At 72.3% G+C, this 57,109-nt stretch carries 48 protein-coding genes (2 of these 48 cut by a window edge); 20 read left to right on the top strand and 28 right to left on the bottom strand.

The features are described from left to right. Nucleotides 1–658, top strand: the 3' portion of a protein-coding gene (locus DB32_RS39840) for a sigma 54-interacting transcriptional regulator (protein ID WP_053237890.1). Its footprint begins 671 nt before the window's first position; only the last 658 of its 1,329 coding nucleotides appear in the window; the start codon falls outside the window, past its left edge; the stop codon is at nt 656–658. Nucleotides 659–665: 7 nt separating this feature from the next. On the opposite strand, the gene DB32_RS39835 is transcribed toward DB32_RS39840, so the two are convergent. The 6 genes from DB32_RS39835 to DB32_RS39810 form a co-directional block, all read right to left on the bottom strand. Further along, a complete protein-coding gene (locus DB32_RS39835; protein WP_053237889.1) occupies nt 666–1,118 on the bottom strand; it encodes a hypothetical protein in 453 nt (150 codons plus the stop codon). Beyond that, nucleotides 1,115–2,404 (bottom strand): AAA family ATPase, encoded by a 1,290-nt coding sequence (locus DB32_RS39830; protein WP_053237888.1) that lies wholly within the window; start codon nt 2,402–2,404, stop codon nt 1,115–1,117. The genes DB32_RS39835 and DB32_RS39830 overlap by 4 nt, the downstream gene beginning before the upstream one ends. Nucleotides 2,405–2,448: 44 nt before the next feature. Then, nucleotides 2,449–4,254, bottom strand: coding sequence for a serine/threonine-protein kinase (locus DB32_RS39825; RefSeq protein ID WP_053237887.1), 1,806 nt, complete (start codon nt 4,252–4,254; stop codon nt 2,449–2,451). Between the two features lie 48 nt (nt 4,255–4,302). Further along, nucleotides 4,303–5,316: a sulfotransferase family protein gene (locus DB32_RS39820; protein WP_169791707.1), complete on the bottom strand. Its 1,014-nt coding sequence runs from the start codon at nt 5,314–5,316 to the stop codon at nt 4,303–4,305. Between the two features lie 78 nt (nt 5,317–5,394). Continuing rightward, nucleotides 5,395–6,642 carry an alpha/beta hydrolase family protein gene (locus DB32_RS39815; RefSeq protein ID WP_157070146.1) on the bottom strand — a complete coding sequence of 416 codons (1,248 nt, stop codon included), beginning with the start codon at nt 6,640–6,642 and terminating at the stop codon, nt 5,395–5,397. Further along, complete coding sequence (locus DB32_RS39810) at nt 6,582–7,553, bottom strand: hypothetical protein (RefSeq protein ID WP_083458359.1); 972 nt, start codon at nt 7,551–7,553, stop codon at nt 6,582–6,584. Before DB32_RS39810 ends, DB32_RS39815 begins: the two co-directional genes overlap by 61 nt. Before the next feature lie 108 nt (nt 7,554–7,661). Between DB32_RS39810 and DB32_RS39800 the strand changes: the two genes are divergently transcribed. Further along, complete coding sequence (locus tag DB32_RS39800; protein WP_169791706.1) at nt 7,662–9,833, top strand: MopE-related protein; 2,172 nt, start codon at nt 7,662–7,664, stop codon at nt 9,831–9,833. A 335-nt stretch (nt 9,834–10,168) separates the two neighbouring features. Here the strand turns inward: DB32_RS39800 and DB32_RS39795 are convergent, their stop codons facing one another. Beyond that, nucleotides 10,169–12,634, bottom strand: coding sequence for an FG-GAP repeat domain-containing protein (locus DB32_RS39795; RefSeq protein ID WP_053237881.1), 2,466 nt, complete (start codon nt 12,632–12,634; stop codon nt 10,169–10,171). An 85-nt stretch (nt 12,635–12,719) separates the two neighbouring features. Between DB32_RS39795 and DB32_RS39790 the strand changes: the two genes are divergently transcribed. After that, complete coding sequence (locus DB32_RS39790) at nt 12,720–14,417, top strand: alpha/beta hydrolase family protein (protein ID WP_053237880.1); 1,698 nt, start codon at nt 12,720–12,722, stop codon at nt 14,415–14,417. A gap of 4 nt (nt 14,418–14,421) precedes the next feature. On the opposite strand, the gene DB32_RS39785 is transcribed toward DB32_RS39790, so the two are convergent. Continuing rightward, nucleotides 14,422–15,411, bottom strand: coding sequence for a hypothetical protein (locus DB32_RS39785; RefSeq protein ID WP_075097743.1), 990 nt, complete (start codon nt 15,409–15,411; stop codon nt 14,422–14,424). A gap of 185 nt (nt 15,412–15,596) precedes the next feature. Next, complete coding sequence (locus DB32_RS39780) at nt 15,597–16,004, bottom strand: RNA recognition motif domain-containing protein (RefSeq protein ID WP_053237878.1); 408 nt, start codon at nt 16,002–16,004, stop codon at nt 15,597–15,599. Nucleotides 16,005–16,437: 433 nt separating this feature from the next. Between DB32_RS39780 and DB32_RS49265 the strand changes: the two genes are divergently transcribed. Further along, nucleotides 16,438–16,911, top strand: a complete 474-nt coding sequence (locus tag DB32_RS49265) for an RNA recognition motif domain-containing protein (RefSeq protein WP_205627118.1) — start codon at nt 16,438–16,440, stop codon at nt 16,909–16,911. Between the two features lie 296 nt (nt 16,912–17,207). Here DB32_RS49265 and DB32_RS39770 read toward each other — a convergent pair whose 3' ends face one another. From DB32_RS39770 to DB32_RS48840, 3 genes are read right to left on the bottom strand one after another with little or no spacing between them, the layout of a single operon-like run. Then, complete coding sequence (locus DB32_RS39770; RefSeq protein WP_053237877.1) at nt 17,208–20,441, bottom strand: PAS domain S-box protein; 3,234 nt, start codon at nt 20,439–20,441, stop codon at nt 17,208–17,210. Between the two features lie 56 nt (nt 20,442–20,497). Beyond that, complete coding sequence (locus DB32_RS39765; protein ID WP_053237876.1) at nt 20,498–20,770, bottom strand: hypothetical protein; 273 nt, start codon at nt 20,768–20,770, stop codon at nt 20,498–20,500. Beyond that, nucleotides 20,767–21,402 carry a V4R domain-containing protein gene (locus DB32_RS48840; RefSeq protein ID WP_053237875.1) on the bottom strand — a complete coding sequence of 212 codons (636 nt, stop codon included), beginning with the start codon at nt 21,400–21,402 and terminating at the stop codon, nt 20,767–20,769. Before DB32_RS48840 ends, DB32_RS39765 begins: the two co-directional genes overlap by 4 nt. Nucleotides 21,403–21,631: 229 nt before the next feature. Between DB32_RS48840 and DB32_RS39755 the strand changes: the two genes are divergently transcribed. From DB32_RS39755 to DB32_RS49260, 3 genes are read left to right on the top strand one after another with little or no spacing between them, the layout of a single operon-like run. Continuing rightward, a complete protein-coding gene (locus DB32_RS39755; protein ID WP_169791705.1) occupies nt 21,632–22,591 on the top strand; it encodes a hypothetical protein in 960 nt (319 codons plus the stop codon). 22 nt (nt 22,592–22,613) lie between these two features. Then, nucleotides 22,614–23,285, top strand: a complete 672-nt coding sequence (locus DB32_RS39750; protein ID WP_053237873.1) for a hypothetical protein — start codon at nt 22,614–22,616, stop codon at nt 23,283–23,285. Further along, complete coding sequence (locus DB32_RS49260; protein WP_053237872.1) at nt 23,282–24,394, top strand: hypothetical protein; 1,113 nt, start codon at nt 23,282–23,284, stop codon at nt 24,392–24,394. The genes DB32_RS39750 and DB32_RS49260 overlap by 4 nt, the downstream gene beginning before the upstream one ends. Here the strand turns inward: DB32_RS49260 and DB32_RS39740 are convergent, their stop codons facing one another. Both DB32_RS39740 and DB32_RS39735 read right to left on the bottom strand, forming a co-directional pair. Further along, the gene (locus DB32_RS39740) at nt 24,395–25,678 is read right to left on the bottom strand and encodes an esterase/lipase family protein (RefSeq protein WP_053237871.1); all 1,284 of its coding nucleotides are present in this window, start codon (nt 25,676–25,678) and stop codon (nt 24,395–24,397) included. A 150-nt stretch (nt 25,679–25,828) separates the two neighbouring features. Then, nucleotides 25,829–26,362, bottom strand: coding sequence for a hypothetical protein (locus DB32_RS39735; RefSeq protein ID WP_053237870.1), 534 nt, complete (start codon nt 26,360–26,362; stop codon nt 25,829–25,831). Nucleotides 26,363–26,538: 176 nt separating this feature from the next. On the opposite strand from DB32_RS39735, the gene DB32_RS39730 reads away from it, so the two are divergent. Further along, nucleotides 26,539–28,032, top strand: coding sequence for a hypothetical protein (locus DB32_RS39730; RefSeq protein ID WP_053237869.1), 1,494 nt, complete (start codon nt 26,539–26,541; stop codon nt 28,030–28,032). 3 nt (nt 28,033–28,035) lie between these two features. Here DB32_RS39730 and DB32_RS39725 read toward each other — a convergent pair whose 3' ends face one another. Then, entirely contained in the window at nt 28,036–28,872 is an 837-nt protein-coding gene (locus tag DB32_RS39725; protein WP_053239112.1) for a GNAT family N-acetyltransferase, read from the bottom strand. A 10-nt stretch (nt 28,873–28,882) separates the two neighbouring features. Continuing rightward, nucleotides 28,883–29,368, bottom strand: coding sequence for a peroxiredoxin (locus DB32_RS39720; protein WP_053237868.1), 486 nt, complete (start codon nt 29,366–29,368; stop codon nt 28,883–28,885). Nucleotides 29,369–29,566: 198 nt separating this feature from the next. Here DB32_RS39720 and DB32_RS39715 point away from each other — a divergent pair, with 198 nt between their 5' ends. From DB32_RS39715 to DB32_RS39690, 6 genes are all read left to right on the top strand, one after another. Next, nucleotides 29,567–31,867: a hypothetical protein gene (locus DB32_RS39715; RefSeq protein ID WP_053237867.1), complete on the top strand. Its 2,301-nt coding sequence runs from the start codon at nt 29,567–29,569 to the stop codon at nt 31,865–31,867. Next, complete coding sequence (locus DB32_RS39710) at nt 31,864–33,366, top strand: M16 family metallopeptidase (RefSeq protein WP_157070141.1); 1,503 nt, start codon at nt 31,864–31,866, stop codon at nt 33,364–33,366. Before DB32_RS39715 ends, DB32_RS39710 begins: the two co-directional genes overlap by 4 nt. Continuing rightward, nucleotides 33,363–34,820, top strand: a complete 1,458-nt coding sequence (locus tag DB32_RS39705; RefSeq protein WP_053237865.1) for a M16 family metallopeptidase — start codon at nt 33,363–33,365, stop codon at nt 34,818–34,820. Before DB32_RS39710 ends, DB32_RS39705 begins: the two co-directional genes overlap by 4 nt. A 52-nt stretch (nt 34,821–34,872) precedes the next feature. Next, nucleotides 34,873–35,661 carry a class I SAM-dependent methyltransferase gene (locus tag DB32_RS39700; protein ID WP_053237864.1) on the top strand — a complete coding sequence of 263 codons (789 nt, stop codon included), beginning with the start codon at nt 34,873–34,875 and terminating at the stop codon, nt 35,659–35,661. 74 nt (nt 35,662–35,735) lie between these two features. Then, on the top strand, nt 35,736–37,364 hold the full coding sequence (locus DB32_RS39695; RefSeq protein WP_053237863.1) for a DUF1588 domain-containing protein: 1,629 nt from the start codon (nt 35,736–35,738) through the stop codon (nt 37,362–37,364). Beyond that, nucleotides 37,361–38,788 (top strand): DUF1552 domain-containing protein, encoded by a 1,428-nt coding sequence (locus tag DB32_RS39690; RefSeq protein WP_053237862.1) that lies wholly within the window; start codon nt 37,361–37,363, stop codon nt 38,786–38,788. The genes DB32_RS39695 and DB32_RS39690 overlap by 4 nt, the downstream gene beginning before the upstream one ends. Nucleotides 38,789–39,310: 522 nt before the next feature. On the opposite strand, the gene DB32_RS39685 is transcribed toward DB32_RS39690, so the two are convergent. Further along, nucleotides 39,311–39,808 (bottom strand): hypothetical protein, encoded by a 498-nt coding sequence (locus DB32_RS39685; RefSeq protein ID WP_053237861.1) that lies wholly within the window; start codon nt 39,806–39,808, stop codon nt 39,311–39,313. Between the two features lie 170 nt (nt 39,809–39,978). After that, complete coding sequence (locus tag DB32_RS39680; RefSeq protein WP_053239111.1) at nt 39,979–40,923, bottom strand: AraC family transcriptional regulator; 945 nt, start codon at nt 40,921–40,923, stop codon at nt 39,979–39,981. A 123-nt stretch (nt 40,924–41,046) separates the two neighbouring features. Here DB32_RS39680 and DB32_RS39675 point away from each other — a divergent pair, with 123 nt between their 5' ends. Continuing rightward, nucleotides 41,047–41,697 carry an NAD(P)-dependent oxidoreductase gene (locus DB32_RS39675; RefSeq protein ID WP_053237860.1) on the top strand — a complete coding sequence of 217 codons (651 nt, stop codon included), beginning with the start codon at nt 41,047–41,049 and terminating at the stop codon, nt 41,695–41,697. Nucleotides 41,698–41,801: 104 nt separating this feature from the next. Here the strand turns inward: DB32_RS39675 and DB32_RS39670 are convergent, their stop codons facing one another. From DB32_RS39670 to DB32_RS39630, 9 genes are all read right to left on the bottom strand, one after another. Beyond that, entirely contained in the window at nt 41,802–42,527 is a 726-nt protein-coding gene (locus DB32_RS39670) for a hypothetical protein (protein WP_053237859.1), read from the bottom strand. Nucleotides 42,528–42,625: 98 nt separating this feature from the next. Further along, on the bottom strand, nt 42,626–43,471 hold the full coding sequence (locus DB32_RS39665; protein ID WP_083458354.1) for a heme-dependent oxidative N-demethylase subunit alpha family protein: 846 nt from the start codon (nt 43,469–43,471) through the stop codon (nt 42,626–42,628). A gap of 69 nt (nt 43,472–43,540) precedes the next feature. Further along, nucleotides 43,541–44,101 (bottom strand): CAP family protein, encoded by a 561-nt coding sequence (locus tag DB32_RS39660; RefSeq protein ID WP_053237857.1) that lies wholly within the window; start codon nt 44,099–44,101, stop codon nt 43,541–43,543. A gap of 200 nt (nt 44,102–44,301) precedes the next feature. After that, the gene (locus DB32_RS39655) at nt 44,302–45,573 is read right to left on the bottom strand and encodes a hypothetical protein (RefSeq protein ID WP_053237856.1); all 1,272 of its coding nucleotides are present in this window, start codon (nt 45,571–45,573) and stop codon (nt 44,302–44,304) included. Next, nucleotides 45,570–46,247: a TetR/AcrR family transcriptional regulator gene (locus DB32_RS39650; protein WP_053237855.1), complete on the bottom strand. Its 678-nt coding sequence runs from the start codon at nt 46,245–46,247 to the stop codon at nt 45,570–45,572. The genes DB32_RS39655 and DB32_RS39650 overlap by 4 nt, the downstream gene beginning before the upstream one ends. Further along, nucleotides 46,244–46,948, bottom strand: coding sequence for an ABC transporter ATP-binding protein (locus tag DB32_RS39645; RefSeq protein ID WP_053237854.1), 705 nt, complete (start codon nt 46,946–46,948; stop codon nt 46,244–46,246). Before DB32_RS39645 ends, DB32_RS39650 begins: the two co-directional genes overlap by 4 nt. Further along, on the bottom strand, nt 46,945–48,183 hold the full coding sequence (locus DB32_RS39640) for an ABC transporter permease (RefSeq protein WP_169791704.1): 1,239 nt from the start codon (nt 48,181–48,183) through the stop codon (nt 46,945–46,947). The genes DB32_RS39645 and DB32_RS39640 overlap by 4 nt, the downstream gene beginning before the upstream one ends. Next, entirely contained in the window at nt 48,183–49,418 is a 1,236-nt protein-coding gene (locus DB32_RS39635; protein WP_053237852.1) for an ABC transporter permease, read from the bottom strand. Before DB32_RS39635 ends, DB32_RS39640 begins: the two co-directional genes overlap by 1 nt. Next, the gene (locus tag DB32_RS39630; RefSeq protein ID WP_053237851.1) at nt 49,415–50,176 is read right to left on the bottom strand and encodes an outer membrane lipoprotein-sorting protein; all 762 of its coding nucleotides are present in this window, start codon (nt 50,174–50,176) and stop codon (nt 49,415–49,417) included. The genes DB32_RS39635 and DB32_RS39630 overlap by 4 nt, the downstream gene beginning before the upstream one ends. Nucleotides 50,177–50,242: 66 nt before the next feature. Between DB32_RS39630 and DB32_RS39625 the strand changes: the two genes are divergently transcribed. Next, a complete protein-coding gene (locus DB32_RS39625; RefSeq protein ID WP_053237850.1) occupies nt 50,243–50,803 on the top strand; it encodes a CopD family protein in 561 nt (186 codons plus the stop codon). Between the two features lie 45 nt (nt 50,804–50,848). Beyond that, complete coding sequence (locus tag DB32_RS39620) at nt 50,849–52,042, top strand: hypothetical protein (protein ID WP_053237849.1); 1,194 nt, start codon at nt 50,849–50,851, stop codon at nt 52,040–52,042. On the opposite strand, the gene DB32_RS39615 is transcribed toward DB32_RS39620, so the two are convergent. After that, nucleotides 52,029–55,853 (bottom strand): serine/threonine-protein kinase, encoded by a 3,825-nt coding sequence (locus DB32_RS39615; RefSeq protein WP_053237848.1) that lies wholly within the window; start codon nt 55,851–55,853, stop codon nt 52,029–52,031. The genes DB32_RS39620 and DB32_RS39615 overlap by 14 nt on opposite strands. Before the next feature lie 140 nt (nt 55,854–55,993). Here DB32_RS39615 and DB32_RS48835 point away from each other — a divergent pair, with 140 nt between their 5' ends. The 3 genes in view from DB32_RS48835 to DB32_RS39600 are tightly spaced (at most 4 nt apart) and all read left to right on the top strand, a layout consistent with a single transcriptional unit that may run on beyond the window. Beyond that, nucleotides 55,994–56,398, top strand: a complete 405-nt coding sequence (locus DB32_RS48835) for a hypothetical protein (protein WP_053237847.1) — start codon at nt 55,994–55,996, stop codon at nt 56,396–56,398. Between the two features lie 4 nt (nt 56,399–56,402). Next, the gene (locus tag DB32_RS39605) at nt 56,403–56,852 is read left to right on the top strand and encodes a hypothetical protein (RefSeq protein ID WP_053237846.1); all 450 of its coding nucleotides are present in this window, start codon (nt 56,403–56,405) and stop codon (nt 56,850–56,852) included. Then, nucleotides 56,849–57,109, top strand: the start of a protein-coding gene (locus DB32_RS39600) for an HTTM domain-containing protein (RefSeq protein WP_053239110.1). Its footprint extends 621 nt past the window's final position; 261 of the gene's 882 nt are visible here — the first part of the coding sequence; the start codon lies at nt 56,849–56,851; its stop codon lies off the right edge, out of view. The genes DB32_RS39605 and DB32_RS39600 overlap by 4 nt, the downstream gene beginning before the upstream one ends.

Raw genomic sequence — 57,109 nt, 5'->3', positions numbered from 1 at the left:
CCTCGACGAGATCGGGGAGCTGCCGCTCGATCTGCAGCCGAAGCTGCTGCGCGCGCTCGAGAGCCGACAGGTGCAGCGCGTCGGCGAGAACCGCTGGCGCAGCGTGGACGTGCGCGTGGTCGCGGCGACGCACCGCGAGCTCGCGGCCGAGGTGAACCGCGGGCGCTTCCGCGAGGATCTCTACTTCCGCCTCGCGGTGGTCCCGGTGCACCTGCCTCCGCTGCGCGCGCGCGGGGAGGACGTGCCGATGCTGATCGCGCACTTCTGGCAGCGGCTCGGGCGCGGCGCGCAGCCGCCGCCGGAGTTCGTCGCGCGGCTCGCATCGCGGGCGTGGCCGGGCAACGTGCGCGAGCTGCGGAACGCGGTGGAGCGCGCCGCGTTGCTCGGCGCGGTCGAGAGCCTCGGGGCGCCCAAGCCCATCTACCCGAGCAGCGCGCCCGCGTCGTCGCCCTTCGATCCCGCGATCCTCGATCTGCCCCTGACCGAGGCGCAGGAGAAGATGGAAGAGCTCTTCACGCGCGCGTACCTCGAGCGCGCGCTCACGAAGAGCGGCGGCAGCGTCAGCGGCGCCGCGCGATCGATCGGGACCAACCGCCGCTACGTGCAGCGCCTGATGAAGCGCTACGCCATCAAGGCGAGCGACGTCGACGACGAGTGAGCCGGAGCTACTCCGTGTCGTACGACGAGAGGTGCTCGTCGAGCGACCAGATGTAGACGCGGCCTTTCGGGTGCTGTCGCCGGAGCGTCTCCCACAGGCTGATGATGCTGCGATCCGCGATGCCCATTCCGCGCGTGGCGTCGTCGACGAAGTGCGCGATCCAGACTCGGACGTCATCGATGCTCGGCATCTGCGACGCTGGCGCGAACGGCGTCTTGCCGTCGATGGAATCGATCACGACCTTCGCGAACCGCTCTGCAGCCGAGCGACGCTGCGCACCGTCCGGTACGTGCGCGATGTGATTCCCCGTCTCGATGATCGCCGCGAGCGGGAGCACGAACTGATGCCCTTCGCTCTGCTTCGCTTCGAATTCGTCCACGACCAAGCTGTCGTGCGAGGCGAGCCCTGGGACGTTCAGGAGCTCACAGAAGACCGACGTGTCGACGATGCAGACGATCATCGCGACGAACGGAAGAGCTGTAGGACCTGCTGCCCCTGCTTCTCGCGCTCTTCCGCCGTGCGCCGGTGCTTCAGGAACCGATCGAGCGCGCCGCTCGTGGCGAGCATCCCGAGCGGACCACGCGCGGTCAGCGCGACGAAATCGTCCAACTCGGAGAGGCGCTGCAATCGGCTCTCGCCCGACTCGGGATCGCGGTAGCACGCGACCGTGTCGCCGATCGCACCCGCAGGTACGGCGTCGAGCAGCGCCGGGTTGTGCGTCGTCACCAGGAGCTGGACTCCTCGAGCGCTCGCCGCTCGGTGGAGCGCATCCATCAACACGCCGGCTCTGCTGGGGTGCACTCCGTTGTCGATCTCCTCGATCACCACGACGGAGCCTGCCGCGACAGAGAGGACCGCCGCGGCGACCGCCAGCACCCGGAGCGTTCCATCCGAGAGCAGCGTCGCATCGACGCGCCGCTCGGCGCCGCCGAAGCTCTCCACGAGCACGACCATCACGTCGTTCCGCGGCCCCTGCAGGAACTCGACGAGGCGGATGTCCTGCTCGGGAAGAGCGCGAACGAACTCGAGCACTTCGTCAGCCCGACCTTGCGCGAGACAAAGGTCCGCGAGAACCGCAGACACGTTCGAGCCATTGGGGTAGAGCGTCGTCTCGTCCAGATAGCTGTACTCGCGCATCGCGCGCGGCTGCGGATCGAGGAACACCATCCCCCCCAGCGCCCTGGAGACCTTCTCGCACGCAGCCGGGATCTTCGCCTGTGAGCTCACGTGCGTCGCATCGAAGCGCGCCGGCGTGAGGAGCTGCGTGAACACGGCCTGCTGATCGACGCACGTGATCTGCGGCTTGTTGCGGCCCTTCGCGAAGTTGTTGTAGGCGACCACGAGCTCGCTGCCGTGCTCCGGTGCGGCGCGCTCCACCCGGTAGTACGGCAGCTTCGAGGACGACTCACTCGCGCGAAGCTCCTCTTCGACGACGCGCGCCGCACCGGCGCCGAGCCGCAGCACGAGCTCGAGCTCGAGATCGTCGACGGTGCATCCGAGCGTCACGTCACGTTCCGCGGCGAGATCCTGCACGCGGCCCCGCACGAGAAGCTCCTTCTCGCGAAGAGCGTGGCCGAGGTCGCCGAGCCGGTGCGAGCGTGCGAGCCAGGCGAGGAGCTGCATCGCCTCGATGAGGTTGCTCTTGCCCGACGCGTTCGCGCCGATGAGGACGGTGAGCGGGGCGAGCACGAGACGCTGCTCGGCCCCGTAGCTCTTGAACCCGGCGACCCGCAGCTCGGACAGCACGCTCTGATCCTATCGCCCGGTCGGAGCTCGGTCGACCGCGCGCATCACTCGCCACGCTCGTCCTTCCGCTTCGGCACCAGCTCGCCGAGCTGCCACGCGGTGATCGCCAGCCGCTCCTGCGCCTTCGTCAGCGCGTCGCGCACGCGACCTGCGGCGAGCGCGGGCACCGCGGTCGCGGTGAGCGTCATCGCGATCATGAACACGAGCGTGCCCGTGGGGTGGTACCCGAGCAGCCAGGGCACGATCACGATCGTCTCGTCGGTGATGGTGAACGACGCGGGCATCGCGCCGATCATCTCGAGCGCGTAGGGCGCCATGATCGCGAGGCACGTGAAGAGGACGATCGCGCGTCGCTCGCGCGGCGCGACGTAGCCCGAGAAGAACATCACGTTCGTCGCCGCGAGCGACGCGACGATCACGAGCGGGCTGAACGCGCGCGAGAACATCGCGAGCGTGGTGGTGCTCGTCACGAACGCGAGAAGCCCCGCTTTCGTGGGCAATTTGCCCTTCCACACCAGGCCCATCAGCAGCGCGCTCGCGGCGGTGAGCGCGACGATGATCGTGAAGGTCACCCAGTCGCGCACGCCCATCGCCGCGTACCACGGCGCGAACGAGAGCCAGAGCAGATAGCGGAACGTGCCGGTGCGCGCGGCCTCGCGCTCCGACTCCTCCTGCGTGCGCTCGAGCACCGCGCGTGCCTCCGCGGGCACCTCGGCGGGCGGCTCGAGCAGTGAGCGGCCGAGCAGCGCGCTCGCGACGTCGTGCGAGGGGTCGAGCGCCAGCGCGCGCGCCAGCTCCTTCACCGCCGCGGGCCGCACGATCGCGCGTGCGCGCTCGTCCTGGATCGCCAGCATGCGCTCGGCCTTGCGCACGCACTCGTCGGCGAGCTCGCGCCGTCGCTCGGCATCGCGATCGCCGTCCAGGTAGCGCTGCACCGCCTCGGCCAGCTCGCGCGCGCTGCCGTATCGAGCGCGCGGCTCGCGCATCGTCGCGCGCAGCACGACGGCCTCGAGCTCGGGCGGCATCTCGAGCTCGCGCGCGCGCTCGCGCACCCGGAGCTCGACGCCCTTCAACGTCGCGGTCGCGCGCTCGCTCCGCGATCCCGGTGGCACCAGCGGCCCTCCGCCGAGCACCTCGAAGACGATCGCGCCGAGCGAGAACACGTCGGTCGCGGGCGTCACGTCGTCGCCGACGATCTGCTCGGGCGCCATGTAGCCGATCGTGCCGAGCGACTCGCCCTCGATCGTCGCGAGCGTTCCGTCGGCGTCGCTGCTCGCGCGGTCGAGGTGCTTCGCGATCCCCCAGTCGATCACGTGCACCTCGCCGAACCCGCCGAGCATCACGTTCTGCGGCTTCAGGTCGCGGTGCAGCACGCCGTGGGCGTGCGCGTAGTCGATCGCGCGGCACACCTGCACGAACGCGGAGAGCAAGCGCCCGCGCCCCCACTCGGCGCGCGTCGCCTCGTCGCCCTCCGCGATCGCGTCGATCACGTCGCGCAGCGTGCGACCGCGGACGCGCTTCATCGTGAAGTACAGGCGATCGTCGGTGCTCTCGTAGTCGTAGACCGGAACGATCGCCGGGTGATCGAGGCGCGCCTGGAGGAGCGCCTCGCGCTGGAAGCGCTTGCGCAGCTCGGGATCGGCGGCCGCGGAGGCGCGCAGCACCTTGAGCGCGATCTCGCGCTGGAGGCGCCGATCGCGCACCAGCGACACCTCGCCCATGCCGCCCGAGCCGAGCAGCGAGTCGAGCTCGTAGCGCGCTTGGAATTGAGGATCGGAGATCTCGGCGGCCGACAGACGCAGGTCGTGACCGCCGGCCTCCGTGAGATCGGGAGCCTCGTCGTCGCCCATCGGCCACGATGGTACCGAGGATCGAGGCTCCCCGGTGCGGGAGCGTTCTCACGCGAGCTGCGCGTTGATCGCGGCGTCCACCCGGCGCTGCACGTGCTCGCGCCACGCCCGCGGCCCGCCACGATGCGCGACCGCGCGCTCGACCCACAGGCGCACGCCGAGCGATCGCGCCGCGTGGCGTGCGCGCCCCGCTCGACACCGCGCGCGAAGCGCGGCGCGCTCGAGCGGCGAGGGCTCGATGCGCGGCAGCCCGCTGAGGGCGTACCCGCGCGGCGCGAGCATGTCGTGCACCCGTGACTCGACGAGCTGCACATCGCGCGGCGTGAGCTTCTTCCGCCACTGCTCGGTGAACGACGGGCTCGGCGCGCGGTAGGTCGAGCGGCTCGGGTACTCGAGCATCGCGTCGTCGAAGTCGATCTCCACGAGCCGACAGATGCGCCCGAGCTCGCGCTTCGGATCGTGGACCAGATCCTCGTAGCGCACGGTGATCCATCGCTGGCGAGGAAGCGACGCGCGCACCCGCTCCCAGAGCTGCTCGGCCTCGATCCAGGGCGCGACGCCGCTCCACGCGTGACCGGCCCACCCCATCCCGACGCACGAGCGCGCGACGTCGCGCGGATCTCGCACGATGTGCACGAAGCGCGCGTCCGGCCAGATGCGCAGCAGTCGATCGAAATTGCGATGCACGACCGCGCCCACCCGCGGCTTCCGATCCGCGCGCCGCTTCTGCTCGAGGAACGAGCGCACGAGCGACGGATAGTCGAGCGAACGATCGATGTGCGGCGGCGGATCGACGAATCGATACGTGCGCAGATATTCGTAATAGACGTCGAGATCGGGCCATCCCTCGCCGGGCGGCACGAGATCGACGGCGAGCTCGAATTCGTAGCGGAACGCGAGCTCGGGGTGACCGTCGAGCATCAAGCGCGTGAGCGTGGTGCCCGAGCGCTCGGCCCCGACCAGGAACGTGACGGGATGCGGCGAGACATCGTCCCTAGACTGGCGCGCATCGCCGTCGTGCTGCGAATTCCAGAGTCGTTCGGCTCTCTGCGAATACGACACGCTTCCTCCGGAGGACGCGTATCGACTGCGAACCTCCGGGCGTGCAGATAGACCCGCATCACACGCGACAATCGCTCTTCAGGGGACCCGCGCGGAGACGGTCACTGCGCCCGAATCGTGCTGTCGCGCGAGGAGCGTGGTCGCGCCTTCGTCACCGAGGAGCCATCGCGCGAAGAAGGAAGCGGCGACGTCGGCGGCGATGTCGCGCGCGGTCGAGTTGTCGAGGTAGTTGAACTCGACGCCCGACATCGTCTGTCGCGTTCCCGTCCCGCATCCGGCGTCGAACAGGTCGATCAGCCCGCAGTGGTCGGAGAACGACCAGTGTCCCGCGTCGTCGACCTCGACGAGCCAGCTCGGACCGGAGAGACGCGAGTGGTCCCCGCGGATGAGCCGATTGCCGACCTCGGTGATGCTGTTGTCCTCGCGCGCCAGGAGGAACAGGAACGGCGTCGACACGTCCGCCGCGCGCACGCCGCCACCGAGCGCGGTGATCGGCGCCGCGATCGCCATCGCTGCGACGAAGCGCGGGTCGCGCGCCGCTGCGACACCAGCAGTGGCCGCGCCGAAGCTGTGCCCCATCACGCCCGCGCGCGCCGCGTCGAAACGGCCGCGCAGCGCGTCCGGCAGCGCGTCGTTCGTGTCCTCGAGCATGGCGTCGAGCACGAAGCGCACGTCGGCGACGCGCACCTCGAGGAACTCCGCGCCGACCGGCGCGGCATCGCCCTCGAGCTCGTCCCACAGCGTGTTGCCCTCGTGGTCCGGCGCGACGACGGCGATGCCGAAGCTCGCGAGCCGCTCGCTCACCTCGGCGACGTCGAAGCGCGTGCACACGTGGCAGTGCGAGAACACGACGAAGGGCCACCGCGCGGTGTCGGCGAGCGGCTCGGCATCGCGCGCGGATCGCGTCCGAGCGCGGAGGCACGCGGGTGGCGCTTCGGAGACCAAGCGCGCCAGCTCGGTCGCGCGCGTGCCGGTCTCGAACTCGGCCATCGCATGGCCCGCGGCGGCCGCGTCGCGCGCGCTCTCGACGGCCGGGTACCAGATCTCGACGGGCAGCGCGCGGCCCTCGCGCGCGTCGTCGACGAGCGTCACGCGCGTGCTCGCGACGACGTGAGGGCCCGCCACGAAATAGTCGGCGGCGGGCTCGGGCAGCGGGCCCGCGTCGGTGCCGGAGTCGACGAGCGCCGCGTCGGGCGCGCGATCGTCGTCGTCGCCGCCGCACGCGAGGAAGAACAGAGCGAGGAGCGCGATCGAGCGATGCGAAGTCACGCGCGCGAGTATGCCCGTTCGCGTCGCAGCACGATCGCGATGCCGAGCACGAGCCACGTCGCGGCGAACGACGTACCCGGGCGCGAACCGCTCGTCGCACGGCACGCGCACGAGCCCGCCGCACCGCCCTCGGCCGCCGCGACCCCCGCGTCGAGCCCGAGCCCGACCGCCGCGTCGTGCAGCACCACGCCCGGCGGTGTCACGTCGATCGACTCGTCGCACGCGGTCGTGGTGCTCGCGGACGCCTCGACGACGTCGGTCTCGTCGAAGAACGAGGTCGCGCGCACCCGCACGGTCATCGCGCCCGGAGCGACGCGCGCGAACGTCGGGTCCGCGCCCTCACACGCGATCGCGAAGCGCTCGAGAAGGCCCCTCGTCGCGGTCGCGAGACGAGGCGTCGACGGCGTCGTCCCGAGCTCGCTCTCGGCGACGAAGTCGATCGCGTAGAGCCCGAGCCACGGCGCGAAGTCGGTGTCGGGCACGAGCGTCGTGTCGACGAAGAAGAACGGCTCGCCGACGTCGCTCTCGATCCGTCGCAGCGGCGAGATCTGCACCGTGCCGAGCGTCGCCGGGACCGGCACCGCGTCGACCGCGACGTACTCGAACGAGATCTCGCCGAGCCCGCTGCCCGGCACACACCCCTGGACCCGCACCACGTAGCGCACGCCGACCTCGAACGGCGCAGACGGGACGATCCGCATCGCCGGGGTCACGTTCGCGAGCCACTCGACGACGATGTCGAGCGGCGTCTCGGTGCCGTCCTCCTCGATGCGCACCAGCTCCACCGCGCTCGTCGCGCCGCCCCGCGCGGAGATCACGAACCCGGGCACGTTCACCGGCAATGCGCCGGGCACGGGTGAGATCGTCGGCGCGGTGCACACGCCGGCATCCGTCGACGCGTGCGCGCCGCTCACCCACGTCGACCAGGTCCCGATCACGAGCGCGGCGCCGATCGTCCAGCGATGCATCGACGCCCGCGTGCAGCACGCGTCGTGCCGCGCAGATCTCCCGCGATCTCACGCCGCGCCGCTGTGCCACCTCACGCCGCGGGCCGCCGTCGCGGTACCTTCGCGCACATGCGCTTCGCTCTTCGCCTCGCTCTCGTGCTCCTCGCCGGCGTCGCCGTGACCGCGTGCGGCGACGACGACGCTCCAGGCGCCGACGCGTCGTTCGCCGACGGTCCACGTTGCACCACCGACGACGAGTGCGACGACGACGACTTCTGCGACGGCGTCGAGCGATGTCAGCCGTCGTCGGCGTCGGCCGATGCGCGTGGATGCATCGAGCCCGCGCGCGGCGCGTGCCTCGACGGACAGATCTGCGACGGTGACGCGCGCACCTGCACCACGGACTGCGCGATCATCGACGACGCCGACGGCGACGGTGCGATCGCGATGGAATGCGGTGGCGGGGACTGCGACGACTCCGACGCTCGGCGCTTCCCCGGCGCGACCGAGGCCTGCGACCTCGACGGGCGCGACGAGGACTGCGATCCGAGCACGTTCGGGTTCCGCGACGCCGACGGAGATCGCTTCGCCGACGCGACGTGCTGCAACGGCGACGTGTGCGGCGACGACTGCGACGATCAAGCGCCCTCGGTGAACCCGACGGGCGCCGAGCTCTGCAACGAGCGCGACGACGACTGCGACGATCTCGTCGACGAGCAGGCGGGCATCGCGTGCTGGGCGGATCTCGACTCCGATGGATACGCGCTCGCGGGCTCCACCGAGGTGCGCATGTGCGGCAGCTGCGGCGCGCAGCAGACCTCGCGCGCGCCGACCGAAGGCGCGATCGACTGCGACGACGACGCCGCGTCGGTGCGCCCGGGCGCCGCCGACGATCAGTGCGACGAGCTCGACAACGACTGCGACGACGCGATCGACGAGGACGCGACCAGCGCGTCGCATCGGCTCTTCTTCGTCGACGCGGACGCGGACGGATTCGGCGACGGGAGCGACGTGGGGATGCGCATCTGCGCGGCGAGCGTGCCCGGTCGCTCGCTGCAGCCGGGAGACTGCGACGACGACGTCGCGACGAGGTACCCGGGCGCGCCCGAGCTCTGCAATCGTCTCGCGGACGACTGCGTCGCGTGGCCGTCCGGCGCGACCACCGCACCGGCGCGCCTCGAGGAGGATCGCGATGGAGACGGTGTCTCCGCGATCGACGCGACGTGCAGCGGCGGCCCGTACCCGAAGCTCGACTGCGCCGACGACGACATCCGTCGCGTGCACTGCGATCCGATCCCGCACGACGTCGCGACCGACGAGATCCAGCGCGTGCGCGCCGGAGACATCGACGGCGACGGCGACGTGGACCTCGTCGCGTGGATGACCTCGATGGCGCTCGCGTTCCGCAACGACGGCACCGGCACCTTCGTGCGCGAGCCGATCGGCGCGGCCGACCACACGCGCGCAGCGGCGCTCGTCGACGTCGACGCCGATGGCGACCTCGACGTGCTGACGTACGCCTCCCGCGTCGGCTGGTACGAGCGCGGCGCGGCGGGCACGTGGACGTGGCACGCGGTCGGCGCGACCGCGGATCGCACCGGCACGAGCCGCGTCCCCGCGGCCGACCTCGACGGCGACGGCCTCGTCGAGATCGTCGTGTTCGCCGCCGACGATCTCGCGGTCTGGCACCGCGTCTCGGGCACGTGGCAGCGTCATCCGGTCGCGACGGACGCGGGCGCGCAGCTCGCGAATCCGATGCTCGTCGACGTCGACGGCGGGGGCTCGCTCGACATCCTCGTGACGACGCCCGATCGCACGTGGGTCTATCGCTCGTCGGGATCGATCACCGGCACGTGGGCGCGCTCCGACGTGTGCCTGGGCGGCGAGAACGACGTCGACGTCTTCGACCTCGAGCCCGACGGCGATCTCGACGTCGCGTTCACGCCTTCCGGCGTCCTCGGCAGCGTCGCGCGGTGCACGAACACCGGCACGTCGAGCTGGACGTCGCGCGGCATCACGACGATCGGCTACGCCGGGGACCTCGAGGGCGGCGATCTCGACGGCGACGGCGACGGCGATCTGCTCATCGCCGGCAGCGGGCCGCTGCACTGGCAGGAGGGGCGCCCGCTCGATCTCGAGCGGCACGAGCTGCTGCCCGACCCGCCGGGCAACACGAACATGACGGTCGCGATCGGCGACCTCGACGGCGACGGCGACAACGACGTCGTCGTCGCGCAGCGTGGATCGCCGGCGCGCCTGTTCTGGCTCGAGATGTCGGGCGGCGTCTTCTCGATCCCGTGACGCGGGGGCGCGCGGAGCGCGCGGGCGACCGTTCTCTCGGCGAGAGAAAGGGCGCTCGAGACCCTCGAGAGCCATTCTCCAGGCGAGAGAAAGGCTCAGGAGCTGCTCGAGAGCCATTCTCCAGGCGAGAGAAGGGCTCAGGAGCTGCTCGAGAGCCGTTCTCCAGGCGAGAGAAGGGCTCAGGAGCTGCTCGAGAGCCGTTCTCCAGGCGAGAGAAGGGCTCGCGAGGTGCTCGAGAGCCGTTCTCCAGGCGAGAGAAAGGCTCGCGAGGTGCTCGAGAGCCATTCTCCAGGCGAGAGAACGCCCCTCGAGGCCCTCGAGCGGCTCCCGCGCGATCAGAACAGGATCGAGCAGCTCGCGGTCGTCTCCGCGACGTTGTTCGCGTCGCGGCACTCGATCACGTCCTCGGCGCTCGGATCGCCGTCGTCGTTCGCGACCACCCGGAAGCGCACCGTCTCGCCGGGCTCGCGACCGTCGAGCGGGTAGGGCACGCCGAAGCGCTCGCTCTCGCCGGGCAGCAGCGCGCGCGTCGTGGTCACCCGCGTGATCAGCGCGAAGCTGCCCGCCTCCTCGGCGTACACCGCGATCGTCGCGCCCGCGGGGATCGCCGACCATCCGTCGTTGCGCACCGAGAAGTAGAGCGTCATCGACGCGCCGCACGCGCGCAGATCGACGGCGAGCTCGATCGGCGTCGGGTCCGGCAGGTTCGTCGCGCCCGGCTGCACGTTGAGCCGGAAGTCGTTGAGCCCCGGCACCTGCCAGTTGCGCCGCTCGACGCGCGGGATCTCGCCGCGCTCGCTCACGTTCGTCACGTGATAGGCGTGCTGGTTCCAGATGCGGCGCGTGCCGACCCAGTCGCGCGTCGGGCTCGCGAACACGCGCACGCCGTGCGTGCCGACGTTCTCGCCCGCGGTGATGCGCGCCATCTCGCACTCGCCGAGCTCGGGACGCAGCGGGCACGTCGTGTAGCCGCTGCCGTAGTCGTTCGATGCGACGACGATCTCGGCGTGCCCGTCGGTGTCGACGTCGACGACGACCGGGTACTCCCAGAGCGTCGCGGTCGTGTTGCAGAGACAGAAGCGCACGTCGCCGTCGGTGCCGTCGTAGACGCGCAGCCAGTAGTGGTCGTTGTAGACGACCTCCGCGACGCCGTCTCCGTCGAAGTCGAACACGCTCGAGCCCGTCTTGCGCGAGCTGCGATCGTCGGAGATCGACGCCCAGCGGCGCGTGCCGTCGGGCTCGAACACCGCGTATGCGTACGCGCCCGCGACGCCGATCTCGGCGTCGGGATCGTCGTCGAAGTTCGCGATCGTCGGCGGGCCCCCACCGCCCACGGTGCCCGCGGTGACGTCGGCCGCGGGCGCGAGCCCCGCGTTGATGTCGACCGGCGCGGCCCAGAAGTCGGTGCCGTCGTTGCGCAGCGCGCGCAGCCAGTGATCACCCGCGTACGGCGCAGGCGTGAACGCCGAGTGCACGACGATGATCTCCGGCGTGCCGTTTCGATCGAGATCGCCGATCGCCGGATATCCGTCGTTGAACTCGGCGGTGCGGTCGTAGAGCACGCTCCCGTCGGCGCGATACGCCGCGTTGCCGCCGACGATCTCGAGATCGCCGTCGCCGTCGAGGTCGGCCGCGGTCGTGTAGTCGCACGGGTTGTGCGCGTTCGTCGCCCAGCCGCCGGTCCCGACGCAGTCGTGGTGCGACTCGACGTCCCCGCTGCGCGCGTCGAGCACCGTGTAGCGCACGAACACCTCGGGCACTCCGTCCGCGTCGAGATCCGCGATGCTCGGCGCGGCCTGCGCGCACGACACGCGCACATCGCTCGAGCGCCAGTAGAACGAGCCGTCGTGGTGGAACGCGATCACACCGCCGATGCCGTCGGCGTCCGACGCGCAGGTCACGATCTCGTTCCATCCGTCGCCGTCGATGTCGCCGATCGCGACCTGCGAGCCCGGGATCGTGCGATGCGCGGGATCGACCACGTCGAACACGCTCGACCCGTCGGCGCCGCTCACCGCGCGCAGCACTCCGTCGGACGAGTAGTTGCCGTACGCGCAGCCCATCCCCGCGACGCCGCAGAACGTGTTGAACACCACGTCGGGCACGTCGTCCGCGTCGGCGTCGCCGTCGCCGTCGTCGTCGTTCAGCGACGCGACCATCGGCGCCATCATCACCTGGTTGTACGCGGGCAGCGCCGCGCCCGCGCCGGTCCAGTGCCAGAGCAGCGTGGGCCGCACCTCGCCGCCGGTCGGACGCGCGACGCACTCCTCGCCGGTCGGCTGCGGCAGGCATCGACCGAGCGTGGGCTCGCAGTACTCGCCGGCTTCGCAGTCGATGAAGTCGTCGCACTCGGTGTCGGGCAGGAAGCAGCGATCGCTCGCGCAGACCTCGCCGTCGCCGCAGCAGATCTCGGCGCCGCTCTCGTCGTGGCAGCGCGCGCGCTCGCCGCACGCGGTGCGGCAGACGGCCTGCTCGCAGACCTGGCCATCGTCGCAGCACACGCTGCCGCAGAGCGACTCGCGCGCGCAGCACTCGACGTCGGTGCCGCACACCTCGCCCTCGCCGCAGCACGCCTCGCCGCACGCGCGCGTGCCGGCGCCGCACGCGACCGCCGCGTCCGAGCCCGCGTCGGGCGTGATCGCGCCGTCCATCCCCGCGACGCACGTGCCGTCGATGCACGCCTGACCGCGACGGCAGTCACCGGCGCTCTCGCACGCGCCGGAGCCCCCACCTCCGCAGTCGCAGCCGACGAGCAGCACCGCGAGCACCACGCACGCACACCACGACGAAGCGCGAAGCATCCGCCCACGCTCTCACGCCTTTGCGCGAAAGGTCCAGCGATGTGCGATTGCGCGCCGCGCCGATGGCTCGCACCGTTGCGCCCCCATGAACGACCTCGATCATCCCTCGCGCGAGCCACGTCGCCCGCTCGCTCCCGTTGTCGTCGGCGCGATCGTCCTCGGAGGCGCGGGCGCGCTCGCCGCGTCGAGCTTCGGCGCGTTGCCCGCGATCGTCACCGCGCTCGGCGCCGCGCTCGTCGGTGGGCTCGGCGCGCTCGCGATCGCGAGCGGTCGTCGCGCGCTCGGCATCGCGTCGATCGTGCTCGGGCTCGGCGCGCTCGCGTGCTGCGGCACGAGCGGGCTCGCCTATCGCGGCGTGCAGTCGCTCGTGCCCGACGCCGTCGCGCTCGAGCCGGTCGCGGCGGGAGATCGCCGCTGGCTGCGCCATCCGACGCTCGGCTTCCTCGTCGGCGATCCCGGCGAAGGCTGGCAGGACGCTTCGGGCTCGCCCGTCGCCGCCGGGCTTGGCATCGCGATGAGCGCGGTCGGCGCGTCCGAGGGGACGTGGATGTGGACGCAGCCCGAATTCGGCGCGAACGTGCTCGTCGCAGCGGTGCGACCGCATGCGCCGCCGACGCCCGAGAACGCGCGCGCGTTCCTCGAGGGCGCGGTCACGGGCGGGCTGCGGCGCGAGACGGTCGAGCTCGCGCCGTCGCGGGTGCGCTGGGACGACGAGCGGCGCGAGATCTGGGCGCGCGCGCACGGGATGCGCGCGTCGGGACCGCTCGGCGTGAGCGCGCGCTACCTCGCGTGGATCGACGCGAGCGCGCAGTGGCACGCGCTCATCGTGCTGGTGACGTCGCACCCCGACGACGACTGGACGTCGTTCCTGCTCGACGTGCACACGCCGGGCGAGCGATGGCGCGGACCGGGCGTAGCTCCGCCCGGCTTCGAGGTCGCGCGCGAGACGCTGCTCGCCGCGCGCGCCGCGCACACGACCGAACTCGTGCGCGAGGTCGCGAGTGACGTCGTGCCGCCGGCGCCGGGAGCGGACTGGCCGTTCGAGCTCGTGCGCTACGAGTCGCGTGTCGGTCCGCTCGCCGCGTATCTCTCGCGCGGTGCGGCGCAGCTCGCGCGCGGCGAGGAGCGCAGGCCCGCGGTGCTCTGGCTGCACGGTGGGTTCTCGATCGACGAGGGCCCGGAGAGCGTCGCGTTCGCGCTCGCCGAAGCGGGGATCGTCGTGATGGCGCCGACGCTGCGCGGCGAGGACGGCAATCCCGGTCGACTCGAGCTCTTCCTCGGCGAGGTCGACGACGCGCGCGCTGCGCTCGATCACCTGCGCGCGCTGCCGACCGTCGATCCCGAGCGCGTCGTGGTGATGGGCCACTCGGTCGGCGGCACGCTCGCGCTGATGCTCGCGGAGACGCACGCGCCTGCGCGTGCGTTCGTGTCGTTCGGGCCGATGGCGGACACCGTCGACCTGAACGCGCTCTTCCCGGACGAGCAGGGCGCGATCTACGACGCGCGTCGGGTCGAGGAGAGCTGGGTGCGCTCGCCGCTCGCGTTCCTCGCCGACCTCGAGGCACCGACGTTCGTCGTCGAGGGCGAGCTCGGCAACGCGGCGCAGGCGCGGGCGCTCGCGGCCGCCGCGCCCGCGGGCTCGCCGCTCCGCGTGATCGTCGCGGAGGGCGATCACTTCGATCTCGTCGCGCCCGTGGTCGCGCTGCTCACGCCGCGCCTGCGCGGCGACGCGCCGATCGCGCTCACGCAGAGCGAGGTCGACGCGATCGCCGCGCAGCGATGAGCGCTCAGCGCGTCGCGACGTGCGCGGGCGGCGGCGTGTACTGCTCGACCACGTTGCGCACCGGCTCCTGGGTGCGGAGGAACGCGTAGATCGCAGCGAGATCGTCGTCGCTCATGCCCGCGTACGCGCTCCACGGCATCGGCGAGCTGCGGCCGTCCTCACCGACGATCGGCTGCTCGCCGCGGTGCGCGCGGAAGCGGTTCACGAACCCCTCCTCGGTCCACAGGCCGATGCCGGTCTCGCGATCGGGCGTGAGGTTCGCGGTGCGATGGATCGCGCCGTTCGGCATGCGCATCTCGTTGCCGCCCGCGAAGGGCTCGCCGACCACCTCGATGCCCTCGCGGCGCGTGTGGCAGTCCGCGCACCCCGCGATGCGCGTCAGGTAGCGGCCGCGCTCCTCGCGCGGCGTGCTCGCGTCGGGGCACGCCCAGGGCTCGGCCGCGTCGGGCACGGTGCGCAGCAGGAGCGTCAGCGGGAAGTCGACGCGCGGCTCGGCGACGTCGTTCTCGATCGGCTCGAGCGAGCGCATCCACGCGACCACCGCCTCGACGTCCTCGCCGCAGAGATGGCGGTAGTTCTCGTAGCGCATGATCGGGATCAGCGCGTCGCCCTCGCGATCGACGCCGACCGTGAGCGCGCGCGCGAGCTCGCCGTCGGTCCAGTCGCCGAGCGCGGCGGGCGTGATGTTCGCGGACCACGCGTCGAAAGGCAGCCCCTCGGCGGCGCCGAACGCCTGACCACCGCGACCGATCGTGCCCGGCACCACCGGGCCCGAGAAGCGCGTGCGATCGACGTCGGAGTGGCACGTCGTGCAGTGCGCGACGTGCTCCGCGATGTACCGACCGCGCTCGATCTGCTCGGCCGTGCGCGCGACGTGCAGATCGGCGGGCGGCGGCGCGTAGGGCGTGGCTCCCAGGAACCCGGCGAGCGCCGCGCCCGCGAGCCCGACCACCACGCCCACACCAACCGCGATCCTCCTGCCGACCTTGCCCATCTCGACCTCTCCTCGCGCACGCCGTCGGTGCGCGACATGGAGTTGGCGCGAGGGGGGTCGGTCCAGTTCTTCAATGATTCCTAGGGTGAATTAGGGTTCCTCTAGGAATCGCGACGACGGAACGAACGAGGCCGCGAGGCGAGCCTTCGCTCGCATCGCGGCCTCGATCTCAGCCGATCAGCCGATCACCAGCGATCGCCGCCGCCGCCACCACGGCCGCCGCGGCCACCGCCGCCGCCGCCGTAGCCGCCGCGGCCACCACCGCCGCCGCCGCCGCCGCCGAAGCCGCCGCGGCCACCACCACCGCCGCCGCCGCCGAAGCCGCCGCCGCCACCGCCGCCACGCGGGCGATCCTCGGCGACGTTCACGCGGAGCGGGCGACCGTCCAGCATGGAGCCGTCGAGATCACCGATCGCGCGCTTCGCGTCCTCGGCGCTCGCCATGGTGACGAACGCGAAGCCACGCGGGCGACCCGTCATGCGGTCCATCGGGACGTCCACGCGCTCCACGCCGCCGATGGCCTCGAAGGTCGCGCGGAGGGTGTCCTCGGTGGTGTGGAACGAAAGATTGCCCACGTAGAGACGGTTGCTCATCGAATCCTCGAATTCAGCTCTCGGAGAGGCACGACACCGTCGAGAGAGCCTCGAGCCCGGCGGGGTCGCCGCGACCTCGGCCGACTGCACGTTCGCTGTCGAACGTGAGCCGCTTCCTGCTGGAAGCGCGGGATCGCAGCACGTGACATCCGTCCGAGCGAGGCGAGGACCGAAGAGACGTGCGAAGGGGGACTATGCGCGTGAGAGCCATTCGTCGCAAGCTCCTGGACCTCGCGCGTCGGATCGCTGGACCCGGCGCGCGCGGGCTCCATGATGGAGCGATGGGCGGTCGCGCGGCGCGTCTGCTCGCTCGTGGCGCGCAGACGCGCTACGGATCCCGACACAGGAAAGAAGGCCCAGGTTTGTCGAACACCCCCACCAACACCGCAGTGCTCACGGTTCGCTCCATCAACCACGTGCCCGGAGGCGAGTCGTGAATCGCGGCTACGGTCAGGGGAAGCGCCAGCGCGAGGACGAGAAGGCGCGCAAGCAGAAGGAGAAGGATCGCCGCCGCATGGAGCGTCGCGAGATGGGCCCGGGCGAGATCCCGGTCCAGAGCGCGGCCGAGCTGCAGGAGGCGTCTCCGTCGATCGAGGACATCATGCGCTCGCTCGAGCGCGGCGGCAGCGGCGAGGACCGCTCGGCGAACGCAGTGCCGGCGCGCCTCTTCGTCGGTGGACTCTCGGACGAGGTCACCGAGGACGATCTCGCGCAGGTGTTCGGCCAGTTCGGCCGCATCGCCGACTGCATCGTGATGCGCGATCGCGACAGCCGTGCGCCGCGCGGGTTCGGGTTCGTGACGATGGCGGACCGCAAGGACGCGCCGCGCGCGATCGCGGGCCTCGACGGCACCGACCTCAAGGGCCGCACGCTCGTCGTGAACGTCGCGACCGAGCGCGGACGCTGAGTTGCCGGGGGAGGCTGCGCGCCTCCCCTCTCGACCCCTCGACTGCGCGCGGGTCTTCGACCCGCTTGCGGGTTGCGCGCTGCGCGCGCGTGTTGGGCTGCGCGCGTCTCTCTCGACCCCTCGACTGCGCGGGGTCCTCGACCCGCTTGCGGGTTGCGCGCTGCGCGCGCGTGTCGGGCTGCGCGTCTCCCCTCTCGACCGCTCGACTGCGCGCGTGGTCCTCGACCCGCTTGGGGCTGCGCGCGCGCGTTCGGGCTGCGCGTCTCGAGCCTTCGACGCGCCGGTCCTCGGCGCGGTCAGGCGATGCGCGGCAGCGTGATGCGGAACGTCGTGGTGTCGCCCGGCGTGCTCTCCGCGCGGATGCGGCCGCCGTGCGCTTCGACGATGCCGCGGCAGATGTAGAGCCCGAGGCCGAGGCCCTCGGTCTTGCTGCTGCGCGCCGCGCGCGATCGGCTGAAGCGATCGAACACGTGCGGGAGCTCCTCGGGGGCGATGCCGCGACCGCGGTTCGACACGAGCACGTCCACCTCGTTCGGCTCGGCGTCCGCGAGCACCTCGATGCGGATCGGGGTGCCGGGATCGCCGTATTTGTGCGCGTTCGAGATGAGGTTCACGAGCACCTGCTCGAGCCGCTGCGCATCACCACGCACCGTCGCGGTGCCGTGCTCGACGAGCTGCAGCTCGTGCCCCGCGAGCAGGTTCGTGTTGCGCTCCACCACCTCGCGCGCGAGCGCGCCGACGTCGATCTCGCGCTGCGTGATCGAGAGCCGTCGCGACTCGATGCGCGACGCGTCGAGCAGATCCTCGACCATGCGCGTCAGCGTGCGCGTGGACGACTGGATGCGATCGAGCGTCTTGCGCTCGCTCGGTCGCAGCGTGATCACGTGCCGCAACAGCCCGGTCGACATCGAGATCACGCTGAGCGGCTGGCGCAGGTCGTGCGCGATGATCGACGACCACTCGTCGCGCATGCGCTCGAGCTCCTTCACGACCGAGATGTCGCGGAACACCAGCACCGCGCCGACGACGCGCTCACCGACCCGCACCGGGGTCGCGCTCGCGAGGATCGGCACCGCGCGGCCTTCCGTCGTGCGCACCGCCAGCTCGATCCCCGCCGCGCTCTCGTGACGCTCCAGCGCGCGAGAGAGCGGACGCTCGGTCTCGGGCAGCGGCGCGCCGCGCGCATCGACCATCTCGTAGAGCGTGTCGATCGCCGCCGCGCCCGACGCTCCATCGCGCGCGAGCCGCCGCGCGGCCTCGTTCTGCGACACGATCCTGCCGTGCTCGTCCGTCAGCACGACGCCTTCCGGCATCTGCTCGATCACTGCGGACAGCCACGCGCTCTTCAGCGACACCGCCTCGTACGCGCGCGCGGTCTCGATCGCCGGTCCGACGCGCGCCGCGAGCATCCGGAGCACGCGCACGTCGGCCTCCGCGAACACCTCGCCCTTCTGCGTGCTCGCGACGAAGAGGCTGCCCACCGGCCGACCGCGGTGCACGATCGGCACCGCGGCGAGCGCGTGGAGGCGCGGAGGCCCGTCGCGGAGGCCGCCGAACGCCGCGTGCGTCGCGACGTCGCCGGTGAGCACGATCTCGCCGCTCGCCGCGACGCTGCCGAGCGTCCCGATCGCGTGGGGACGACCGAGCTCGCGCTCGAGCTCGGGATCGATCCCGATCACCGCCCAGTCCTCGAAGCGCTGCCCTGGATCGCTCCCGATCGCGACCGCGACCGCGTCGGCGCACGTGAGCAGCTGCGCCTGCAGCGCGATCGTGTGCAGCAGCGACGCGCGGCTGGTGTCCGGAAGCGCCGCGAGCTCCTCCGCGACCACGCTGCTCGCGCGCGTCACTCGCTCGAGCTCGTCGCGCAGCCTGCGCTCGGTCTCCGACGCGCGGCGCAGCTCGTCCTCCATCTCCTTGCGCGCGCTGATGTCGCGCGCGCTCGCCGAGATCATCAGCACGCGACCGTCACGTCCGATCACCGGCCACACCGTGACCGACACCGGGATGCGCCGGCCGTCCTTGTGCATCAGCAACGTCTCGTACGGCGCGACGCGCAGACCTCGCCGAAGCCGCGCGAACAGGCGCTCGGTGTCGTCGTGCAGCTCGGGCGGGACCAGCGGCGCGTAGGTCTCGCCGATCATCTCGCTCGCGCTCCAGCCGTAGAGCCGCTCCGCCGCCGGGTTCCACTCGGTCAACCGGCCGTCGACCGTGATCGCGACCACCGCGTCCTCGGCCGACTCGACCATGCTCGCGAACCGCGCGCGCTGCGCCTCGACCGCGCGCTCCTCGGTCACGTCGTCGACCTGCAGCGCGTGGAAGAGCAGGCGCCCCGCGCGATCGCGCAGCGCCGTCGCCGCGATGCGCACCGGGAACGTCGAGCCGTCGCTGCGCACGTGCTCCGAAGCGATGCGCGCGTGCCCGTTCGCCGCGTTCCGCTCGAGCATCGCGCGCGCCTCGTCGCGATGATCGGGCGTGTGCAGCGCGTCGAACGCGAGCCCGCGCAGCGCGTCGACGCTGGATCCGCGCTGCGCTGCGAGCGCGTCGTTCACCAGCTCGAGCGTGCCGTCCGGGCGCGCGAGCGCCGCGCCCCAGTCCGCGTGCTCGAAGAAGAGCTTCCACTTCGCGGCCTCGGCCGCCGCGACGTCGCGTGCCTCGTCGGCGCGATCGAGCGCGCGCGCGGTCGACGCGATCCACGCCGCACCGAGCAGCGTGGCGGCCACCGCGAAGAGCGCAGCGGACTCGAGCTGCGTGTAGAGCCCGCGCGTGTGCCCGACCGTCACGAGCAGCCCGAGCACCGGCACCGCGAAGAGCGCCGCGAAGAGCCGGCGCGCCATGTGACCGGCCGTGCGCGAGCCCCCGAGCACCCGCGCGAGGCCGGGACGAGGCCGCGCGATCACCACGCCGACCGAGAGCGCGAGCAGCGCGATCGCGGTGAGCACGCTCATGCCCGTCGTGCGCAGCGAGCGCGTCGCTTCGTGGAGCGCGGCCGCGCCGTACACGTGGCCGTAGAACGCGGTGAGCGCGATGACCGCGCCGATCGCGGCCGCCACCGCGGCGACGCGCGTCCCGACCGATCGGCGCGGCTCGATCGCGAGCAGGGCGATGCCGAGCGCCGTGAACGCGAGCGCGGTGTTCGGTCCCGGCAGCAGCGATCCCGCCGCGCGCCCGAAGCACGCGATGCGCTCGAGCGCGAGATCGATCCCGAGCAGGTACTGCGCGAGCGTGAGCGCACCGATCGCGGTCACGGCGAGCGCGAGCACGCGCGAGATCACGACCCGCGTCGTCCCGCTCGGGCCCGACGCCGCGCGCAGCGCGAGCGATGCGCCGGCGAGCGCGGCCGCGAGCGCGGTGGTCGGCATCATCGCGGGATGCGCGCGCGGTCCGAGCGGTGCGCGCGCCCACCACGAGGCGAGCATCGCGGTGCCGACCAGCGCGACGATCACGCCGATCGCGCGCGCGACGCGCGGCAGGTCCACCGCGAGCGCGGGCACCCCCGCGAGCGGGCGGACGAGCGTGGCCTGCGCGCGCATCGGCGGCCTCCGAAGAGGCAGCTAAGCAACGCGAGCGCTGGCTCAACGCGGCGGGATCACGACGCGTTCACGATCGCCCGCAGCGCCTCCGCGACCTGCTCGCCCTTCTCGGGGCTGGTGAACCGCGCGACCGCCGTCGCGAGGTGCGGCAGGAGCCGCTCCACGTCGCTCTTCGTGAGCGCCGTGGGATCGAGCTCCTCGCGGCGACACTGCGCCTGCATCACCGGCCACGGGAACGACGTGAAGCGCGCGAGCGCGTCGAACACCTCGCGCGAGATCTTCCCGAGCTGCACGCCCTGCGGCAGCGTGCGCTGCGCGAAGCCGCTCATCGTGCGAGGCGGTGCTGGTGCGCGTCGAGCTGGCTCGACGGCGCCATGATGAACTCACAACGCTCGTCGCCGCGCGCCAGACAACGGAGCTCGCGGCCGTGCACGTCGATCTGGAACGCCTCGCTGCACCAGCCCGCCGAGTAGCCCGCGCTGAACAAGCACGCGGTGTCCGCGGTGCGGCGCTTCTGCGACGCGAGCACCTCGGTCTCGAACGTGTTCGGGTGCAGGTAGTGCAGGAAGTACGAGTCGTTCGGCGCGGGCGCGCTGTCCTCGAGGATCTCGACGATCGCCCAGCCCGCGTGCGCGAAGTGCACGGGCCCCGCGGCGAGGCGATCGACGCCCTCCTCGCCACCGAGCCGCGCGACGAACGCGCGCGCATCGCTGCGGCCGATCTCGCGTGCGGTGTTGTAGACGAACGCGCGCGCGGTCTCGGCGCCGAAGGTCTCTTCGAGCGCGTCGAACCAACTCAGGTAGAGGCTCTCGCAGCGCATCAGGACGTAGCGCTCGCCGCCGATGCGCACCGAGCCGTTCTCCGGCTCGCGCTGCATCCGCGAGAACATCGCTCCGACGTACTGCTCGGCCTGCGCGAACGGCGGCTCCATCGGCGTGGGCACTCGGACGCTCTTGAGCATGAGTACGGTTCTACCTGAGCGGCAATACCCACCACAACGGAAACAACGCTCCCCTACTGGAATGGCGAGTGGCGCGCGTCGTGCTGGAAGAGCGTCGGAGGTCCCGACCGTGGGGCGAGGACGGAGGACGATGCGACGCTGCGAGACGAAGCAGCGCTGCGATGGAGCGCAGCGCGCGAGGGTGCGAGACCGAGCTCGACGGCGCGTCGGTCCAGCGAGTCTCGTCGCGATGCTCGTGGCGCTCGCGGGATGCGGCGAGAGCACGACGAGCCTGCTCGTCGTGGTCACCGCGGATCCAGACGTCCGCGAGCGCAGCGCGTCGGTGCGCCTCCAGGTCACCGGCGGGCACGACGGCGACACGTCGGAGCTCGACGAGACGCACCAGACGAACGAGGACGCGTGGCCGCTGCGCGCGGTGATCGTGCCGATGCACGGCGACGCATCGCGCCCGGTCGACATCGCGCTCGAGGCGCTCGACGCGAACGAGCGCGCGGTCGCGCGCATCCGCGCGGCGCCTGCGTTCGAGGCGGGGCGCACGCGCGTCGTCGCCCTGCACTTCGAGGCGTCGTGCCTCGGCGTGCTCTCGTGCGCAGCGGGGCAGACGTGCTCGGAGGGTCGCTGTGTCGCGGTCCCGCGCCAGACGCCCGACGCAGGCGTGCCCTCGATGCGCGACGACGGCGGCGCGCCCGCGCCTCGCGTCGACGCGGGCCCCTCGTGCCGCGCGGTGACGAGCTACGCGGACGTCGACGGCGACGGCTGGGGCGACGACGCGCGAAGTCGCTCGAGCTGCGAGGTCCCTGCGGGCTACGTCTCGCGCGCCGGGGACTGCGACGACACGTGCGCGCAGTGCACCCCGCGCGGCGGCGAGATCTGCGACGGCGCGCGCGACGAGGACTGCGATGGTCGCGTGGACGAGGACTGCGAGTGCGTGATCGCGCGCACCCGCGCCTGCCCCGGCGGCGACGACGTGTGCGTGCCCGGCGTGCAGACGTGCCTCCTCGGTCGCTGGGGCGAGTGCGACGGGCGCGTCGACCGTCGCGACGAGGAGTGCAACGCGCGCGACGACGACTGCGACGGGCGCATCGACGAGGATCTGCGTCGCGGGTGCGGTCGCGGATGTCACTCGACGTGCGTGCTCGGCGTGTGGGGCCCGTGTCGCGACGGCGGAGAGCGCTGCGACGACGACTGAGAGGTCGAGTACGCTCGCGCGCATGACGTGGCGCACGGGCGTGCTCGGGATCGCGATCGTCCTCGCGGGCGCGTGCGGCGCGCGCGACACCGCGCCGCCGCCCGAGCCGCCAGTACCGGTGCCGGTGGCCGACACGCCGCCGCCGCACGGCCCACCGATCCCGGGCCCGACGGCGCGATCGATCGTGCGCACGGAGCGACCCTTCGCGGTCACCGGCGCGCTGCCGGGCGCAGAGGAGCTCGTCGAGCGCGCGCGCCAGCACGCATCGGTCTGCTACGCGCAGGTGCCGAGCCCCGAGGGGGTGATGGAGCTCGCGATCGACGTCGCCGACGATCGCGTGCGCGACGTGCGGGTGGTGCGCGACGAGCTCGCGAGCTCGACCGTGCTCGCGTGCCTTCGCGAGCGCGTCCTCGCGATGCCGGTGCAGGGTTCGTCCGCGGCGTCGATCGTGGTCGCGTGGCGCTTCGCGAGCGCGCCGATCGACGTCGAGCGCGACTGCAGCGAGGACCGCGAGTGCGTGATGGTGAGCGGCGTGTGCGGTGAGCCGGTCTCGGTGCGCGAGGCCGTCCGGGACACCGCGCAGGCGCGCTACCGCCAGCTGAGCGCGGTCGCGACGTGCGCGGGCAACGTCCCCGCCGTGACCGCGGTCGCCCGATGTCGCGAGGGTCTCTGCACCGCGGTGCCGGTGCCGTGAGCGAGCGATCGCTGCACCGCGTCCACCGGTACGTCGGCCCGCCCGAGATCGCGGCGCACGCGCGCACCGAGCCCGCGGGCGCAGCGATCACGAGCGGCGAAGCGCTCGAGCGCGTCGCGCGCACGCTCGATCGTCGCGGCGTCGTGACCACGACCTACGTCGTCGATCTCGACGGCGTCCTGCGCATCGCGGATCGCTCGAGCGAGCACGTCGCGTGCGCCGGAGGCCGCCCGGTGCTCGCCGCGGGTGAGCTCGAGGTGAGCGGATCGCGCGTCGTGTCCGCGACGAACCTCTCGACCGGCTACTGCCCCGAGGCCGGGTGCTGGAGCGCGCTCGCGGAGGCCCTCGATCGCGCGGGGATCGCGCGGCCGAGCGCGTTCGCGCACGCGTTCGAGATGCGACGCTGCGTCGCGTGCGGCGCGCGCCAGGTGACGAAGGACGGTGAGCTCGAGTGCGTCGAGTGCGGCGCCGCGCTCGCTGCGCGATGGAACTTCGACGCGGTGCGCTGGCGTCGTGCGTGGTGCGGCCCGTGGATGATCGACGTCGTCGAGGCGCCCACGTCGCGCGACGAGGATCGCGTGGAGGTCGCGATCGAGAGCGATCGTGTGCGCCTCGCGCTCTCCGATGGAGCGGGAGGGACGGCGCACGGCGCGAGCGCCGCGCTTCGCGTCGCACGCATCGCCCTCGATCGCGAGGACCCCGCGACGGCGATCGCGCGCGCCGACGCAGCGCTCGCGTCGGTCGCGTCCGGCGAGGCGACCGCGGTCGTGATCGATGTCGAGCTCGGTGCGACCGCGCTGACGTGTCGCGGCGCGAGCGCCGGGGACTCGCGCGCGTGGATCGTCGGGCCCGATCGCATCGACGAGCTCACCGCGACGCAGCGGCGCAAGCCGCTCGTCGGATCGGGGCGCGCCGTGGTCGCTCCGTTCGCCGGCGGAGGGCCGTCGCTGCTCGTCGCGAGCGACGGCCTCGATGCGCCGGAGAGCGTGCTCGCGCGCTGCGTGCGCGAAGGCGGGGATGCGCTCGGGTGGGCGCTCGTCGACGCAGTGCGCCTGCCTTCGGGCGCACTGCGTGACGACGTCTCGGCGATCGTGATCCGCCGCGCGTGATCAGCGCGTGAGGATCGCCTCGTCCGCGGCGGTCGCGGGCGCGTCCAGCTGCGGCGGTCGCATCGACGCGAAGCGCGCGTCGTGATCGGGCGTGACTTCCTCGGGCGTCGCGCTCGCCTGCTCGTCGACGGCGGCGCCCACCAGCGCGGCCGCGCTGTCGTAGCCCCACGAGAGCACCTTCGCGATCACCACGGGATCGACCACGGTCTGCGGGTGCCACACCGTCGTGCGGAGCGTCGGCGCGTCGCCGCCCGCGCGCAGCGAAGCGAGCGGCACGACGAAGTCGCCCGCGCCGTAGCCCCCGATGCGCAGGCGTCCGTTCGACGCGCGCTCCACGCCCGTCTTGGTCGGATACCAGCTCGAGTAGAAGCGCACCGCGCGCTGCACGAGCGGGCTGTCGAAGAGCGTGTCGTGCAGCGCGTCGCGCATCGTCCGCAGCAACGCGCGCGGCGCGCGCCCCGGCTCCCAGCACGTCTCGTCGTCGACCAGGTGCGCGTCGAGCACCGCCCCGTGCGGGAAGAGCTGCACGAGACCCGGCCACGACGACGCCATCGCGCGCACGTCGTCGAACGTCTCGTCGATCGACGCTGCGCCGAGCGCGTGCATCAGCCACGGCTCGCCCAGGTGGGCCGCGACCGCGTCGAAGCTGCCGCCGAGCGGCACCGCGACGAACGCCACGCGCGAGAACGCGTCGAGATCGGCGTCGCTCCGCTGCGCCCACGCGCTCGCGACGAGCCCGCCCATCGAGTGCGCCACGAGGATCATCGGACGGCCGTGCTTCGCGCGCAGCGCGCGCACCTGATCGCCGAACCGACGCGCCTCGTCGCGCACGTCGCGCCGCCAGTCGTACGTGATCGTCTCGACGTGCATGCCGCAGAGCTGCCACGCGGTGATCGCCGGGCCGTACGCGAGATAGAGCGGCGCGCGCTCGGGCACCACGTCCGACTCCTCGTGCGGCCGCGCCCACGATGCGTCCGCGAGCGCGAGCCGACGCGCGACGCTGCCGGTCACGGTGCGCCCCGCGTGGCACCAGATGCGCGCGCTCGGATCGCTGCGCTCCGCGAGGTGCCCTCCGAGGATGCCGTGCACGACGACGACGACCGGACGCTCGACGTCGTCCGCGTCGAGCGTGTCCAGGGGCGCCTCGTTCGAGATGGCGCGCAACAGCGCCAGCGTCTCGAGTGGGAACAGCGCCGGTAGGTTCGTCTCCTCGTCGGAGCGGAATCGCTCGGCGAGCGCGTCCAGCGACGCGCGCTCGAGGAGCTCGAGCAGCGGTTTCGTCATCCCATCCCTCCCGGCGGCAGCATAACGCGCGCTCTCGCCGGACTGGCGAAGATCCTCGCGTGGGAACATGCGTTCTCGCCGCCGGGGGTGAGGCCTCGTGCCGCACTGCGCGCGCGTTCGTCGAGGATGTCCCCGACACGCGCGCGACGATCACCACGTCACGACGTACGAGCAGCTCGAGCCGTTCGAGTAGCGACACTCCGTGTGCCGCACCGACGCGTTCGTCGCGCCGGTCAGACGCAGGCCCATCTCGATCCACGCCGGGCATCCGGGCCCGCAGAAGAGCTGGTTGGGCGCGACGTCGTCGCCCACCGGCGCGTCGAGCGTCAGGCGCCAGTGACGCGGCCCCATGTCCTTCGGCGTCAACGTGCCGCTGTCGAAGTAGCGATTCCACAGCGAGCCGGTGCGCGAGAGCAGGAACTCGGGCGACCCGAAGCGCAGCGCCATCTTGTAGACGGTGCCGAGATCGTTGTCGGCGATGAACGCCGAGAGCTTCCGCATCTCGTCGTCGCGCGTGCGGTGCTCGGCGAGCAGCGTGGTGACCGCCCGATTGACCACGCCGATCGGCACCCACCCGCCCGCGAGCAGCATGCCGGACAGCACCTCTCGATCCTCACGACTGGCGCGCTCGACCACCGTGCTCCACGCCTGCTGACCGTAGGTCTGCACCGCGTAATTGCGCATGTGGAGGACGAGGCTGGCTTTGCCGCGCGCTTGTTTCAGCATCTTCGCGGCGCAGAGTACACCGCGCGTACGCGCGCTGATCGGGCGATTGACGTGCTAGGCAAACGAGCCGTCATCTCCGTACCGAAAATCCACCGTTCTCGCCGACCCGCGAATGGGTGCACCATCAGGGGAGAATGTTCCTCCAGAACGCGGGTCGTATCGGAAATGTCCCCAAGAAGAAGTTCCTCTACTCGCGCAAGGGCCCTTGGCCACAGCCCTCGCCCACCGAGCCCCTCGGCACCGCGCCCGAGGTGTTGCACCTCCCGTGGCAGGAGGTCCTCGACTTCCAGCTGCACATCGGCCTGCGCTACATGCGCGACCTGTTCGTGTGCGGGCCCGCCGCGCTGGTGAAGGCGCTCGGGTTCCGCGAGCTCCCCGAGATCCCCGACGACGCGCTGGCGAGCGCGCTCACACGCGGGCTCTACTCGCGTTTCCTCGCGCCGCTCGATCCGCCGGATCACGCGAAATTCGGCCTGGATCCCAGCGACGGCGCGCTCCGCTACAAGATCGACTTCACGCCGATCGCGAGAGTCGATCCGTACGAGGGCATGTACGTCGCGCCGACGATCACGCTGCTGCGTCGCGAGGGCCCGACGAGCCCCACGTTCGTCGTCGAGGCGGTCGCGATCGGCGAGACCGAGCTCGTGCTGCGCCCCGGTGACGGCGCGTCGTGGGAGCTCGCGAAGTACTTCGTCCTGCAGGGCTGCAGCTACGGGACGCTCTTCACCGAGCACCCCAACGTCCACTTCCCGTACGACACGATCAACGCGATCACGAAGGGCTCGATCCCGACCGATCACCTGCTCTTCCAGCTGCTGCACCCGCACCTGCGGTTCTCGCTCGTGCTCGACAATGCAGTGCTGCAGTCGCCCGCGTCGGTGATCAGCGAATTCCGACACACGATCTACGACCCGTTCACCGCCCGCGCGAGTGATGGGCTGATGTCGTTCTTCATCGCCGGATACAAGGGCATTCGAGACAATGCCGCATATCCCGGCTACCGATATGCCGACTCGATTGCCTCGCTCGGGCTGCCTCCGACGGACTACGGACGTTTTCTCGAGTCCTATTTCGGCCCGTTCCACTGGCTCACGCAGCAGGTCGTCGGCGCGATGGACGACGACGAGATGTCGTACTGCGAGGAGTGGGCGCGCTGGATCCGCGTGTGGATCGAGTCGTTCCCCGAGCTGCCGTACCGGCACGTCGACGCGGCCGGGAAGCAGCGCACGCGCGAGAAGCTCGCGTTCGCGCTCGCGGTGATGCTCTGGGACGTGACGGTCGTGCACTCGACCGATCACCACGACTTCGCGACCGACATCCCCGTCGAGTGGAAGTGCTTCCGCCTGCGCGTGCCGCCGCCGGTCGCGCGCGCCGGGAGCGCGGTGGATCGCGGCAAGCTCTCGCGGCGCATCGACCTGTTCAAGTCGCACCTCGCGCACCGCATGTTCTTCGCGCCGACCACGGTCACGAAGCTGATCGACACCGAGTACGACTTCGGCACCGACGCGCTGCGCGCCGTGCACAACGAGTTCATCGAGCGCCTGCGCCGCGTCGACGCGGATCTCCCGTCGCGCGGCATCAAGCGCTTCATCCCGCTCGGCGAGATCGCCGCGAGCATCCAGTACTAAAAGTCAGGCGCCGCGCACCAGCACGAGGCGCGTGTAGAGCAGCGCGAAGCCGGCGTTCTGCGCGTTGTGCTGCGAGCGCGAGCCGGGTTGGGTCGTCACGACCGCGAGGTCGCAGCCCGCCTCGGCCGCGTCGCGCAGTCGCGCGCGGAGCAGCGCGCTCTGCACGCCGCGGCGGCGATGCGCCGGCAACGTCGCCGCGCCCGCGAGCTGGGCGATCGCGCCGTTTTCGTCGCGATGCACGCGCAGGCTCGCGCCTCCCGCGATCGCGCCCTCGCGCATCGCGAGATAACGCCGGTAGCCCTGCGCGCCCGCGATGTCGTGGAACACCTGCACCAGCGCGTCGCGCGGGAACGCCTCGTGCGCCGCGACGTGCGCGCCGTCGGGGTGCTCGAAGCCGTTCACCACGGTGTCGATCCACGCGTCGCCCTCGTCGTCCCGCGCGCGCCGCACCTCGATCGCCGGCGGCGCGAGCGACGCGCGATCGAGCCGCATCCCGAGCACGTTCTCCGCTCCGACCAGCGTGTAGCCGCGCGCGATCAGCGCGTCCGCGCGCGACAGATCGGCGAGCGTCGAGAGCTCGAGCTGCACTGCGCCCTCGCGTGATCGCACCGCGTCCTCGAACCCGCGCAGCGCCGCGTCCTCGGCCTCCGCGTCGCCGAAGCCCCAGCCGATCACCTTGTCGAACGGCGATCCCCCGATCCACACGCCGACGCCGAGCCCACCGAGCGCACGCAGGAGCACTTCGCGTGTCCCGTGCGCCCGCACCGCTTCCGCGACCTCGCGGGTCAGCCCCGATTCCGCCGCTTCGATGCGGCGCGCCAGCACGACGTCGGCGAACATCGACCTCACCTCATCCGATCTTCGAGCACATCGTCTCGGCGCTCGACACCGTGAGCCCGCGGCCGGGCTCGATCTCGAGCGCCTTCACCACGCCGTCCTCCGCGTACAGCGCGAAACGCCGCGTGCGCGTGCCCATGCCGAAGCCCGATGCGTCGAGCTCGAGGCCGAGCTTCTTCGTGAGCTCCGCGTTGCCGTCGGCGAGCATCAGCACCTTGCCGTCGACCTCTTGGGCCTTGCCCCACGCGCTCATCACGAACGCGTCGTTCACGGCCATGCACGCGACGGTGTCGATGCCCTTCGCGACGAGCTCGCCGTGGCGATCGACGTAGCCGGGGAGGTGCTGCGCCGAGCACGTCGGCGTGAACGCGCCGGGCACCCCGAAGAGCACGACTTTCTTTCCTGCGAACACCTCGTGCGTCGCGAGCGGCTTCGGTCCGTCGGCCGTCATGTACATGAGGGTCGCGTCGGGGATGCGGTCGCCGATCTGGATCGTCATGGTCGTCTCTCTCCTTGGCGGAGAGGCATGACGGAAACGTCTCGCCCCGTCCAATCCCGCGCACCGTCGCGATCGCGCTCCTCGCGCTGATCGCGCGCGCACCCGACGAGGTGCGACCCACGCGCCGATGCAGGCGCGTCACCCACGTGCGCCCGCGCGCCTCGCGCGGCGCTCGCCCTTTCTGCTCTCGAGGTCTGGATGCTCGATCGTGGTCTCTCGTTCGGATCGTTCCTGCTCGTCGCGCTCGTGCTCGCAGGGTGCGAGTGCTCGAGCGGCGGAGGTGCGCGCGCCTGCGCGACGGCCGCCGACTGCAGCGGAGGCGCTGCGTGCATCGAGGGCGAGTGCGTCGCGCCGGGGGACGGCGGCACGAACGACGGGCACGACGGCGCGATCGAGGCCGACGCGCACACGCCGGGCGGCGATGCGAGCGGCCCGCCGTGCGACGAAGGAACGTGCGCCGGGGACGCGCGCTGCGTCGACGGACGCTGCGTCCCGTTCGGTCCGGGCGAGCACGACGAGACGTGCACGCGCCCCGAGAGCTCGGGCCCGGTGCGCCCGCAGATCCAGTGCGCGTTCGAGACCGCGCCCGCCGGCGATCCGCGCCCGGAGGCGATCCGCGCGCTCGGCACGCCGCTCGTCGCGAACCTCGGGATCGGCTCGCCCTCGCGCCCGAGCATCGTGTACGTCGCGGACTACGCGTACACCGACGGCACGCCGCGCGGCTGCACCTCGGGCGGCGTGCTGCGCGTGCTCGACGGCGCGACGTGTGTCTCGCAGGCGGTCTCGACCGACGTCGTGCTCGACTCGCCGGTCACGCCGGCGATCGGCGATCTCGATCTCGACGGTCGCCCCGAGATCGTCGCGGCCGCGATCGAAGGCGGTCTCGCCGCGTTCCGCGTCGCGACCGATGGATCGCTGAGCGTCGCGTGGCGCACCACCCTCGAGAGCGGCGAGCCCGACACCTGGGGCTCGACGCAGTGCCAGTGGGGCGCGGTCTCGCTCTACGATCTCGACGACGACGCGCGGCCCGAGGTGCTCTACGAAGGCGCGGTGTGGGACTCGAACGGCGTGCGCGTGACGACGCTGCCGGGCTGGGTGCACATCGGCAACGGCACGCCGGTGCCGGTCGGCGACTTCGACGACGACGGCCGCGTCGAGGCTGTCGCGGGCAACGCCACGTGGGAGTTCGACGCGACGACGCGCACCTTCGCGATCGAGAGCGGATTCTCGACGACCGTGCGCGCGGGGTTCACCGCGGTCGCCGATCTCGGCGACTTCCCGGCCGTGCGCGGCGACGCGCCGGGACGCCCCGAGGTCGTCACCGTGATGTACGGCGAGGTCTCGGTGCGCACCCTCGCGGGCGGGCTGATCGTCGAGTACGACCGCCTCTCCGAGGGCAACGGCGGGCCGCCGACGATCGCCGACTTCGACGGTGACGGCGTGCGCGAGATCGGCGTCGCGTTCGGCGACAGCTACGAGGTGTTCGATCTCGCCGAGGACGACGGCCGCCTCTGGAGCCAGCCCTCGCAGGACAGCACGAGCCAGCGCACCGGCTCGTCGGTCTTCGACTTCAACAACGACGCACGCGCCGAGGTGGTGTACGGCGACGAGTGCTTCGTGCGCGTGTACGACGGTACGACCGGCGACGTCGTGTTCTCGCAGGCGCGCTTCTCGTGGACGTGGACCGAGAACCCGATCGTCGTCGACTCGGACGCCGACGGATCGGCCGAGGTGATCATGGGCGCGAGCGCGTCGTGCAACCCCGGGTACTGCCCCGCGGTCGATCCGCTGTTCGCCGGTGTCGGCTGCGAGAGCGACGCGGACTGCGTGTCGGGCGCGTGCGACGAGGGCCTCTGCCGCTGCACCACCGATGCAGAGTGCGGCACGACCTACGGCTGCGTCGCGGCGATCGCGGGCACGCCCGGCGACGGCAACGTGTGCCGCGCGCAGCATCGCGACTGCGTCGCCGGCATCCGCGTGTATCGCGATGGGAGCGATCGCTGGCCCTCGTCGCGCACGATCTGGAACCAGCACGGCTATCACGTGACCAACGTCGAGGAGGACGGAACGATCCCGCGCACCAGCGAGATGCGCGCGAACTGGGCCGACGACGAGCTCAACAACTTCCGTCAGAACGTGCAGGGCGAAGGCGCGCGCAGCGCTGGGCCCGACCTCACGATCCAGTCGATCACCGCGCTGTGCAGCGTGACCGACGGCAGCACCGACATGCGCGCGACGTTGTGCAACCGCGGTCCGGTGTTCCTCGACACCGGCATCCAGGTCGTCTTCGATCAGATCGGCGACGACGGAGCGCGCACGCGGCTCTGCGACCTGCGCACGACCGAGCCGGTGGCGCCCGGCGTGTGCACGACCGTGAGCTGCACCGCGCCGGTGCCCGCGGACGGCGTGTTCGAGGCGACCGCGGATGACGCGCGCACGATCGCGGAGTGCCGCGAGGCGAACAATTCGGCGCGCGACGTCGCCGACTGTCTCGAGTGAAGCCCGAGAGCTCGCGATCGAGCGCCACCAGCGGCTCGATCGCGAGCTCTGCTCTATACCTGCGCCCCATGGGGCCCACCGTGCTCGTTCCAGCGCGCGCGTCACGCACGCGCGTCCGCTTTGGTGATCTCGCGCTCGCGCTGTTCGCGTTCGTCGCGATCGCCGGCGCTCACGCCGTCGTGCGCGCGCAATCGCTGCCCTCGACCGTTCGCTACGAGCTGTCGAACGGGCTGCACGTCGTGCTCGATCCGCTGCCGGGGCGCGACACCGTGACGGTGCTCGTCTCGGTCGACGTCGGGCGACGCGATCAGCCCGACGGCTGGACCGGGCTCGCGCACCTGACGGAGCACCTGCTCTTCCGCGGCACCGCGGCGGCGCCGGGCGACGTGTCGTCGCGGCTCGATGCTTGGGGCGCCATCGAGCACAACGGCGAGACCAGCGACGACTTCACGCGCTACTACGAGGTCGTGCCGCGCGGCGCGCTCGAGCGCGTGCTGTGGCTCGAGGCCGAGCGGCTCGCGCACGGCATGGACGCCGTCGACGACGCGGCGGTCGAGCAGCAGCGTCGAGTCGTCGATCGCGAGCGCGAGCTGCGGACCTGGGGCCGCGAAGCGGTCTGGGATCTCGTGCTCGGCCTGCTCTATCCGGCGGGCCATCCGTACTCGCGCGCGCTCGAGCGGCGAGACGACGTGCAGGCGATCCGCGCGACGCACGTGCACTCGTTCTTCCAGCGCCACTACGTCCCGGCGCGCATCACGCTCGTCGTGTCCGGCGGGTTCGATCCCGACCCGACGCGGGCATGGATCGAGCGCTATTTCGCGCCGCTGCGTCCCGCGGGCGCCGCGACGCCGCCGCCGATCGAGGTGCCGCCGCCGGTGCGCTTCGACGGCGAGCGCCGCGTGCTCGCCGAGGCGCAGCGGGCCGACGATCTGCTCTACGTGATCTGGCCCTCGCCTCCGTGGGGCACGGCCTCGGACGCCGCGCTCGACTTCGTCGCGAGCGAGCTCGAGCACCGGCTCGAGGAGCGCATCCGTGTCGCCGGCGGAGCGCTCTCGGTCGACGTGCGGCAGGACAGCGGCGCGTTGTGCTCGACGTTCGAGGTCGTCGTCACGGTGCCGCGCGGCCAGGGCACGCTCGCGTCGCTCGAGGCGCTCGACGCGGAGCTCGCGACCATGCGCGAGACGCCGATGGACGCGCGGGTGCTCGATCGCTGGCGCACGAGCTTCGTCGAGGGCGAGATCATGCGGCTCGACGACTCGCTCCAGCGCGCGCAGCGCCTCGGACAGCGGATGCCCGCGTTTCCCGGCGGGTACTTCGACGTCGGCGCGAACCTCGAGCGCTATCGCGCGGTGACGGCCGACGCCACGCGCGACGCTGCGCGCGAGTGGTTGCCGGCGGGACGCCGGCTCGTCGTGTCGATCGCGAGCCGCCGCGAGGCGCCGATCGAAGGGCGCATCATCAGCGAGCTGACGCTCGTCGACGGCGAGGTGCGGCCGTGACGCGTCTCGCGCTGCTCGTCGCCCTCGCGCTCGCCGGCTGCGGCACCTCGCGCGCGCCGCTGCCTCCTCCGGTGTCGCCGATCTCGGCGACGCCCGCGCTCGCCGCGCCGGACGACACCAGCGCGTGGGCCGCGCAGGTCCCCACGCTGCCCGAGATCCGCACGATCACGCTCGCGTCGGGCATCACCGTGCAGCTCGTGCCGCGTCACGACGCGCCGGTCGTGTACACGATCCTCGTCGGGCGCGGCGCGCACGGACGCACCGACGATGCGACCGCGGCGATCGATGCGCTCGTCGAGCGTGCGCTCGGCGCGGGGCTGCCGCGCGCGCTCGGCGAGGTCTCGCGCGACGATCACGTCGTCGCGGCGCGCGCGACGGGACGCGGGCTCTTCGTGTCGTCGGGCGTGGTCCCGACGGAGATCGATCGTGTGCTCGAGCGCTTCGCGCAGCTCGTCGAGGGTCGCGGCTTCGACGACGCCGAGATCGAGCGCTCGCGCGCGGCGCTGCTCGAGCACGCGCGCTTCGAGACCGGTCAGCGGCGGCGGCGCTCGCACCCGCCCGCGTCGGAGGAGCTCTTCACGCGCCTCTACGGCGAGGGCGATGCGCGCGTGGCCGCGTCGCGCATCCTCGCGGCGCGCGTCGAGCCGCTGACGCTCGCGCGCGTCCGCGCGCGCGTCGCGCAATTCCTGCGGCCGGAGTCGACCGCGCTGATCGTCGTCGGTGACTTCGATCCCGCCGATCTCGAGTCTCGCATCCGCGCGCGATGGGACGCGCTCGTCGCGCCGCCGAGCACGCCGCCCCGCGCGGCGCTGCAGGCGCCCGCGTTCCCGACGCCGGACCCGCGCCTCCGCATCTATCCGACCGACGACGATCCGCGCGCCGTGCTGCGCCTCGTCGAGCGCGGTCCACCGCGCGACCACGAGGACTACGCGGCGTTCTGCGTGCTCGCGCGCCTCGCGGGCGGGATGTTCAGCGCGGCGATCAACCTGCGCTTCCGCGAGCAGCGCGGCGACACGTACGGCGTCGCCGCGCGTGTGATCGACGAGGTCGACCACACGCTGCTCGAGATCCAGATGGTCGTGCCCGTGGCGACGGTCGGCGATGCCGCGTCGAACGTCGTCGCCGAGCTCGAGCGCCTCTCCGACGCGAGCCGCATCACGGCCGAAGAGCTCTCGCTCGCGCGCAACGTGGAGCTCGCGCGGCGCGCCGGGAGGTTCGACTCGGCGTGGGGCTCCGCGTACACGCTCGCGGTCGCGTTCATGGTGGGTGATGCGCCCGAGGCGATCCTCGCGACGAGCGCGCGCATCGAGCGCGTCACGGCGGAGGAGGTCGCGACGGTCGCGCGTCGCTGGGTGCGGCCGGACCACGCGCCGATGGTGATCATCGGCGCGTGGTCGTGGATGATCTCGCACCCGGTGCGCGTGCCGGGTGGGGTGAGCATCATCGGGCTCTGATCCGCGCGCCCGCGCTTGAAGCGCACGCGCGTCTGACCACAGCCTTCGCGGCATGCGACGCATGCACCTCGTCGAGCTCGAGGATCTCCCGTGGATGCCCGCGGTCATCCGCGACGGAGGCACCGACCTGCTCGACCTCGGGTTCGAGCGTGTCGGGTTCTATCGCGGCGTCGTCCCACGGCTGCGCGCGCTGCTCGCCGAGACGAAGCGCTCTCGCGTGATCGACGTGTGCTCGGGCGGCGGCGGCGGCGCGCTCTACGCGCACGGCGCGCTGCGCGACGCGGGCATCGAGATGGTGCTGACCGATCGATATCCCAACGAAGCGGGACGCGCGCGCGTCGCGTCGCGCAACGACGCGGCGCTGACCTATCGCGAGAGCCCGGTCGACGCGCTGCAGGTGCCGGCCGAGCTCACGGGTGTCCGCACGATGTGGGGCGCGCTCCATCACTTCCCGCCCGACGCGATCGCCGCGCTGCTCGCGGCGATCGTGCGCAGCGGCGAGCCCGTCGCGTTCTTCGACGTCGCCGCGTCGCCCGCGCTGCGCAAGCTGCCGGTCGTCTTCGCGCCGATCGCGATGAGCCTCAACATGCTGATGCTCTTCGTCGGCTCGCTCTTCCTCGTGCCGCTGGTGCGCCCGGTGCGCGCGTCGCGCCTCGCGCTCACGTACGTCGTGCCCCTGATCCCGATGCTCGTCGCGTGGGACGGCACCGTCTCGGCGATGCGCGCCTACACGCCCGACGAGCTCCTCGCGATCACGCGCGCGGTGCCGGGCGGCGAGGGATACGAGTGGCAGTCGGGCGTCGAAGGCAACGCGCTCTATCTCACCGGTCGCCCTCGCTGACCATCCCCGACCTGAACGTGCGCGCGGTGATCGCGCCGTGAGCCGTTTCGCCACGGTCGCGGTACCGACGCGACATGACGCTCTTCCGCCCGAATCCAGCGCTCTCGATTCCAGCGATCGCGCTGCTGAGCGGGTGCATCGGGAGCCTCGGCGACGGGGCCGCGGGTCCACGCGGACAGATGCGCGATCCAGGCGGGCCCACACGTCCCCCTGCGTGCGAGGACGCGCCGCGCGAGGCCGAGGTGCCGATGCGGCGCCTCACGCCGCGCGAGCACCAGGAGACGCTGCGCGCGATGTTCGGCGACGCCGCGCCCGAGGTGATCGATCTCCTGCCCGCGCCGTCGACCGGCTACGCGTACTCGACGTTCGCGGCCGCGCATCGGGTGGGCGAGACCGAAGCGCGCGCGCTGCTCGAGGCGGCCGAAGAGACCGCGATCGCGGTCGAGCCCACGCTGCCCGACTGCGCGGGCATCGCGATCGCCGAGTGCGCGCGCGCCACGATCGCGCCGTGGGCCACGGTCGCGTATCGACGCCCGCCGGAGAGCGAGGAGGTCGAGCGCCTCGTCGCGCTCGCGGTCGCGGCGAGCGGCGATGGTCTTCCGCCGCGCGAAGCGCTCGCGGTCGCGCTCATCGCGCTGCTCCAGGAGCCGCGCTTCCTCTACGTCGTCGAGTCGCGCGCCGACACCGAGACGTGGTCGCTCGACGCGCACGAGCGCGCGCAGCGCCTCGCGTACACGTACCTCGGCGCGCCGCCCGACGACGTGCTCCGCGAGGCCGCGGAGTCGGGTCTGCTCACGACGCCCGAGGGCATGCGCGAAGAAGGCGCGCGCATCACCGCCGACCCCCGCGCCCGCGCCACGTTCCAGCGCTTCGTGCGCGAGTGGCTCGGCATCGCGACGCTCCCCACCAGCCACTCCGCCGAGGTGCGCGCCGCGCTCGACGAAGAGCTGCGCCGCCTCGTCGACGAGGCGTGGGACGCCGACGACGGATTCGCGACGCTGCTCACCTCCGACGTCGCCCACGTCGACGCGGTGCTCGAGGAATTCTACGGACTTCCGCGCGAGAGCAGCGGGCCCGGCGACTTCCGACGCGTGACGATGCCGGGCACCCGCGTCGGTGTGCTCACGCATCCGCTGGTGCTCGCCGCTGCGTCGCACGGCGAGCAGTCGTCGCCGATCCTGCGCGGCAAGCTGATCCGCACGCGCCTCCTCTGCACGAACATGCCGCCGCCGCCCGTCGACGCGCAGGAGAGCGAGCCTTCGCTGCCCGCGACCGCGACCGCGCGCGAGCGCTACGAGGCGCGCATCGCGAGCTCGCGCTGCATGGGCTGCCATACGCTCCTCGATCCCGTGGGCTTCGGGCTCGAGGCGTACGACGGGCTCGGTCGCTTCCGCAGCGAGCTCGGTGGGCGCGCGATCGACGACGTCGGCGAGATCGCGGCGGGCGGCGACGCGAGCGGCACCTTCGACGGCGCGAGCGAGCTCTTCGCGCTGCTCGTCGCGAGCGACGACGCGTCGCGCTGCTTCGCGCAGCAGTGGACCGAGTACGCGCTCGGCCGCGAGGTGCGCGCGGATCTCACGTGCAGCGTCGGCGATCTCGGCGACGCGTTCGTCGGCAGCGGTCGCGCGATGCCGGTGCTCTTCGAGTCGCTCGCGACGCATCCCTCGTTCGTCGAGCGCCGCGCGCAGGAGGTCTCGCCGTGAATCGCTTCTCCCGACGTCAGGTGCTGCGCGGTGCGGGCGTCGCGCTCGCGCTCCCGCTGCTCGAGTCGCTGATGCCGCGGACCGCGCGCGCGGGGACGATGCCGACGCGCTTCGTCGTGATCACGACCGGGCAGGGCACGCTGCTGCCGCGCTGGACGCCGCCGGTGCGCGCGGGCGAGGCGCTCGAGCTGTCCGAGCTCCTGATGCCGCTCGCGCCGCATCGCGACGATCTCGTCGTGGTCTCGGGCATCGACAACTTGATGCCGCGCTATCACCTCTCGAACGGGCACAACGCGCCGGGGCACACGCTGCTCAACGCGCACCTCTGCACGTCGTCGGCGACCAGCGACGGGCGGCTCTTGCCCGAGGGATCCCGCAGCGAGGTCGCGCAGGCGACGCTGTGCGTCGGGCCCTCGATCGATCACCACCTCGCGGATCGCATCGGCTCGCCGCTGCCGCTCAACCTCGCGGTGAACGGCACGAACGCGGGCGAGAACCGCATGTACTACCGGGTCGCGCCGGAGAACAGCGCGCAGCCGAACGGCGCGCGCGCCGAGGCGCGGCTGATCGGCGATCCGGTGCGGGTGTTCGACGAATTCCTCGCGGGCTCGAGCGGCGCGCCGACGACGCTGCGCGAGCGACTGCGCGGACAGCGCGGCCGTGTGCTCGACGCGCTGGGCGGCTCGTACTCGGCGCTCGCGCGTCGGGTGAGCGCGGCGGATCGCGCGCGGCTCGAGGCGCACGCGGAGCGGCTCGCGGAGCTCGAGGCGTCGCTCGGCGCGCCGGCGATCACCTGCGACGATCCGACGCTCTCGCTCCCGCCGGGATATCCGAGCGCGGGGCGCTCCGATCTGCACTGGCGCGCGCAGATCGACGTGATGGTCACGGCATTGACGTGCAACGTGACGCGCGTCGCGTCGATCCACGACGCCGACTACCACGGCCCGTCGTTCGAGTTCCTCCAGGCCCCGATGCCGAGCGAGCTGATCGGCGCGGGCGCGCGCGCGCTGCCGGGCAGCGCGATCGCGGACTGGCACGCTCAGGTGCACGGCGACACCGGCGGTGCGCCGAACGAGAATGCCAATCTGATCGCGGGATTCACGTTCTACGCGACGCAGGTGTCGTATCTGCTCGAGCGCATGAAGTCGGTGATCGAGCCCGACGGGAGCACGCTGCTCGACAACAGCGTGGTGCTGTGGATCTCGGAGTTCGGCAACGGTGGCGCGCACTCGACGCAAGACCTGCCGGTCGTGCTCGCGGGGCGCGCTGGTGGTGCGCTGACGCCGGGCCGGCACCTCGCTCGGCCGGATCGGACGACTGGCGATCTGTATACGTCGATCCTTCGGATGTTCGGAGTCGATGTGGACTCGTTCGGGTTCGCGGGGGACTCGGATCTTCAGCACGGGGGAGTGGGCGGATTGTGAGGCTTCGGCTCTTCGGCGCTCATCGGAGTGGGCGGACTGTGAGGCTTCGGCGGGGGCGCGTGGCACCGCGTCCTCGCTAGTCCTGGCGCCTTCGTGCTCGGGAGCCGGTGAGACGTCGGGACGCGGGGTCGTCCTCGCGGCGCGCGCCTTCGCGCGCGCGACGCGAGGACCGGACACGAGCCGCGTGCCTTTGGGAGGGCGCTGCGGAATCGCTCGGACGCGGTGCCACGCGCCCTGCTGGTCAGGCGTCGGCACGCATGGGGGAACGCGCGCTCTCTTTGGGTGGGGTGGCGGTTCGCGCGGTCCCGCGGAGCGGGATCGCACGAACCGGGCTCGGGCTCGCCTTTCGGCCTCGCCCTGTTCGTTCGGGCTCGCCTTCGGCCTCGCCCCGATTCACCGCAGAGCAGAGAGCGGCAGAGGGCGCGCGCTGCGCGTATGTCGCATGTCGGTCGATTGGCCTTCTCCGCCCTGCGGCGCTTTGCGGCGCTCTGTGGTTCGCTCGATGAGTCGGCGCACGAGGGATCAGAACGTGCCGCGCACGACGAGGCGCGCGGCTGTGCCGTCCGCGACTGCGGCGACGTGCGTGCGTCGGGTGATCGAGAACGGCAGTCCGATCGCGAGCGTCGCGGCGCCCGCGAGCTGCATCACGCCCATGCCGATCGCGAGCGCGGGCTCGACGCCGGGCTCGGAGAGCATCGCCCACGGGCCGATGATCGGGAGCAGCGACCAGCCGAGCGCGCCCGGTGCGGGGCCTTCGCAGCCGGGGTGCCGCGAGGCGAGCGGGCAGTCGTCGTCGTACGCGTCCCACGTCGCGACGAGCGTCGTCGCGTAGCCGCCGAGCAGCAGCGCCCCGCCGATCACCGCGGTCGCGACGATCGGGGTCGGGTCGAGCGGCGCGAGCGCGAGGTGTGGGCTCGGTTCGAGGTGCGGTCGCGCGATCTCGGCGCGCGCCCGCGGCGTGATCACGAGGACGAGCAGCGCGGCCGCGAGGCCGCACGCACGAGCGAAGAGCGTGTGCACGTCAGCGCGCTCAGCAGCGCTCGTGCCACGTGATCACGCGCGCGCTCGTGCATGCGTGAGGACCGCGCGGCGGGCCATCCGTTCACGATGTGCATCGGCGTCACGCCGTCGGAGCACGCGCGGTGCGCCCACACGAGCTGCTCGTCGCGCTCACGCGGCGTCGTCGTCTCTCAGCCGCGCTTGATCGCGCCCGGCGACACTCCCACGTAGCTCTTGAACGCGCGGCTGAACGCGGCCTCCGACGAGTACCCCAGCTTGCCCGCGACCTCGCCCAGCCCCGCGCGATCGCGCGCCAGCATTCCGTGCGCGATCTGCATCCGCCACCGCGCGACGTACGTCATCGCCGGCTCGCCGAGCAGCTCGGTGAACCGCGCCGCGAACGCCGAGCGCGACATGCCCACCGCGCGCGCCAGCGCCTCGAGCGTCCACGGGCGCGACGGCTCGCGATGCACCAGCGCGAGCGCGCGCCCGATCTGCGGATCGCGCAGCCCCGCGATCCATCCCTGCTGCTCGCGCGGCGCGCGCTCCATCCACTCGCGGATCGCGTGCACGACGAGCAGGTCCGCGAGCCGCGCGAGCATCGTCTCGCCGCCGGGGCGCATCGCCTTCGCTTCGTTCGCGAGCAGCTCGAGCGTGGTGCGCATCCACTCGTGCTCCGGCGCGCTCGACGCGCGCACGTGGATCACGCGCGGGAGCAGCTCGACCAGCACACGCGCGCTCTCGTGCTCGAACCGCACCGAGCCGCACACGAGGCTCGTCGGCGCGCCGCCCGTGCCGTGTACGAGGTACGCGTAGCGCTCGCGCACCTCTTCGTGCGGCAGCTCGTCGATGCGGAACGCGCGCGCGCCCGGCTCGCTCACCAGGCGATGACCACGATCGTGCGGTACGAGCGCGAGATCGCCCGCCTCGAGGCGCAGCGGCGGCTCGCCCTCGAGCTCGAGCCATCCGCCGCCCGCGGTCACGACGTGGAAGCTGAGCGTCTCGTCGATCGCGGGCAGCGCGAGCCCCCACGACGCGGTGAGCTCGGAGCGGCAGCAGAACACGCCGCTCATGCGCAGGAACCCGAGCGCGTCGCCGAGCGGATCGATCGGCGCGAACACGTCGCGGACCTTCATGCGCACGAGCATGCGCGAAGGTGGACGAACGAGCATCTCGTGTGGACGCGCGGTCAAGGCGGGGATCGCGCCATCGGCCCAGGTTCTCCGTGTCGATGCGACGGACGTCGCGAGGAGGACGAGATGAAGGTGCTGGTGTTGGGCGCGACGGGCGGCTCGGGTCGTGCGGCGGTCGATGCGCTGCTGCGCGCGGGGCACGAGGTGACGGCGTTCGTGCGCAAGCCCGAGCTGCTCGAGGCGCGGCCCGGGCTGCACGTCGTGGTCGGCGACGCGACGCGCGCCGAGGACGTCGAGCGCGCGGTCGCGGGGCACGACGCCGTGATCGTGACGCTCGGGATCCGCGAGAACGCGGTGATGGTGCGCCTGCGCGGCAGTGCGGGGACGCCGATCGACGTGCGCTCGGTGGGCACCGCGAACGTGATCGCGGCGATGCGCGCGCACGGCGTGCGGCGCCTCGTGGTGCAGACGACGTACGGCGTCGGCGAGACGCGGAACGCCCTGCGCTGGATCGACGCGATGCTGTTCCGCGTGCTGCTGCGCGATCAGATCGCGGACACCGAGGAGCAGGAGCGCGCGGTGCGCGCGAGCGGGCTCGACTGGGTGCTCGTGCAGCCGGTGCACCTGACCGACGCGGACCGCGAGGAGACCGTGTTCGCCTCCGCGCGCGGCGAGGCGCGCAAGATGACGATCTCGCGCCGCAGCGTCGGGAAGTTCCTCGCGGAGCGCGCCGCGGGCGGGGCGAGCCGGGAGTCGATCGCGCTCTCGACGGCGTGAGCGCAGGAAGAGAGAGGACCGCCGAGGAGGGCCGGAGTCGGTACGAAGGCAGGAGAGGCTCTCCGAGGAGAACCCTCCGCTCCGCCGCGGTTCTCCTGCGCTCCTCAGCGGGTCGGGGCTCCTGCTTTCGTGATCGTGACGCGATCGAGCAGCTCGGCCGGGAGCTCGAGGCGGACCCACCAGCCGTCGGCGCGGCGCGTGGGGACGACGGTGAGCTCCTTCTTCGATGCCTTCTCGAGCTTCGCCTCGATGCGCGCCGCGGCGGCGCGCGCCTCGTCCTCGCCCGGGCGCGACGAGCGCTTCTTCGTGCTGCGAGCGCGCGCGTCGCGCGCCGCTCCTTCGATGCTGCGCGCGGTGTGCTGCGAGAGCGGCTTGCCGTCGATCGACGCGTCGGTGCGCGCGAGCGTCTCGGCCTGGTCGTCGGCGCTCGTCGCGTCGACCAGCTGGATCACCGAGCGCGCGCGCTCCGAGCCCAGCTTCACCGCCATCTCGCGCGAGAGATGCTCGGGGATGCGCACCAGCTCGAACGCGGTGCTGCGCGAGAGCGAGGTCCGGCTCTCGACCACCTCGGCGAACGAGCTCGCGCCCAGCGCCGAGTAGATTTCCTTGCGCTGCAGCACCTGGAGCGCGAGCGCGATGTCGTAGAACGCCTCGGCGATCTGCTCGACCTTGCGCCCGATCAGCGCGAGCGCGTCGTCCCCCTTCTGCTTGTTGCGCTGCACGGCGGCGCGCGCGGTGCGTGCGATCAGCGAGAGGTCTTGCTTGCTCGCCGCCTTCTTCTTCGGCGTCGCGGCGGGCTTCTTCGTCGTGACCTTCTTCTGCTTCTTCATGGCGCGACTCTATCGCGCGATGCGGCGAAGGACGGAGTCCACGCCGTGGACTTCCGAGTCCACGCACGTGGACTTCCGAGTCCACGCCGTGGACTCCGTCAGCGCCCGATCACGCGATCGAACGTGTCGCGGGTCGGGAGCTTCTTGTACTCGCGGAGCTCGTCCGGCATCACGCGCAGCGCCTCGCGCACCACCTCGCGCTGCGCGTCGTCGAGCGTCGCGACGTCGTAGAGGTACGTGCGGATGAGGAACACGCTCGCGCCGTCGAGCGGCACCGTGATCTGTCGCTCGACGCGCAGCCATGCGCGCACGGCGTGCTCCCAGTCGCGGCGCAGGCCGGAGTCGGGATGGTGATCGAGCGCGTCGTCCGCGGAGAGCGTCCACACGAAGCGCACGTAGGGGCCGCGACCGATCATCGAGGAGACCATGCTGCGCGAGACGCGGTCGTCCTTCGCGAAGCCGGGCACCGGCGCGTGGATGCGCGTGAACGACGCGCCCGCGAGGAGCTCGGGGCGCCACCCGCTCGGGAAGCGCACGTCGAGCGCGACCGCGCGTCCCTCGCCGCCGCCGTGCTCGAGCACCGCGACGTCTTCCTGCACCGCGCGCGCGATCGCTTCGATGGGATCGCGCGCGTCGTGATCGGCATCGGCGTCGCGCAGCGCGTCGGGCGCTTCGCGCGCGAGCGTCTCGCGCATCCAGGTGATCGCGGACTGGCGCGCGCGGTTCGCGAGATCGTCCCCGCCGGCGATCACGTGACGGCTCGGCGAGGTGGCGCGCTTGGCGGCGAGGTAACGCGGGCGCTCGTCGTCCACCTGGAAGAACAGACGATCGCGCGCGCCGTTGCCGAGCTCGGTGCCGAAGCGGATCAGGCCCGCCTGCATGCGCAGCGGAGCGGGCTCGACGGGGAAGTAGCGCGCCGGCGCGGTCACTCCCCGAGCATGCATCGATGGGCGCGATCGAAGCAGGGAATCACCACGGAGGACGCGGAGGGCCGCAGAGGGGATTGCGCGGCGTCAGCGCCGACACGACGTCGGGAGCACGTTCTCGTCGAACTGGCCCTGCACGTTGCCCGGCGGATCGTAGTTGCACACCCAGACGTCCATGCCGTTGCAGGTCGAGGTGCCGCAGCCGACGCGCGCGGTGCCGCGCCACACGACCTGGGTGAAGTGCCCGGTCTGCATCGAGAAGCGACCGTTGCGGAAGCGATAACGCTCGCGCTCGCGGTGCCACATGTCGACGACCGCCTGGGGAGAGAGCGTGCCGCTGGTGCCCGCGGCGAGGTTCTCGCCGTACGGCGTGCGGTTGTGCTCGAAGGCGCAGCCGCGTCGCGCGAGATCGTCGGCCCACGACTGCGCGGTGCGCGCCAGCTCGTCGGACCACGAGAGCGGCGGCGCGCAGTGCTCGGCGCGCCGCGTGTTGTGCGCGTCGAGGACGGCGCGGAGGCGAGGATCGGAGGGCGCGTCGCTCGCGCTGGTGTCGCCGCCGGGCGCGATGCTCGGAGACGTGGAGCGCGTGGTCGCGGTGTGCTGTGCGCAGGCGGTGAGGAGGAGCGCGAGGGCGAGGAAGCGGCGCATGAGGAGAGGGTAAAACGGCGCGGGAGAGGGTGTGCTCGACGAATGGGGAGGTTCGTCGACGTCGTCGTGGTCGTGGTCGTGGTCGTGGTCGTGGTCGTGGTCGTGGTCGTGGTCGGCCGTTGCTCTGGCGCTCGCGAACGAGAGATCGACCACGACCACGACCACGTTCACGACGACGACCACGTGGGGCGTCACGAGCGTCAGTCGTAGATGCGCGCGCCGAGGAACACCGTGATCGCGCTGCTGCCCCACTCGCTCTGCGGCACTCCGGCGACCGGTGCGGTGCCGAACGGGACCGAGCCGTTGAGCAGCAGCGTGAGCATGTCGCTCGCGATCCAGGTGAACGACGTGAGCACCATGCCCGAGCCGTCGACCGGGCTCTGTAGCCACGACGTGCCCACCGCGAGCTCGTCGGTGAGCTCGGTGTTCAGCGCGAGCGCGATCGCGTGGCGGCCGAGGATCTGCGAGTCGCCGCGGAGGAAGCGCGCCTGGAACGCCGGGTCCGCGAGGATGCCGGGACGCGCGCCGATGTCGTCGATGCCGAAGCCCGAGTAGTGGTACTCGAGCGCGACGCGCAGCCCGCGCCACACGTCGATCACGTACGAGCCGCCGATCAGCGCCTTCATCACCACGCCGCGCGTGCCCGCGAGACCGCCGTCGACGCCGCGGCCGTCGGTGCCGAAGAACGCGAGCTCGCCGTGCGCCTCGGCGTCGCCGATCGTCGCGCTCACGGTGCCGCCGACGATCGTGTCCTCGCCGCGGCGTCCGACCAGCAGCTCGCCGTCGACGTCGCCGATCGTCGCGCGCAGCCGGCCGATCAGCGACCAGCTCTCGAGGTCGCCGCTCTCGACGTTGCCGAACACCGCGATCAGATCGCCCGAGAGCGTGCTGATCTCGGGGATGCGCAGCTCGGCGTGCACCGCGTCGACGCCGCGGCGCCACTCGCGATCGATCTCCGCGGGCGCGAAGGGCGCGAACAGATCCACCGCGCTGAACATCACGCCGCGGCCGAGGCCGATCGCCTGGCGTCCGACCGTGAGCTCGAGGAAGGGCAGGTGCACCGAGACGAACGCGCGGTCGAGCTCGTGGCGGTGCGCGTACGAGGGCGCGTCGTCGACGATCGCCCAGTCGAGCGCGGCGAGGCGGAACGGCGGCGTCGCCACCGAGGGCAAGAGGCCGAACCCGATGCCGGTCGACGACGCGGCGAGCGCGCGCTGCTCGTACGCGACCTGCGCGCTGACGTACTCGCCGAGGCGCGCGCCGAGCTCGAAGCGCAGCCGGAAGAGCGCGGCGCCGCCGGGCTCTTCGTCGATCGTGGGATCGTCGGCGGGGAACGCGAGCAGCCAGCTGCCCTTGAGCGAGCTGCGGAGCACGAGGCGGAATTCGCCGTCGTCGCTCTCGAAGAGATCGCGCGCGTGGGCCGTCGTCGTGGTCAGCAGGATCGCGAGCGCGATCGCGGCTGGGGCTCTCATCGCTTCTTCTCGGGTCGTCTCCCCGCGACGCCGAACGTGAGCATCTCGGAGAGCGAGCGGACGAACGCGTCGAGCGAGCGTCCGCTGCGCGTGCGCTCGTCGAGCAGCATGCCCGCCGAGAACCCGACGCCGATGATCACCTCGGCGCGCTCGCGCTTCTGCTCGTCGGTGAGCACACCGGGCACCGCGTCCTCGATGAGCTCCATCAGGAACTCCGCGCCCTCGGCCTGGCGCTGGGTGATCGCCTCCATGCCGATGTCCTCGAGCGCCGCCCAGAGCTCGCTGTCGCCGGTCAGCATGCGCGCGACGAGCGGCATGTCGCGCCCGCTGGTGAACGTGATCTCGAGGTAGCGCAGCAGGCGCTCGCGCTTGGGGATCGAGCCGTCGAAGAGCGGCCCGAGGCGCTTCATCAGGCCGCGCTTCTCGAGCGCGATCGCGGCCTCGAGCAGCGTGCCCTTGTTGGGGAAGTAGAGGTAGACCGTGCCCTTCGCGACCTCGGCCTTGCGCGCGACGTCGTCGACGCTGGTCTTGCGATAACCCTGCGCGAGGAAGAGCTCGTGCGCGGCGCGCAGGATGCGGCGGCGCTTGCGCGCCTGGGCCGAGTCGTCGTCCTCGTCCCCGAGGTAGTGGCGGAACCGGCGCTCGAGCTCTTCCTTCGTCCACTTCGTCGTCATGCTGCGCTCGCGCGATCCTTGGTCTCGTCGGAGACGATACGCCCGTCCTCCATGCTCACGATGCGCGTCGCGTGCGCGACGATGCGCGGGTCGTGGGTGCTGAAGACGAATGTCGTGCCGTGCTCTTCGTGGAGGCGGCGCATCAGCAGCATCAGCTGCTCGGCGCTCTTGCCGTCGAGGTTCGCGGTGGGCTCGTCGGCGAGCACGAGCTCGGGGCGCGACGCGACCGCGCGCGCGACCGCGACGCGCTGCTGCTGTCCACCGCTCATCTCGTTCGGGCGACGGTTCGCGAGCTCGCCGAGGCCGAGCGAGAGCAACACGTCGAGCGCCCGCGCGCGGCGCTCGCGCGCGCCCATGCCCTGCAGCTCGAGGATCAGCTCGACGTTCTCCGCGGCGGTCAGCACGGGGACCAGGTTGTACGCCTGGAACACGAAGCCGAGCGACGCGAGCCGCAGCTTCGCGCGCGCGGCCTTGCTCAGCGCGCCGAGCTTCTTGCCGAGCACCTCGACCTCGCCGCTCGTCGGGCGATCGAGCGCGCCGAGCAGGTTGAGCAGCGTGGTCTTCCCGCTGCCGCTCGGGCCGACGAGCGCCATGAAGTCGCGCGCGTGCACGGCGAGATCGACGCCGCGGAGCGCGTGCACCTCGAGCGCGCCGGTCTTGAAGGTCTTGGTGACTTCGGTCGCAGTGGCGAGGAGGGTCATCGGTCGACTCGCAGGGCAGAGGCCGGGTCGGTGCGCGACGCGAACCAGGCGGGGTAGAGGGACGCGACGATCGTCGCGATCAGCGAGAGACTCAGCGCGGTGGGCACCAGCCACGCGCCGAACGCGGGGTGGTAGATCGGATCGATCAGCACGCCGCCGAACGCGAGGCCGTCGCGGCTCGGCATCATCGACGAGAGATCCACGCCGGCAGTGGCCCAGCGATGGAGGATCGGGCTCGACCACGCGAGCGCGAGCAGCGCGCCGAGCGCGCCGAGGATCAGCCCTTCGGTGACCACGACGCGCACCAGCGACCGACCGCGCATGCCGATCGCGGCGAGCACCGCGAGCTCCTTGCGTCGCTCGAGCACGCTCGTGAGCTGCGCGCTCGCGACGCCGAGCAGCACGACGATCAGCACGATCGCGACGGCGACGTTCGTGAACGCGCGCCCGCTCTGCAGGCGTGCCCGGAACTCCGGCGAGATCTCGAGCCACGAGAGCACCTCGCTGCCCTCCGGCGTGGGGATCGCGGCGCGCGTCGTCTCCAGCGTCGCGAGATCGTCGAGCAGGATCGTGATCTCCGCGAACCCTTCGCGCCCCGAGAGGCGCTCGACGTCGGAGAGCGCGACGTGCGCGATCGACTGATCGATCGGACGGCTCCCGGTGTCGACGATGCCGACCACGACGAGCAGCGCGCTCTGCATCTCGCCCTCGTCGTCGACCACTGTCACGACGAGCTCGTCCTCGAGCTGCGCGCGGAGGCGGTGCGCGATCGCGCGCCCGAGCACGATCGCGCCTTCTTCGCCGGGCGCGAGATAGCGGCCCTCGGCGACGCGCTGCACGTAGCGGAGCGCGCGCGGCTCGGTCTCGGGATCGACGCCGGTGAGCGAGACGTGGGTGCTGCGGGTGCCGAGCCCGAGCAGGCCCGAGGTGCGCGCGCGCGGGGTCGCGATCGCGACGCCCTCGGTGGCGCGGACGCGCGCGAGCAGATCGTCGTCGCCGGACAGCCGCAGCGCGTCGTCGCGGCGCTCGTTCCATCCGCGCGGCGCGATGCGCAGGTGGCCGAGCCCACCGCCGGCGATGGCGTCGACGCTCATCGCCTCCTGGCCGCCGACCCACGAGAGCGCGACGAGCCCGACGCCGACGCCGAACGCGAGACCGACGATCGAGATCAGCGTGCGCCGCGGGTTGCGGCGCAGGCTGCGCAGCGCGTAACGGGTCGCGGAGGAGCGGATCATCATGAGCGCATCGCCTCCATCGGCTCGAGCCGAGCGGTGAAGAGCGCGGGCCAGAGCGCGGCGACGATCGACACGATCGTCACGCCGACGAAGCCCGGCACGTAGTCGCTCGCGTCGAGGTACGGGAAGAGGAACCCCGAGAAATTCACGCCGAACACGGCCATATCGACCGACTCCTCGGCGCCGGGCGCGAGCGGGATCCCGACCGCGCCCTGCCACGCGACGAGCAGCCCGCCGAGCACGCTGCCGATCGCGACGCCGAGCACGCCGAGCGCGACCGCCTCGGTGAGGATCATCCGCACGAGCCGCAGCGGCGTGGTGCCGAGCGAGAGCAACATGCCGAGCTCGCGGCGGCGCTCGAACGTCGCCATCAGCATCGTGTTCGCGACGCCCGCGGCCGCGGCGACGAACACGATCAGCAGCACGAACGTGCCGAAGACGTCGGACTGATCGAGGAGCGCGGTCATCTCGGGCGCGAGCGCGCGCCAGGGGAGCACCTCGAGCTCGCGCATCGCCGGGAGCGCGGTGATGCGCGCGGCGAGCGCGTCGGCGCGATCGCCCGATCCGGCGCCGCGGATCGTGAGCTCGTGCGCCATGTCGGGCATCGCGAACGTCTCCTGCGCGGTCGCGAGCGGCATCACGATGCCCGTTCGGTTCACGAGATCGAACGGCGTGTGGAGGATCCCGGCGACGGTGACGAGATCGTTGGCGAGCGATCCGTCGGCGCCCGAGCCCACGAGCGCGAGCTCGTCGCCGACCTCGATGCCGGCGTCGCGCGCGAGCAGCGATCCCACCAGCACGGTGCGCCCGCGCGGTCGGCGATCCTCGGGCATGCCCGCGAGCAGACCGCTCTCGGCGGACTCCGCGTCGACGTCGACGCCGACGACGATCACCGCGTGACCATCGACGTCGCGCGCCGCGAGCGCCGGTGCGTAGACGCGCGCGTAGGCCTGGGCGACGCCCTCGGTCGCGCGGAGCGCTTCGAGGCGCTCGGTCGCGCGATCGATCACGAGATCGGGCGCCTGCTCCTCGCGCCATCCCGGCGCGTGCACCTGGACGTGGCCCATCAGCGGACCCGTGAGCGCGTCGATGGTCCAGTCGTTGCGCGCGTTGAGCAGCCCGGAGGAGAGCAGCACCGCGCACTGGGCGATCGCGATCGCCGCGAGCGTGAGCGCGGTGCGGCGACGGCTGCGACCGAGGTTGCGCCACGCGATGCGTGTCGTGGAGTCGATCATCGGCGCTGCTCGAGCTGGGTGAGCGAGAACGTGCTCTCGGGCACGGCTGCGTCGAAGTCGATGTCGAGGTAGCGCATCTCGGTGCGATGCCCCTCGCGATCGCGCGGCTCGAGGATCATGCGCGTCGGGATGCGGCGACCGTCGAGCTCGCGGACGTCCTCGAAGCGCATGACGCGCGCGAGCTGCATGCGGCGATCGAAGTGGCGCGCCTCGATGGGCAAGAGCGTGCCCTCGGCGACGACGAACTCGATGCGCCGCCACAGCCCGACGACGCCCTCGCGCGCGTCGTAGCGGACGAGCCATCCGCGCGGGCTCTCGCTGCGCCCGACGATCGAGCCGGTGAAGTCGGTGCGGTACGAGGTGGACTGGGTGAGATCGTCGTTCGTGAGATCGCTGCCCATCCAGCTCGAGAGCATCATCGAGGGCGGCACGCGGATCGTGCGCGAGATGCGCGGCATGTAGTTCCAGAGGTTGCGATCGACGCGCAGCGTCGCGGTGCCCTCGTCGCGCGCGGGGGCCTCGATGACGACGAGCGCGCGATCGGTGCCGCGTGCCCAGCTGCGCATGCGCATCGTGCGCGTCTGGCGCGGCGTGACGACCGTGAGCTCGATGCGCGCGACGGTGCCGCTCGAGCGATAGAGGTCGTCGAGGCGGCGCGTGATCGTCGCGAGATCGGGCGCGGCGTCCTGGGCGTGCGTCGGCGCGATCGCCGCGACGAGGAGCGCGAGTGGGAGCGCGAGGGCCGCGAGGGTTCGCATGGTCTCACCTCGTGAATGGGACGAATGACCAATTGCGCCGTTTCGGTCAGTCGGTCAAGCGCGGACGTGAGCGGGCCGGTTTTCGCGTGGTGCGGCGACGCGGCGCGCGCGTACGTGAGGGGCGTGCACGCGCTCTACGTGATCTCGGTCTGGCTCCACATCCTCGCGGCGATCACGTGGATCGGCGGGATGTTCTTCCTGGTGCTCGTGGTGGTGCCGTGGATGCGGCGGGGCGAGCGCGCGGCGGGCGCGAAGCTGCTGCAGCAGACGGGCGCGCGGTTCCGGAACGTGGGCTGGGCGTGCTTCGCGGTGCTGCTGGTGACGGGGACGTTCCAGCTCGCGATGCGCGGCGTGGAGCTCGGGGACTTCGTCGATCCGGTGTGGCTCGGGTCGTCGGTGGGCAGCGCGATCGCGCTGAAGCTCGGGGTGTTCGCGATCGTGCTGGCGATCAGCGCGGTGCACGACTTCGTGCACGGACCGCGCGCGACGCGCGCGGTGCAGGCGGACCCGGGCTCGCGCGAGGCGGAGCGAATGCGGCGCAGAGCGTCGATGCTGGGTCGGGTGAACGTCGTGCTCGCGATGCTGCTGGTGCTGCTCGGCGTGGTGATCGTGCGCGGCTGGCCGTGAACGATTCGCGCGGAATCGCCGCGCGAGACGCGCGTTTCACGCTCCATGCTGCAGCGCGAGACGGCGGCGACGTGGCCGCGCGTGTATGGGCCATCGCGGCGGCAGCGCTTGTGGTTCGGCGGCGTCCTCGCGGCGTCCGCCGCCGTCGGGATCGTCCTCCCGATCGCGGTGGCGCTCACGGGCCCGGTGTCCGTTCCGCTCGGCGCCGTCGCGCTCGCAGCGTTCTGCGTCGTCTTCACCGGGCTCAGCGCGTGGGGGCTCGTCGCGCTCTGGTACGACCGCATCCTGCTTCACGCCGATGCGATCGAGGTCGTACGTCTCGGTCGCGCGACGGTGCGTCTGCGACGCGACGAGATCCGAGGCCGTCGTGTGCTGCCCGCGCCCACGCTCGTGCTCGAGCGGCACGAAGGAAGGCCCGTGCGCATCGGAGTCGCGTTCGAGGCGGACGCGACCTTCGAGGAATGGTTCGCGTCCGTGCGCGACCTCGATCGCGAGGACGTCGCACGCGCCGAGGCGGTGCTGCTCGCGCTCGGGCCGACCCAGGCCGACGCGATGCGCGCGATGCAGTCCGCGCGGCGGGTCGCGAGGGTGATGAACGCTGCGACCTTGATCGCCTGCGCGTGGGGCACGGTCTACCCGCGTCCGCGCGCGCTCGTCCTCGCGATGCTCGCGGTGCTCCCGATCGTCGCGATGGGCGTGCTCGCCACCGGCGGCGGGCGGTACTCGACGGAAGGCGAGCGCAACGATCCGAGGGCGCGGCTCGCCCTCCCGCTCGTGATGCCCGGCGCCGTGCTGTTGCTGCGCGCGCTCTACGACTTCACGACGATGGATGTCGGCGTGCTGGCCGGGTGGGTCGGCGCGTGCTTGGTCGGACCCACGGTGCTGCTCGTCCTCTTCGAGCCGGCGCTTCGCGCACGCTGGTGGAAGCCGCTCGTCTTCACCGTCGTGTTGGGCGGCTACGCGTGGGGCGTGCCGGCGCACGCGAACATGATGCTGAGCTCGGGGCCCGCGACCACCACGGAGGTCGAGGTGCTCGGCAAGTTCGTGTCGAGCGGTCAGGGCGGAGGACCGCAGCTGCACCTCGCGCCGTGGGGCGAGCGCGACGAGGAATCGGTGCGGGTGAGCCGCGCGCTCTATCGCGAGACCGAGGTCGGCGAGCGTGTGTGCGTCGACGTCCGCGACGGCGCGCTCGGCGCGCGCTGGTTCGTGGTGCGCGCCTGCGAGATCACACCGCCTTGAGCTTCAGCGTCTCGCCGCTGCCGAACGTGCGGGGCGCCACGCGGAACCCCGGCGCGACCACGCGCAGCGCGCCGTCCTCGTCGTTCACGCCCTCGCCCACGAAGTACGAGCGCGACTCGGGCGACACCATCCCGCGCAGCTCGCCGAGCCGCGCGCGCGCCGCCGCGCCGTACAGCGCGTATCCGTGCAGGTCCGCCTGCACCGCGCAGTCCTCGAGCGCGCCGCGTCCACCGATCGCGTCGCCGCGCCGGAGGCGCACCGCCGCGTCGAGCAGCCCGCCCCAGATCGGACCGTACGGCAGCGGATGTTTCCCCAGCTTCTTCGCGATGCGGGCGACGCGACGCAGCCCGCTCGTGTCGCCGTGATCGGCGCACGCGAGCCACAAGCGTCCTTCGAGCGCCTGCATCTCCGCCCCCCACGTCACGACCCAACCGACCGACGTGCGCTGCACGCCCGCGAGCCGCGCGAGGTGCTCGCGCAGCTTCGGAATGCCGACGCCGCGATGCAGATCGATCTCGGCCTCGGCGCGCACTCGGTACCAGTCGTTGCCGCCCCAGCGACCGAGCGCGGTCTCCGACACGCGATCGAGCTCGATGCGCGCCGCGTCGGGGCCGTCCTGCAGCAGCGGACCGAGGTTCGCGGCGAGCGTCGCCGTCGTCTCGAGGTACACGTTGCCGCGCCACACCGCGTCGCGCCGGAGCCGCACCAGCTCGCGCCGCAGCGCGTCGACGCGCCCGAGGTAGCGCTGGCATCCGAGCACGAACACGGCGACCTGCGACGCGTTCGCGACGCGCTGCTGCGGCTCCTCGCTCCAGATCGACTCGCCTTCGCGGAAGAGCGCGATCGCGGCCTGGAAGCGCCCCGAGAAATAGCAGCGGATCGCGTCGCCGATGCGGAGCCACGCGCGATGCTCGATCGCGGTGTCGCCCTCGAAGAGCTGATGCGCGAGCTGCGATGCGCGCATCGCGTGCTCGAGCCCGGACGCGTCGAACGTCAGCGAGATCCCGGCCTCGCGGCACAAGCAGAGCCCGAGCATCGCGCGGTCGCGCGTGCGCAGCGCGATCACGAGCGTGCGCGCGTGCAGCCACGTCGCGAGCAGCGGATCGAGGATCGGCAGGTGCATGAACGCCGTCATGTACAGCCGGTGCTCCGCCGCCGAGCGCGCGGGCGCCGCGCCGTCGACGTGCGCGGGCAAACCGAACATGCGCAGGCGCGTGCGGTGCCAGAGGTACGCGATCGCCGTCGTGATCCGCGAGCGCGGGATCGTCACGCCGACGTCGCGGCACAGACGACGCAGGAGCTCGAGCGCCTGGTTGACGTGACCGCTGATGGAGAGCTGCTCGAGCGCGCGCGTGCGCAGCTCGAGCGCGCAGCCCGCGTCCGTCGTCGCGTCCGCCGCCGCGAGGAAGCCTTGCGCGGCTTCGAGCGCGCCGCGCCCGGCGTTCGAGAGCGCGCTCGAGAGCGCGAGGCGCAGCCCGAGCTCGCGCTGACCGTCGTGACGGCCGAGCTCGAGCGCGAGGCGATAGAGCTCGGCCGCGCGATCGAACGCGAGCGTGCGCTCGGCGCGGCGCGCCGCGATCTCCGCGGCCTGCGCGGCGCGCTCGGTGTGCCCCGCGGCCGCGAGGTGACGCGCGAGCTCGAGCGTGCCGTCGTCGTCCCCCGCGACGCGCGAGAGCGCGTCCGCGAGCGCGGCGTGCACGCTCGCCTTCACCGGCTGCGCGAGCCCCGCCTCGACCGCCTCGCGGATCCGATCGTGCCAGGGCTCGAGGCGTCCTCCCTCGGCGCGCGCGCGCAGCAGCTGCGCGCCCACGAGATCGTCGAGCGCCGCCGCGCACCGCGCGCGCGGCAGCCCCGCGGCGGCCTCGATCACCTCGCGCGAGAGCGGCACGCCCGCGACGCACACCAGCTCGAGCACCACGCGCGCGTCCTCCGGCAGCGCCCGCGCGCGCTCGCGGATCACGTCGTCGAGCCGCAGCGTCGCGTCGCGATCGCCGAGGCGATGCAGCAGCTGGTGCAGGAACATCGGGTGACCGCCGCTCTCGCGCACGATCTCGTCGAGCGCGCCGGTCTCCGCGCCTCCCTCCGAGAGCTCGCTCGCGAGCGCGCGCGTCTCGCTCTCGCTGAGGCGCCCGAGCTGCACCGTCGTGGACTGGAAGCTCGGCGCGGTCTCGAACGTGGTCGTCGTCTCGGTCGAGAGCGCGTCGTTCGTGGGCAGACCGCGCTGCGTGATCACGAGCACGAGCGGCGGTGACTCGGGGTGCGTCGCGAGATCGCCGAAGAGCAGATCGCTGTCGCGATCGGCCCAGTGCCAGTCGTCGATCGCGACGATGATGGGGCCCTCGCGCGAGAGGTTGCGCAGGAGCTCGCGGAACGCGTCGAACGCCTCGCGGCGCATGCGCTCGGGGTTGCGCAGATCGGGCGGGCCGTCGGTCGCGACGAGATCGGCGATGCTCTCGACGCGCGCGAGCACCGGGAAGACGCGCACCAGCGCGGGCACGCTCGGCGGCACGAGCCATCGCACCTGCGCGGTGCCGCGCGTCTCCTCGAGCCTGCGCAGGTGCCGCGTGAGCGCGTCGATCACGCCGTCCCACGCCTTGTAGGGCACGAGCTCGTTCGCGTAGCAGCGCCCGGTGAGCCGCACGACGTCGGCGTGCGCGTGCTGCACGTCCTCGAGGAAGCGCCGCACCAGCGCGCTCTTGCCGACGCCCGACTCGCCGACGACGCGCAGCACGATCGGACGGCCGCGGCGGCGGTGCTGCTCGAACGCGGTGCGCAGCACGCGCAGCTCGCTGTCGCGACCGACGAACGGCACCGACGTCGCGGGCTCGCGCAGCGCCGACTCGGTGACCGGCGCGCCGGCGATGCGCAGGATCGACGCGAGCTCGGGGCGCTCGCCGGGATCGGGCGCGAGCATCTCGACGACGAGCGCGTCGAGATCGGCGGGGCAGGGCACCATCGCCGAGGGCCACGGCGGCGCCTCCTCGGCCTTGCGCGCGAGCACGCGCACCGGCGGTCCGTCGAACGGCACGACGCCGGTGATCGCCTCGAAGAGCATCGCGCCGATCGAGTACCAGTCCGCCGCCGGACCGACGGCTTCGCCGGTCGCCTGCTCGGGCGCCATGTACACGACCGTCCCCTCGATCGCGCGTCGCGTCGCGGTCGAGCCACCGAGGTGCGGGCGCGCGATGCCGAAGTCGATCAGCACGACGCGCCCTTCCGGCGTGACGAGCACGTTCGACGGCTTGAGGTCGCGATGGACGTGCCCCGCCGCGTGCAGCGCGGCGACGCCCGACGCGAGCTGACCGAGCGCATGACGCAAGCGATGCTCGTCGAAGCCGTTCGGCGAGGCTGGTGTCGCAGTGCGGCCGAGGAGATCGATGCTCCGGGTCGCGCTCGGCCGCCCCTCGGCGACGAGCGCCGCGTCCGCCGAGTCGAGCTCGATGCGCAGCGTGTCGTCCGCGGAGGGCGTGCTCGGCGGTCGCGAGCGCGACGTGTGACGACCGCGGATCCACGTGAGCAGATCGACGCCGTGCACGCGCTCCATCGTGAAGAACCACTCGCCGCCCTCGCCGAAGAGCTCGCCGAGGCGCACGAGGTTCGGGTGGCGCAGGTCCGCGAGCGTCCGGAACTCGCGCTTGAAGTGATAGACGCTCTGCGCGCTCGGCGCGTCGCGCATGACCTTCAGCGCGACGAGCGTGCCCTGCTCGCGGTCGTGGGCCTCGTAGACGATGCCCATGCCGCCGCGCCCGAGCACGCCCGTGATCTCGAACCTGCCGCGCAGCAGATGGCCAGGCGCCAGTGAGAGATCCACGGCCGATGATTGTATTCGTTCTGCGCGTCGCTTCGTGCTCCGATCTCGCATCCGCCATGCGCTCACGAGAGGCGCGCGCGTCCCACACGATGCAACTCGAAGCTGCGCCCGCGCGCTCGCTTGGTGCATCCTCGCGCGCCATGCGCATCCAGCTCGCTCCGATCGTCTGCCTGCTCGCGCTCGTCGCGTGCGGCAACGACGACACCGAGGCCGATCGCGTCGGCGTCGCCGCCGAGTGCACCGTCGCCGCCGACTGTCCGGTGATCGAGTGCGACGTCGAGCCCTGCCCGGTGCTCGCGTGTCTGACCCAGTTCGCCGGCGGCTACTGCGGGATCGCCGACTGCACCGCGGACGTCGACTGCCCCGAGGGCTCGGCGTGCGTCGCGCACGACGACGGACGCAACTACTGCTTCCGGCTCTGCGCGAACAAGCCCGAGTGCAACCTGCGCCGCTCGGCCGACGTCGAGGCGAACTGCTCGTCGAGCGTGGACTTCGTCGAGCCGCAGTCGCTGCGCGCGTGCGTTCCGCCCTCGTCGGGCATCTGATCGCGTGGGCCCGCGCGAGCGCGCGTTCGTGATCGTGCTGTCGATCGTCGTGCTCGGCGCGACGCTCTCGCCGCTCGTGCGTCATCCCGACGAGGACACGTTCCCGCTCAGCACGTACCCGATGTTCTCCCACGCCCGGCCGCGCGAGCTCGTGATGGTGCACGCGCTCGGGCTCGACGACGCGGGCGCGCGCACGCCGCTGCCGCCGATGATCAGCGCCGCGAACCGCGAGGTGCTGCAGTCGATGGCGACGCTGCAGCAGGCCGTGCGAGGCGGTCGCGCGCGCGCGCAGTGCGAGGAGATCGCGGCGCGCGTCGCGTCCGGCGAGGGGCTCGATCACGTGGTGCGCGTCGAGATCGCGACCGACACGTTCGACGTCGTCGCGTACTTCGAAGAGGACCACACCGATCCGCTCGCGCGCTCCGTGCACGCGACGTGTGCGGTGCCGCGATGATCGAGCGCTTCTGGTTCCCGCGCACGCCCGCGCTGCGCCTCGCGACGCTGCGCGTGCTCGTCGGCGGCTACGGCCTCGTCTATCTGCTGGTGCGCCTGCCGCACTTGCTCAGCTACGCGCTCGACGATCTCGGGCGGTTCGCGCCGGTCGGCATCGTGTCGCTCGCGCCCGCGCCGACGCTGCCGTGGCTCTATCGCGCCCTCGTCGCGCTGCTGATCCCGACGAGCATCGCGTTCGTGATCGGGCTGCGACACCGC

The sequence above is a fragment of the Sandaracinus amylolyticus genome (assembly GCF_000737325.1).
In the GTDB taxonomy this organism is placed as follows: domain Bacteria; phylum Myxococcota_A; class Polyangia; order Polyangiales; family Sandaracinaceae; genus Sandaracinus; species Sandaracinus amylolyticus.
Note: the sequence above shows the minus strand (reverse complement) of the source record. Positions and strands in the feature narration are given on the sequence as shown.

What these genes read in the sequence shown, in the direction of transcription:
- DB32_RS39785 (WP_075097743.1), bottom strand. Translation starts at nt 15,411, where the DNA reads ATGGGCAAGGTCGGCAGGAGGATCGCGGTTGGTGTGGGCGTGGTGGTC.
- DB32_RS39660 (WP_053237857.1), bottom strand. Translation starts at nt 44,101, where the DNA reads ATGCGCCGCTTCCTCGCCCTCGCGCTCCTCCTCACCGCCTGCGCACAG.
- DB32_RS39645 (WP_053237854.1), bottom strand. Translation starts at nt 46,948, where the DNA reads ATGACCCTCCTCGCCACTGCGACCGAAGTCACCAAGACCTTCAAGACC.
- DB32_RS39620 (WP_053237849.1), top strand. Translation starts at nt 50,849, where the DNA reads ATGCTGCAGCGCGAGACGGCGGCGACGTGGCCGCGCGTGTATGGGCCA.
- DB32_RS39795 (WP_053237881.1), bottom strand. Translation starts at nt 12,634, where the DNA reads ATGCTTCGCGCTTCGTCGTGGTGTGCGTGCGTGGTGCTCGCGGTGCTG.
- DB32_RS39765 (WP_053237876.1), bottom strand. Translation starts at nt 20,770, where the DNA reads ATGAGCGGCTTCGCGCAGCGCACGCTGCCGCAGGGCGTGCAGCTCGGG.
- DB32_RS39700 (WP_053237864.1), top strand. Translation starts at nt 34,873, where the DNA reads ATGCGACGCATGCACCTCGTCGAGCTCGAGGATCTCCCGTGGATGCCC.
- DB32_RS39665 (WP_083458354.1), bottom strand. Translation starts at nt 43,471, where the DNA reads ATGCATGCTCGGGGAGTGACCGCGCCGGCGCGCTACTTCCCCGTCGAG.
- DB32_RS39675 (WP_053237860.1), top strand. Translation starts at nt 41,047, where the DNA reads ATGAAGGTGCTGGTGTTGGGCGCGACGGGCGGCTCGGGTCGTGCGGCG.
- DB32_RS39725 (WP_053239112.1), bottom strand. Translation starts at nt 28,872, where the DNA reads ATGTTCGCCGACGTCGTGCTGGCGCGCCGCATCGAAGCGGCGGAATCG.
- DB32_RS39755 (WP_169791705.1), top strand. Translation starts at nt 21,632, where the DNA reads ATGCTCGTGGCGCTCGCGGGATGCGGCGAGAGCACGACGAGCCTGCTC.
- DB32_RS39670 (WP_053237859.1), bottom strand. Translation starts at nt 42,527, where the DNA reads ATGAAGAAGCAGAAGAAGGTCACGACGAAGAAGCCCGCCGCGACGCCG.
- DB32_RS39655 (WP_053237856.1), bottom strand. Translation starts at nt 45,573, where the DNA reads ATGAGAGCCCCAGCCGCGATCGCGCTCGCGATCCTGCTGACCACGACG.
- DB32_RS39630 (WP_053237851.1), bottom strand. Translation starts at nt 50,176, where the DNA reads ATGCGAACCCTCGCGGCCCTCGCGCTCCCACTCGCGCTCCTCGTCGCG.
- DB32_RS39720 (WP_053237868.1), bottom strand. Translation starts at nt 29,368, where the DNA reads ATGACGATCCAGATCGGCGACCGCATCCCCGACGCGACCCTCATGTAC.
- DB32_RS39635 (WP_053237852.1), bottom strand. Translation starts at nt 49,418, where the DNA reads ATGATCGACTCCACGACACGCATCGCGTGGCGCAACCTCGGTCGCAGC.
- DB32_RS39730 (WP_053237869.1), top strand. Translation starts at nt 26,539, where the DNA reads ATGTTCCTCCAGAACGCGGGTCGTATCGGAAATGTCCCCAAGAAGAAG.
- DB32_RS39695 (WP_053237863.1), top strand. Translation starts at nt 35,736, where the DNA reads ATGACGCTCTTCCGCCCGAATCCAGCGCTCTCGATTCCAGCGATCGCG.
- DB32_RS39715 (WP_053237867.1), top strand. Translation starts at nt 29,567, where the DNA reads ATGCTCGATCGTGGTCTCTCGTTCGGATCGTTCCTGCTCGTCGCGCTC.
- DB32_RS39835 (WP_053237889.1), bottom strand. Translation starts at nt 1,118, where the DNA reads ATGATCGTCTGCATCGTCGACACGTCGGTCTTCTGTGAGCTCCTGAAC.
- DB32_RS39650 (WP_053237855.1), bottom strand. Translation starts at nt 46,247, where the DNA reads ATGACGACGAAGTGGACGAAGGAAGAGCTCGAGCGCCGGTTCCGCCAC.
- DB32_RS48835 (WP_053237847.1), top strand. Translation starts at nt 55,994, where the DNA reads ATGCGCATCCAGCTCGCTCCGATCGTCTGCCTGCTCGCGCTCGTCGCG.
- DB32_RS48840 (WP_053237875.1), bottom strand. Translation starts at nt 21,402, where the DNA reads ATGCTCAAGAGCGTCCGAGTGCCCACGCCGATGGAGCCGCCGTTCGCG.
- DB32_RS39640 (WP_169791704.1), bottom strand. Translation starts at nt 48,183, where the DNA reads ATGATCCGCTCCTCCGCGACCCGTTACGCGCTGCGCAGCCTGCGCCGC.
- DB32_RS39810 (WP_083458359.1), bottom strand. Translation starts at nt 7,553, where the DNA reads ATGCATCGCTGGACGATCGGCGCCGCGCTCGTGATCGGGACCTGGTCG.
- DB32_RS39800 (WP_169791706.1), top strand. Translation starts at nt 7,662, where the DNA reads ATGCGCTTCGCTCTTCGCCTCGCTCTCGTGCTCCTCGCCGGCGTCGCC.
- DB32_RS39790 (WP_053237880.1), top strand. Translation starts at nt 12,720, where the DNA reads ATGAACGACCTCGATCATCCCTCGCGCGAGCCACGTCGCCCGCTCGCT.
- DB32_RS39740 (WP_053237871.1), bottom strand. Translation starts at nt 25,678, where the DNA reads ATGACGAAACCGCTGCTCGAGCTCCTCGAGCGCGCGTCGCTGGACGCG.
- DB32_RS39780 (WP_053237878.1), bottom strand. Translation starts at nt 16,004, where the DNA reads ATGAGCAACCGTCTCTACGTGGGCAATCTTTCGTTCCACACCACCGAG.
- DB32_RS39735 (WP_053237870.1), bottom strand. Translation starts at nt 26,362, where the DNA reads ATGCGCAATTACGCGGTGCAGACCTACGGTCAGCAGGCGTGGAGCACG.
- DB32_RS39770 (WP_053237877.1), bottom strand. Translation starts at nt 20,441, where the DNA reads ATGCGCGCGCAGGCCACGCTCGTCCGCCCGCTCGCGGGGGTGCCCGCG.
- DB32_RS39750 (WP_053237873.1), top strand. Translation starts at nt 22,614, where the DNA reads ATGACGTGGCGCACGGGCGTGCTCGGGATCGCGATCGTCCTCGCGGGC.
- DB32_RS39825 (WP_053237887.1), bottom strand. Translation starts at nt 4,254, where the DNA reads ATGGGCGACGACGAGGCTCCCGATCTCACGGAGGCCGGCGGTCACGAC.
- DB32_RS39680 (WP_053239111.1), bottom strand. Translation starts at nt 40,923, where the DNA reads ATGAAGGTCCGCGACGTGTTCGCGCCGATCGATCCGCTCGGCGACGCG.